General features: G+C 53.5%; 61 protein-coding genes. 29 read left to right on the forward strand and 32 right to left on the reverse strand.

What is annotated here, in order from left to right:
• Positions 1-119 precede the first annotated feature (119 nt).
• Positions 120-1934 (reverse strand): hypothetical protein, encoded by a 1815-nt coding sequence (locus NYR02_RS10590; protein ID WP_260976340.1) that lies wholly within the window; start codon positions 1932-1934, stop codon positions 120-122.
• Positions 1935-2227: 293 nt separating this feature from the next.
• Between NYR02_RS10590 and NYR02_RS10595 the strand changes: the two genes are divergently transcribed.
• Positions 2228-2809: an OmpW/AlkL family protein gene (locus tag NYR02_RS10595; protein WP_260976341.1), complete on the forward strand. Its 582-nt coding sequence runs from the start codon at positions 2228-2230 to the stop codon at positions 2807-2809.
• A 103-nt stretch (positions 2810-2912) separates the two neighbouring features.
• Here NYR02_RS10595 and NYR02_RS10600 read toward each other — a convergent pair whose 3' ends face one another.
• From NYR02_RS10600 to murI, 4 genes are all read right to left on the reverse strand, one after another.
• A complete protein-coding gene (locus tag NYR02_RS10600; protein ID WP_260976342.1) occupies positions 2913-3566 on the reverse strand; it encodes a chalcone isomerase family protein in 654 nt (217 codons plus the stop codon).
• 112 nt (positions 3567-3678) lie between these two features.
• Entirely contained in the window at positions 3679-5076 is a 1398-nt protein-coding gene (gene cls, locus NYR02_RS10605; protein ID WP_260976343.1) for a cardiolipin synthase, read from the reverse strand.
• Positions 5077-5117: 41 nt separating this feature from the next.
• Positions 5118-5669, reverse strand: a complete 552-nt coding sequence (gene folE, locus NYR02_RS10610) for a GTP cyclohydrolase I FolE (RefSeq protein ID WP_260976344.1) — start codon at positions 5667-5669, stop codon at positions 5118-5120.
• A gap of 81 nt (positions 5670-5750) precedes the next feature.
• The gene (murI, locus tag NYR02_RS10615; RefSeq protein ID WP_260976345.1) at positions 5751-6596 is read right to left on the reverse strand and encodes a glutamate racemase; all 846 of its coding nucleotides are present in this window, start codon (positions 6594-6596) and stop codon (positions 5751-5753) included.
• Between the two features lie 130 nt (positions 6597-6726).
• Here murI and NYR02_RS19450 point away from each other — a divergent pair, with 130 nt between their 5' ends.
• From NYR02_RS19450 to NYR02_RS10635, 3 genes are all read left to right on the forward strand, one after another.
• Entirely contained in the window at positions 6727-7722 is a 996-nt protein-coding gene (locus tag NYR02_RS19450) for a GGDEF domain-containing protein (protein ID WP_338055948.1), read from the forward strand.
• A 63-nt stretch (positions 7723-7785) separates the two neighbouring features.
• The gene (ppk2, locus tag NYR02_RS10630; RefSeq protein ID WP_260976346.1) at positions 7786-8634 is read left to right on the forward strand and encodes a polyphosphate kinase 2; all 849 of its coding nucleotides are present in this window, start codon (positions 7786-7788) and stop codon (positions 8632-8634) included.
• Positions 8635-8664: 30 nt separating this feature from the next.
• On the forward strand, positions 8665-8886 hold the full coding sequence (locus NYR02_RS10635; protein ID WP_260976347.1) for a hypothetical protein: 222 nt from the start codon (positions 8665-8667) through the stop codon (positions 8884-8886).
• A 45-nt stretch (positions 8887-8931) separates the two neighbouring features.
• Here the strand turns inward: NYR02_RS10635 and NYR02_RS10640 are convergent, their stop codons facing one another.
• From NYR02_RS10640 to NYR02_RS10660, 5 genes are all read right to left on the reverse strand, one after another.
• Entirely contained in the window at positions 8932-9504 is a 573-nt protein-coding gene (locus NYR02_RS10640; protein ID WP_260976348.1) for a YceI family protein, read from the reverse strand.
• 45 nt (positions 9505-9549) lie between these two features.
• Positions 9550-10032, reverse strand: a complete 483-nt coding sequence (locus tag NYR02_RS10645; protein ID WP_260976349.1) for a DUF2489 domain-containing protein — start codon at positions 10030-10032, stop codon at positions 9550-9552.
• 97 nt (positions 10033-10129) lie between these two features.
• A complete protein-coding gene (locus NYR02_RS10650; protein WP_260976350.1) occupies positions 10130-10366 on the reverse strand; it encodes a hypothetical protein in 237 nt (78 codons plus the stop codon).
• Positions 10367-10391: 25 nt separating this feature from the next.
• Positions 10392-12110 carry a SulP family inorganic anion transporter gene (locus tag NYR02_RS10655; RefSeq protein ID WP_260976351.1) on the reverse strand — a complete coding sequence of 573 codons (1719 nt, stop codon included), beginning with the start codon at positions 12108-12110 and terminating at the stop codon, positions 10392-10394.
• The gene (locus NYR02_RS10660; RefSeq protein ID WP_260976352.1) at positions 12097-12453 is read right to left on the reverse strand and encodes an ArsR/SmtB family transcription factor; all 357 of its coding nucleotides are present in this window, start codon (positions 12451-12453) and stop codon (positions 12097-12099) included. The genes NYR02_RS10655 and NYR02_RS10660 overlap by 14 nt, the downstream gene beginning before the upstream one ends.
• Positions 12454-12554: 101 nt before the next feature.
• Between NYR02_RS10660 and NYR02_RS10665 the strand changes: the two genes are divergently transcribed.
• Complete coding sequence (locus NYR02_RS10665) at positions 12555-13442, forward strand: MBL fold metallo-hydrolase (RefSeq protein ID WP_260976353.1); 888 nt, start codon at positions 12555-12557, stop codon at positions 13440-13442.
• Between the two features lie 82 nt (positions 13443-13524).
• Positions 13525-13962, forward strand: a complete 438-nt coding sequence (locus tag NYR02_RS10670) for a DUF695 domain-containing protein (RefSeq protein ID WP_260976354.1) — start codon at positions 13525-13527, stop codon at positions 13960-13962.
• Here NYR02_RS10670 and ylqF read toward each other — a convergent pair.
• A complete protein-coding gene (gene ylqF, locus NYR02_RS10675) occupies positions 13925-14836 on the reverse strand; it encodes a ribosome biogenesis GTPase YlqF (protein ID WP_260976355.1) in 912 nt (303 codons plus the stop codon). The genes NYR02_RS10670 and ylqF overlap by 38 nt on opposite strands.
• 120 nt (positions 14837-14956) lie before the next feature.
• On the opposite strand from ylqF, the gene NYR02_RS10680 reads away from it, so the two are divergent.
• The gene (locus tag NYR02_RS10680; RefSeq protein ID WP_260976356.1) at positions 14957-15235 is read left to right on the forward strand and encodes a hypothetical protein; all 279 of its coding nucleotides are present in this window, start codon (positions 14957-14959) and stop codon (positions 15233-15235) included.
• Between the two features lie 238 nt (positions 15236-15473).
• Here NYR02_RS10680 and NYR02_RS10685 read toward each other — a convergent pair whose 3' ends face one another.
• Entirely contained in the window at positions 15474-16088 is a 615-nt protein-coding gene (locus NYR02_RS10685; protein ID WP_260976357.1) for a hypothetical protein, read from the reverse strand.
• A 123-nt stretch (positions 16089-16211) separates the two neighbouring features.
• On the opposite strand from NYR02_RS10685, the gene NYR02_RS10690 reads away from it, so the two are divergent.
• The 3 genes from NYR02_RS10690 to NYR02_RS10700 all read left to right on the forward strand — a co-directional run bounded on the left by NYR02_RS10690 (position 16212) and on the right by NYR02_RS10700 (position 18827).
• Positions 16212-16508: a BolA family protein gene (locus NYR02_RS10690; RefSeq protein ID WP_260976358.1), complete on the forward strand. Its 297-nt coding sequence runs from the start codon at positions 16212-16214 to the stop codon at positions 16506-16508.
• 161 nt (positions 16509-16669) lie between these two features.
• Complete coding sequence (locus NYR02_RS10695; RefSeq protein ID WP_260976359.1) at positions 16670-17332, forward strand: START domain-containing protein; 663 nt, start codon at positions 16670-16672, stop codon at positions 17330-17332.
• A 130-nt stretch (positions 17333-17462) separates the two neighbouring features.
• Entirely contained in the window at positions 17463-18827 is a 1365-nt protein-coding gene (locus tag NYR02_RS10700) for a substrate-binding domain-containing protein (protein ID WP_260976360.1), read from the forward strand.
• Positions 18828-18905: 78 nt separating this feature from the next.
• Here NYR02_RS10700 and NYR02_RS10705 read toward each other — a convergent pair whose 3' ends face one another.
• A complete protein-coding gene (locus NYR02_RS10705; RefSeq protein WP_260976361.1) occupies positions 18906-19481 on the reverse strand; it encodes a YecA/YgfB family protein in 576 nt (191 codons plus the stop codon).
• Positions 19482-19525: 44 nt separating this feature from the next.
• Between NYR02_RS10705 and NYR02_RS10710 the strand changes: the two genes are divergently transcribed.
• The gene (locus NYR02_RS10710) at positions 19526-20224 is read left to right on the forward strand and encodes a M48 family metallopeptidase (RefSeq protein ID WP_260976362.1); all 699 of its coding nucleotides are present in this window, start codon (positions 19526-19528) and stop codon (positions 20222-20224) included.
• Positions 20225-20334: 110 nt separating this feature from the next.
• Here NYR02_RS10710 and NYR02_RS10715 read toward each other — a convergent pair whose 3' ends face one another.
• The 3 genes from NYR02_RS10715 to NYR02_RS10725 form a co-directional block, all read right to left on the reverse strand.
• A complete protein-coding gene (locus tag NYR02_RS10715; RefSeq protein ID WP_260976363.1) occupies positions 20335-21378 on the reverse strand; it encodes a polysaccharide deacetylase family protein in 1044 nt (347 codons plus the stop codon).
• Positions 21375-21995 carry a DNA-J related domain-containing protein gene (locus NYR02_RS10720; RefSeq protein ID WP_260976364.1) on the reverse strand — a complete coding sequence of 207 codons (621 nt, stop codon included), beginning with the start codon at positions 21993-21995 and terminating at the stop codon, positions 21375-21377. Before NYR02_RS10720 ends, NYR02_RS10715 begins: the two co-directional genes overlap by 4 nt.
• A 61-nt stretch (positions 21996-22056) precedes the next feature.
• Positions 22057-22323, reverse strand: a complete 267-nt coding sequence (locus NYR02_RS10725; protein WP_260976365.1) for a hypothetical protein — start codon at positions 22321-22323, stop codon at positions 22057-22059.
• A 144-nt stretch (positions 22324-22467) separates the two neighbouring features.
• On the opposite strand from NYR02_RS10725, the gene greB reads away from it, so the two are divergent.
• Both greB and NYR02_RS10735 read left to right on the forward strand, forming a co-directional pair.
• Positions 22468-23016: a transcription elongation factor GreB gene (greB, locus tag NYR02_RS10730; RefSeq protein WP_260976366.1), complete on the forward strand. Its 549-nt coding sequence runs from the start codon at positions 22468-22470 to the stop codon at positions 23014-23016.
• Between the two features lie 66 nt (positions 23017-23082).
• On the forward strand, positions 23083-23583 hold the full coding sequence (locus NYR02_RS10735) for a hypothetical protein (protein ID WP_260976367.1): 501 nt from the start codon (positions 23083-23085) through the stop codon (positions 23581-23583).
• 37 nt (positions 23584-23620) lie between these two features.
• On the opposite strand, the gene ttcA is transcribed toward NYR02_RS10735, so the two are convergent.
• From ttcA to ccoN, 12 genes are all read right to left on the reverse strand, one after another.
• Entirely contained in the window at positions 23621-24472 is an 852-nt protein-coding gene (gene ttcA, locus NYR02_RS10740; protein ID WP_260976368.1) for a tRNA 2-thiocytidine(32) synthetase TtcA, read from the reverse strand.
• Between the two features lie 135 nt (positions 24473-24607).
• Positions 24608-25102: a hypothetical protein gene (locus NYR02_RS10745; protein ID WP_260976369.1), complete on the reverse strand. Its 495-nt coding sequence runs from the start codon at positions 25100-25102 to the stop codon at positions 24608-24610.
• A gap of 253 nt (positions 25103-25355) precedes the next feature.
• Entirely contained in the window at positions 25356-26123 is a 768-nt protein-coding gene (fnr, locus tag NYR02_RS10750) for a fumarate/nitrate reduction transcriptional regulator Fnr (protein ID WP_260976370.1), read from the reverse strand.
• An 85-nt stretch (positions 26124-26208) separates the two neighbouring features.
• A complete protein-coding gene (locus NYR02_RS10755; RefSeq protein WP_260976371.1) occupies positions 26209-26871 on the reverse strand; it encodes a sulfite exporter TauE/SafE family protein in 663 nt (220 codons plus the stop codon).
• Entirely contained in the window at positions 26868-27065 is a 198-nt protein-coding gene (ccoS, locus tag NYR02_RS10760; RefSeq protein ID WP_260976372.1) for a cbb3-type cytochrome oxidase assembly protein CcoS, read from the reverse strand. Before ccoS ends, NYR02_RS10755 begins: the two co-directional genes overlap by 4 nt.
• Before the next feature lie 3 nt (positions 27066-27068).
• A complete protein-coding gene (locus tag NYR02_RS10765) occupies positions 27069-29513 on the reverse strand; it encodes a heavy metal translocating P-type ATPase (RefSeq protein ID WP_260976373.1) in 2445 nt (814 codons plus the stop codon).
• On the reverse strand, positions 29510-30010 hold the full coding sequence (locus NYR02_RS10770; RefSeq protein ID WP_260976374.1) for a FixH family protein: 501 nt from the start codon (positions 30008-30010) through the stop codon (positions 29510-29512). Before NYR02_RS10770 ends, NYR02_RS10765 begins: the two co-directional genes overlap by 4 nt.
• Positions 30011-30147: 137 nt before the next feature.
• Complete coding sequence (ccoG, locus tag NYR02_RS10775; RefSeq protein WP_260976375.1) at positions 30148-31554, reverse strand: cytochrome c oxidase accessory protein CcoG; 1407 nt, start codon at positions 31552-31554, stop codon at positions 30148-30150.
• A 209-nt stretch (positions 31555-31763) separates the two neighbouring features.
• Positions 31764-32687 (reverse strand): cytochrome-c oxidase, cbb3-type subunit III, encoded by a 924-nt coding sequence (ccoP, locus tag NYR02_RS10780; RefSeq protein ID WP_260976376.1) that lies wholly within the window; start codon positions 32685-32687, stop codon positions 31764-31766.
• A 2-nt stretch (positions 32688-32689) separates the two neighbouring features.
• The gene (locus NYR02_RS10785) at positions 32690-32866 is read right to left on the reverse strand and encodes a cbb3-type cytochrome oxidase subunit 3 (RefSeq protein WP_260976377.1); all 177 of its coding nucleotides are present in this window, start codon (positions 32864-32866) and stop codon (positions 32690-32692) included.
• A 5-nt stretch (positions 32867-32871) separates the two neighbouring features.
• Complete coding sequence (ccoO, locus tag NYR02_RS10790) at positions 32872-33477, reverse strand: cytochrome-c oxidase, cbb3-type subunit II (RefSeq protein ID WP_260976774.1); 606 nt, start codon at positions 33475-33477, stop codon at positions 32872-32874.
• 16 nt (positions 33478-33493) lie between these two features.
• Positions 33494-34927 carry a cytochrome-c oxidase, cbb3-type subunit I gene (gene ccoN / locus NYR02_RS10795; RefSeq protein WP_260976378.1) on the reverse strand — a complete coding sequence of 478 codons (1434 nt, stop codon included), beginning with the start codon at positions 34925-34927 and terminating at the stop codon, positions 33494-33496.
• Positions 34928-35297: 370 nt separating this feature from the next.
• Here ccoN and NYR02_RS10800 point away from each other — a divergent pair, with 370 nt between their 5' ends.
• From NYR02_RS10800 to NYR02_RS10825, 6 genes are all read left to right on the forward strand, one after another.
• Positions 35298-35990: an alpha/beta fold hydrolase gene (locus NYR02_RS10800; RefSeq protein ID WP_260976379.1), complete on the forward strand. Its 693-nt coding sequence runs from the start codon at positions 35298-35300 to the stop codon at positions 35988-35990.
• 132 nt (positions 35991-36122) lie between these two features.
• Positions 36123-38486 carry a TonB-dependent receptor domain-containing protein gene (locus tag NYR02_RS10805; RefSeq protein WP_260976380.1) on the forward strand — a complete coding sequence of 788 codons (2364 nt, stop codon included), beginning with the start codon at positions 36123-36125 and terminating at the stop codon, positions 38484-38486.
• 275 nt (positions 38487-38761) lie between these two features.
• Positions 38762-39397, forward strand: a complete 636-nt coding sequence (locus tag NYR02_RS10810) for a PepSY-associated TM helix domain-containing protein (protein WP_260976381.1) — start codon at positions 38762-38764, stop codon at positions 39395-39397.
• Between the two features lie 10 nt (positions 39398-39407).
• Entirely contained in the window at positions 39408-39980 is a 573-nt protein-coding gene (locus NYR02_RS10815; protein WP_260976382.1) for a DUF2271 domain-containing protein, read from the forward strand.
• A gap of 14 nt (positions 39981-39994) precedes the next feature.
• Entirely contained in the window at positions 39995-40822 is an 828-nt protein-coding gene (locus NYR02_RS10820; RefSeq protein WP_260976383.1) for a DUF4198 domain-containing protein, read from the forward strand.
• 2 nt (positions 40823-40824) lie between these two features.
• Positions 40825-42228: an NADPH cytochrome P450 oxidoreductase family protein gene (locus tag NYR02_RS10825; RefSeq protein ID WP_260976384.1), complete on the forward strand. Its 1404-nt coding sequence runs from the start codon at positions 40825-40827 to the stop codon at positions 42226-42228.
• A 270-nt stretch (positions 42229-42498) separates the two neighbouring features.
• On the opposite strand, the gene NYR02_RS10830 is transcribed toward NYR02_RS10825, so the two are convergent.
• Both NYR02_RS10830 and NYR02_RS10835 read right to left on the reverse strand, forming a co-directional pair.
• Positions 42499-42966, reverse strand: a complete 468-nt coding sequence (locus NYR02_RS10830) for an REP-associated tyrosine transposase (protein ID WP_260976385.1) — start codon at positions 42964-42966, stop codon at positions 42499-42501.
• Between the two features lie 975 nt (positions 42967-43941).
• Complete coding sequence (locus tag NYR02_RS10835) at positions 43942-44223, reverse strand: antibiotic biosynthesis monooxygenase family protein (RefSeq protein ID WP_260976386.1); 282 nt, start codon at positions 44221-44223, stop codon at positions 43942-43944.
• Positions 44224-44335: 112 nt separating this feature from the next.
• Here NYR02_RS10835 and NYR02_RS10840 point away from each other — a divergent pair, with 112 nt between their 5' ends.
• The 8 genes from NYR02_RS10840 to NYR02_RS10875 all read left to right on the forward strand — a co-directional run bounded on the left by NYR02_RS10840 (position 44336) and on the right by NYR02_RS10875 (position 50530).
• Positions 44336-45073 carry an SDR family NAD(P)-dependent oxidoreductase gene (locus NYR02_RS10840; RefSeq protein ID WP_260976387.1) on the forward strand — a complete coding sequence of 246 codons (738 nt, stop codon included), beginning with the start codon at positions 44336-44338 and terminating at the stop codon, positions 45071-45073.
• Between the two features lie 429 nt (positions 45074-45502).
• On the forward strand, positions 45503-45790 hold the full coding sequence (locus NYR02_RS10845) for a hypothetical protein (RefSeq protein WP_260976388.1): 288 nt from the start codon (positions 45503-45505) through the stop codon (positions 45788-45790).
• Between the two features lie 219 nt (positions 45791-46009).
• Positions 46010-46201 carry a hypothetical protein gene (locus NYR02_RS10850; protein WP_260976389.1) on the forward strand — a complete coding sequence of 64 codons (192 nt, stop codon included), beginning with the start codon at positions 46010-46012 and terminating at the stop codon, positions 46199-46201.
• A complete protein-coding gene (locus tag NYR02_RS10855) occupies positions 46173-46577 on the forward strand; it encodes a DUF6933 domain-containing protein (protein ID WP_260976390.1) in 405 nt (134 codons plus the stop codon). Before NYR02_RS10850 ends, NYR02_RS10855 begins: the two co-directional genes overlap by 29 nt.
• A gap of 597 nt (positions 46578-47174) precedes the next feature.
• A complete protein-coding gene (locus NYR02_RS10860) occupies positions 47175-47780 on the forward strand; it encodes a phage tail protein (protein WP_260976391.1) in 606 nt (201 codons plus the stop codon).
• 9 nt (positions 47781-47789) lie between these two features.
• Positions 47790-48983, forward strand: coding sequence for a hypothetical protein (locus NYR02_RS10865; protein ID WP_260976392.1), 1194 nt, complete (start codon positions 47790-47792; stop codon positions 48981-48983).
• Between the two features lie 99 nt (positions 48984-49082).
• Complete coding sequence (locus tag NYR02_RS10870) at positions 49083-49472, forward strand: DUF3127 domain-containing protein (protein ID WP_260976393.1); 390 nt, start codon at positions 49083-49085, stop codon at positions 49470-49472.
• A 221-nt stretch (positions 49473-49693) separates the two neighbouring features.
• Positions 49694-50530, forward strand: a complete 837-nt coding sequence (locus tag NYR02_RS10875) for a glutathione S-transferase N-terminal domain-containing protein (protein WP_260976394.1) — start codon at positions 49694-49696, stop codon at positions 50528-50530.
• On the opposite strand, the gene NYR02_RS10880 is transcribed toward NYR02_RS10875, so the two are convergent.
• Entirely contained in the window at positions 50527-51027 is a 501-nt protein-coding gene (locus NYR02_RS10880; RefSeq protein WP_260976395.1) for an RrF2 family transcriptional regulator, read from the reverse strand. The two genes, NYR02_RS10875 and NYR02_RS10880, sit on opposite strands and share 4 nt — an antisense overlap.
• A gap of 144 nt (positions 51028-51171) precedes the next feature.
• On the opposite strand from NYR02_RS10880, the gene NYR02_RS10885 reads away from it, so the two are divergent.
• Entirely contained in the window at positions 51172-52149 is a 978-nt protein-coding gene (locus tag NYR02_RS10885) for an NAD(P)/FAD-dependent oxidoreductase (RefSeq protein WP_260976396.1), read from the forward strand.
• Positions 52150-52548: 399 nt separating this feature from the next.
• Here NYR02_RS10885 and NYR02_RS10890 read toward each other — a convergent pair whose 3' ends face one another.
• A complete protein-coding gene (locus tag NYR02_RS10890; RefSeq protein WP_260976397.1) occupies positions 52549-54264 on the reverse strand; it encodes a beta-ketoacyl synthase in 1716 nt (571 codons plus the stop codon).
• 226 nt (positions 54265-54490) lie between these two features.
• On the opposite strand from NYR02_RS10890, the gene NYR02_RS10895 reads away from it, so the two are divergent.
• Positions 54491-55477 carry a GlxA family transcriptional regulator gene (locus tag NYR02_RS10895; RefSeq protein WP_260976398.1) on the forward strand — a complete coding sequence of 329 codons (987 nt, stop codon included), beginning with the start codon at positions 54491-54493 and terminating at the stop codon, positions 55475-55477.
• Positions 55478-56011: the final 534 nt, after the last annotated feature.

Genomic DNA, 56011 nt, shown 5'->3' on the forward strand with positions numbered 1-56011 from the left:
GCACCTGTCTCTTAAATACAAAACGCCCGATGAGGTTCATCGGGCGTTTGCGAAATAAGTGTCAACGTATTTCAGGACTAGACATTGTTATTGAGGGTTGCGGTGAAACAGGGCATTGCTTACAGGCGCGCCATATCCAGACTGAACTCCAGCCGGAGTGTATCGGGCTCAGTCAGCAGCCGTTCCAGCTTACCGTCAAAACGCAGTGAAATAATATGATCACATAAATCGTAAAATTCACTGTCGGGCTGGCTTAGCCGGCCGTTCTTCGCGTCGTTTAACGTTTCATTGATCGCGGGATTCAGCGGAGAGTCGAGATGGAAATCAATGGTCGTCATTACCATGTTATTTACCAGGCGCAGTTGCAGGTCGAGCTGGGAGCACTGGCTCAGCAGCGGTTCCTTCAGAATGAGGTAGTCAAGCAGGAATCGGATCAGAAGGGGGTTTTCTTCAATAATCAATGAAAAAGGTAATTGCGGATTCACCTTGATGTTCTGCAGAGCCGGCGTTTGGTTGAGCCATTCTTCAATGCAGTGGGTCAGGTTGATGCTGGTGCGTTCATCATGGGTGGTGATGCGCAGATACTGCAGAAAAACCTGGATGCCCGGCATCATATCCGGTTGGCGTATGTGTTCGGCCAGGTGTTCCAGTTGATTGAGCAGCAGGTGGTTGATTTTTTTCTGTTGTTGCTGGCGTTCATTGGTATTCAGCTGATCCAGTTCGTATTCCAGTTTCTGTACGGTGGCCTTGGTGCGCAGTTGTTCGTTGTACAGTTCTTCAGTGCGCTGGGTCACTTTATTTTCCAGTGATATGGTCAGTTCCTGAGCGTGGCGGCGGGCAATCTGCTCTTTGGTGCGGTCAACAACGCAGATTAAAATTTGCTGGGGGCGGTTTTCATCGTAGCGGATAATCTGCAGCGTGATGTCGAAATAACATTCTTCCTTGCGGAAGTTGTACAGGCAAAACTCATCGTGAATACGGGCTATACGTCCCTGCAGCAGTTTATTAATACGTTCTCTTTGCTCTACTCCGTGAGGGCCGCTGATCATATCCATCAGGCGGTCCATCGGGTGTTTCATGCTTTCCAGCTCCAGCTCAGTGCTGGCTAATTGGTTGGCGAAGTGATTGTTGCATTCAAACGTATCGTCATCCGGCAGATAACGACAAAAACCAATGGCCGCGTTGTTAATTGCCATGCTGAGTTGTTCTTTGGTGCTTTCCAGCTGCATACGTGAGCGTTCGCGCTCGTCAACATCCTGTTGCAGGGTTTCGCGCATACGGTTAATGGCGTCGGCGACCATGCTCAGTTCATCACGCTGATGTTGAGCATCGTTCAGTACCAATGGGTGATCCAGTTTGCTCAGGTTGAACTGGCTGGCCCATTCGGCCATTTTGCTGAGACGTCGGGTAATTACCTGGTGGACAATAAACAGGACGAATATGGAGACGGAAAAGGTCTTGACGAACTGTGTCAGCAGGATGTTGACGGTTTTGTGTTTGAGCTCGTCGTAAAGGCCGGTGTAATTAATGTTCAGGTGCAGGTTGCCAAGATGGTAGGGCTGACCAGCACTCTGGTAGTCGAGAGCGAACGAGTAGCTCTGATCGGATTGGCTGTACACATCCCCGGCGCTGTGCAGCACGTTGCCGCGGTTTTCGATGTAGACATACATCACGCCCGGAAAGTTAAGAATGCCGTTCAGTTGTGACTCAATCTGGCGCGCATCAAAGTTCCACAGGCTGTAACTGATGCTTTGCTGATAGCTGGTCTGGATCTGGCGCAGGTTTTTGTCGTAGCTGCTCATGCCGCGTTGATAATCGGACATCAGGATGTAGAGAAAGGCAGCCAGCGTGGTCACAAAGCTGAATGCCAGCAGGTACGATAACAGCCGTCGGCCAATGGATGCGTAGTTTTTGTAGCTGGCTGGGGTATTCACATCAGTGCTTCACAGTCAGTTGTCGGATTTGGGTATACACCGGGTTATTGCCGCTCTGTATGGGTTCATATTAGACCGGTGTGATTCATTCTGGCGGGCTTATGCCGATAAGACAATGAAATACTCATGCCAGAAGTGGAATGGACAACGGCTAATATCGTCGTAAGTTGACCTGTCACAACTTATATCCGGGTATAAACACGGGCATTTTTATTTCTTGATTTGCATCAAACTGCACCCGGTATTAACCGTTAATCTGAGTCCATCTTTTGAGCATAGATGAGGAACACAGAATGAAACTGTTGAAAACTTTGTTAGCAAGCGCAGTCGCGGTTTCGGCAATGCCAGCACTGGCTTATGAAGCCGGCGATATTATTGTTAAGGCGGGTATCGTTAATGTGAATCCGAAGGAAGACAGTGGTGTTGATGGGCTGACTGTTAAAGATGACACTCAACTGGGTCTGACTCTGACCTATATGGTGGCTCCTCAGATTGGTGTTGAAGTGCTGGCGGCTACTCCGTTTAAGCATGGTATTGAATTGAATGGCAACCGTGTTGCAACAACCAAGCATCTGCCACCAACAGTATCTGCTCAGTATTATCTGATGGATCCAGCATCCAAGCTGCAGCCTTATGTGGGTCTGGGTGTGAACCATACGTTCTTCTTCGAAGAGGATGGCGCGGTTAATCATCTGGGTAAAAGCTGGGGTCTGTCGTACTCTGCAGGTCTGAATTATGATCTGGGCGATAATTTGTTAGCGAACGTCGCTGTGTGGAAAATGGATATTGACAGTGAGGCTGATACCGCACTGGGTGAACTTGATGTTGAAATCGATCCGCTGGTATTTATGGTCGGCGCTGGTATGAAGTTCTGATCAACGAACTGGTGTAAAAAAAGCCACGCATGCGTGGCTTTTTTTGTATCGGTTGGGCTAAAAGCAAGCAGGGTGGCGTGCAATAACACAGCCTGGGCCGTAATCATTCTGCCGCAATGTGCTCATGTTGGTCGTCTTTGTTCAGGCCCAGAATTTCATTTTTAAAGCGATGAGACACCGGATACTCGCCGATCCATATTTTCAATAATGCGTCATACAGATCTTTGCCGGGCAAAATACCTTTAACTTCGTCGTTAATGACCACGCGTGAACCTACACCGGGCACGTAATCAACATAGCCGGCATCACCGCGTACCAGCTTTCCGTCAAACATTTTGACCAGCTTATCCAGCCGTTCATCCATTTCCGCTGCTTCGTCGGTTGAAATGTTCAGTTGCAGCGCATCGTACATGGCTGTTGCGATACGGCGTCCGCTCACGCGGTTGACCAGAATGTGGTAAACGATGCGTTTGTAGCTTTCCTGTTCGATGAGTTGGTCGGGATTTGCAGAGGGCTGTTCAACATACAGCAGGCCAACGTAGGTATCGACCAGATAATACAGGGTGCGGACAGAGGCACCGTTTAATTGCAGTTCCGGGTGATCGGTGGATTGCGGCAGGATTTCCGGAAATTCAAATCCTTCGATGGTGCGGGCGTGGCTGGTGGCGCCAAGGGCGAGCATGCTGGTAAGCAGAATGGGTTGCAGAACCGATGTGAACGGGTGTTTGAGTGCTTTACGGAATAACAGATTAACCATGGCGATCCCTCTGGTTTCTTATTGTTATTCGTTCACTCTATGCCCCTGAGCTGGTATCGGCAATGACTGTCATAATTAATTCATCAAATTATGCTCAGGCTTTGCTGCGGGCTTAAAGCAAAGGTGCCAGCAGGCGGGTTGTCTTGGCCAGCAATACAGGCCACCAGTGCTGGCTGATGGTAGTCGGTTCTGAATGGTTGAAATCGGTCAGCAGCATGGCTTCAACGTCAGCGGCAAAATGGCGGCTTTGAATCAGAGCGCCGATTTCAAAATTAATCCGCAGTGAGCGATTATCGAGATTGGCGCTGCCAATGCTCGACCATTCATCATCAATCAGCAGAACCTTCTGGTGCAAAAATCCTTTTTTGTACGTGTAAAAGCGCACATTGCAGTGGCTCAGTAAATCGATGTAGCCACGCATGGCTTGTTGTACCAGCCAGCTGTCACTTTTTTCCGGCACCAGAATGCGGATATCAATACCGCGCAGGCCAGCCAGCTGAAGAGCGCTGACCAGATTCTGATCGGGAACAAAATACGGGCTGACCAACCAGCAGCGTTTTTTGGCACTGTGAATCAGATGCGTAAAATACAGACTGGCGCTTTCGGTTTCATCGGCAGGCCCGGAGGCGATGCACATCACATTACTGTCACCCTGGGCGGGGCATCCGAGCCATTCGATGCTCGGCAGGTATTGGGTTGCCCAGTGCCAGTCTTCGGTAAATGACAATTGAAAACTGAGTGTCGCCGGGCCGTGAATTTCGACATGAGTATCGCGCCAGACACTGTTGTCCTGTGGATTGCCAAGATACTCATTGCCAACGTTGTAGCCGCCGACGTAGGTGTACTCGCCATCGCAAATCACCAGTTTACGGTGATTACGGAAATTGAGCTGGGTACGGTTACGCAGTTGCAGAGGATTAAAACGCGATACCCGAACGCCGGCGTCGCGCAGCGGTTTCAGAAAGCGACGGCCTAAACCACGACTGCCGATTTCATCGTACAGCAGGTAGGTGGCAACGCCGGCGCGGGCGCGTTCACAGAGTAAATCGGCCAGCTTCTGGCCGGTGTCGTCGTCACGCAAAATATAGAATTGCACACAAACATAGCGTTGCGCAGCCGCGATACGCTGGAACATCGTGGTATAGGTGCTTTCACCATCGGTCAGCAGGCGGCATTGATTGCCACCAATCTGCGGCAAGCGAAAGAGAGGGTAGAGAGGCTGGGTCAGCGTACCGGGATCAAGCGCAAAAGGTTCCAGTCCGTTCTGTACCTGGTCGGCAATAAAACTGAGGCTGTGGTCGCCGTGACGTCGGGCGCGCAGGTAGCCATGAAAGCGCCTGCTGCCGAAGAAAGCATAGAGTGGCAGGGTAATGACGGGCATCAGCAACAGGCCGAGAACCCAGGCAATGGTGCCTTGCGCGGTGCGCCCCTGCCAAAGTGCATCAACCGCTGCCAGTATGCCGAAGGTATACAGCAGCAGCGGCCATATCCACCACGCTTGCTCTGGCATGACGCCCCCTTAACCGATAATTGTCCGAGTAAACGGGATTATCAGAGGCCAATCAAGCGCATAAATTCGTCGCGTGTGGCGGCGTTAGAACGGAAATCACCTTTCATGACCGATGTGCGCATCATGGAATTTTGTTTCTGCACGCCGCGCATCATCATGCACATGTGCTGTGCTTCAACGATAACACCGACACCACGGCAGCCAGTGACTTCCTGGACGGCTTCAGCAATCTGCTTCGTCATGTTTTCCTGAATCTGCAGACGGCGGCCGAACATGTCAACGATGCGGGCAAATTTGGACAGACCCAGTACTTTGCCATCCGGCAGATAGCCAATGTGACAACGGCCGATAAAGGGCAGCACGTGATGCTCGCACAGGGAGTAAAACTCGATGCCCTGAACCACGACCATTTCATCGTTATCACTGGTGAAAACCGCATTGTTGACCACTTCATGCAGGTCGGTGGTGTAGCCGCTGGTCAGAAATTGCATCGCTTTGGCTGCGCGCTTTGGTGTATCCAGCAGACCTTCACGTTCAACGTTTTCGCCCAGTTCCGACAGTACCTGTTGGTACAGGGATTCTAGATTTGACATGTCTATACCGTTGTTAATTTAAATACCCGAGTATTTTACTCAATTTTTTAAAACTTATACAAACAGGTTTTTGTATAAGTTTTACTTTTCTGGCAAAACCGCACAGCGGCTCAGCGATCCCAGCGCGCTGAGATAGCGGATGGCACCGGCAGGTTGCTTGTGGTTATCCGTCCAGAAGCACTGCAAATCGCCGTCGGCCACGGCGGTTGCCGTGCCTTCCCGAGCTGGTGCTGCCACTTGTGGCAGCAGATCCGCGACCCGGCGGGCGATGGCGTTACCGGAATCAACCCATTCAATGGCTGGCCATAGCTGCTGCAACTGCGATTTCAGTAACGGAAAGTGGGTGCAGCCAAGGACGACATGGCTTAATGGCTCCGGATGTTGCAGCCAATCATCCAGATGATCAAACAGAGATTCCGCCGGACGCTGTTTACTGATCCAGTCCTCAGCCCATTGCACCAGTTCTTTGCTGCCAAAGCGACGCACGCTGCAATGCCCGGCAAAATCGCGGATCAGGTTATCGGTGTAAGTACGGTTAATGGTCGCCGGGGTGGCCAGCAGACCAATATGGCAGCCGGTTGTGGAGTTGCTCTGCGCCGCCTGGTTTGTTGCAAGGGTTGCGGCCACTTTAATGGCCGGGACAACGCCTACGACCGGTATATCCAGTTGTTCACGCAGTTGCGGCAGGGTCAGCGTGCTGGCCGTATTGCAGGCGATGATCAACAGATCCGGCTGTAACTGCTGTACCGCCCGGGTGCACACCTGAAGTACCCGGGGGATGAGTTCATCATCCGATTTCAGACCATAAGGGAATGCTTCGTTATCCATCAGATAATACAGCGACAGATGCGGTAACAATTGCCGCACTTCACTGAGAATACTGAGTCCTCCGACGCCGGAGTCGAAGATCAAAACCGATGGATTCATGGCGGTACTGGTTATGGAAAGCGCGGCAGTTTAGCAAATGTTTCTGTTTTTATCTTCCGCCGGCATGCCGGGAACGCGAAATGGCAGGGAGCATCTATACTGCTCTGGACGGATAAGGAGCTGTAACAGAGTGGACTTACAGGAATTACTGGATAACGCCCGGCGCAATGAAGCGCTGTTGCGCCGCCTGCAGGCATTTGAGCTGCAGTTGCTGTCCTGCCAGACCTGGTTTGATTTTCTGACCCTTTTGCTTGATGGCTTACCCGCTCAGTTTGATCTGGACGCCGCCACCCTCAAAGTTTGCGACCCTGACGGCGAATTAAAAGCCGCGATGCTGCAATCCCTCGATCTGGAACAGGGCGTATTACTCAATCAGCTCGAGTTTCAGAGTCGAGTTCCCATTATTGATGCCGCCCCGATTGCGCCACCTCCGCCCTGGCAAAGTGGTCTGGCTTTGCCGTTAATGCGCAACGAGGTGTATCTGGGGCAATTGCGTTTGTATTCAATGAATCCAACGCGTTTTCAGGGCGGTATGGCCACCGATTTTATGCAGCATCTGGCGGCGGTTATTGCCGCCTGTCTGATGATGGTCAAGCAATCGGAAGAGCAGGCGCGACTGGCACTGACTGATCCTTTGACCGGAGCCGAAAACCGTCGCGGTTTTGAACGTGCCTATCAGCGCGAATGGTCGCGCGGGCAGCGACAGTATCATGTGTTTGCCATGGTTCTGCTCGACCTTGACCATTTTAAACGGGTGAATGATGTGCATGGTCATGGCACCGGTGACCGGGTATTAAAAACGTTATGCCGCACCCTGAAAAGCGTGATGCGTCCAACCGATCATATCGGCCGTCTTGGTGGCGAAGAATTTGCGCTGCTGCTGCCCGGTTGTCAGCCGGATCAGCTGCGTGCCGTGGTTGAACGGGTACAGCAGGCAATCCACGCAATGAATGTGCATAACGACCTGCAGCAGCCGGTACCGATGACGGCCTCCGGCAGCTTTGTCTCCATTACACCGCGCCCCCATCAGAACCTTGAATTGGGGCAGGTCATTGATCATCTCGACAGCTACCTGTATCAGGCCAAGCGCAATGGCCGCGATTCTTTTATCAGTGCCGAACAGTGACAAGCATCAAAAGCCGCCACTCAGATTCGGCTAGAGTCTTATTTTGCTTCTATTGGAGGTGTCATGTCTGATTCCGCTTCTCACTCATTTCCTTTGATCATTCCGGCGGATAAAAAAGCTGAACAGGCCGAGCCGGGGAAAACCCTGCATTTGCCCTACGGTGAGCGGATGACCCGCGAACGCTATGAACAGGAAAAACAGAGTCTGCAGATTGAGCTGTTAAAAATGCAGAGCTGGGTCAAAGAAACCGGTCAGAAAATTGTTCTGCTGTTTGAGGGACGTGATGCCGCAGGTAAAGGCGGAACCATTAAACGCTTTATGGAACATCTGAATCCGCGTGGCGCTCACGTTGTGGCACTGGAAAAGCCCAGTGATAGCGAACGCACCCAATGGTATTTTCAGCGTTATGTTCAGCACTTACCGGCGGCGGGCGAAATCGTGATGTTTGACCGCTCCTGGTACAACCGGGCTGGTGTGGAGCGGGTGATGGGATTTTGCAGCAACAGCGAATATCTGGAGTTTATGCGCGAAGTGCCGGAGCTGGAACGGATGCTGGTACGTTCCGGCATCCGTGTGGTGAAATTCTGGTTTTCTGTCAGCCGTCAGGAGCAGTTACAACGCTTTCAGAGCCGTCAGGTAGACCCGTTAAAACAGTGGAAATTAAGCCCGATTGATCTGGCATCGCTGGATAAATGGGATGACTACACCGAAGCCAAAGAGGCGATGTTTTATTACACCAATCATCTGGATGCGCCCTGGACGGTGGTGCGCTCGGATGACAAAAAGCGCGCGCGTCTGAATGCGATGCGCCATGTTTTGAATCAGCTGGATTACACCAATAAATCCACATCTTTAGATCTGACGCCTGACCCACTGATCATTCAGCCTGCTACTCAGTCTATGGACTGCTAGGGCCTAACCTTTAATGAACCGAGACTCTATATGCAGGACAGACCGCACCGTAAACACGCACAAAAGATCGTGCAGAATTTCCGCAGTGATCTCGATAAGGGGCTGGCGGATGCTATTGGCGATTACCACTTTGGCAGTCTGGAGGTATTGATTGAATCGGCACTGAATACCGTGGTGATGACGGCCATGAATGATACCGTTAACGATATCGAACAGCTGCTGAAACAGGCAAAGCAGCGTGCCAAAGGTTGATGCCACCGCAGATTCGCGGCGGCAGGGTTATAACGGCTCTGCGGATTATTGCGCAGGGCTGAAGGTCAGGCTGAAGCTGACCGGCACCACCTCGGCGATACGTTCCAGTTTGGCTATATCGCGCAATTTCTGAATGCCGGCGGTCAGGGCAAAACTGTCCGCATGCACCAATACTGGTTGCAGGCTGGTGATGACCACGCTTTTATCCTGTGCCGGAACAATCAGCACGGGCACCGTTACTTCTTCCTCGTTACCATGCAGCATCAGCGTGCCTTTCAGATCCAGCGTCTGGCTGGCACCGTTGCGCGCTTTATTCATTGCTTCGACAGGAATTACGGCGTTAAAGGTCGCATGACTGAAGCGGTTGGTTTCGAACAGAAATTCCTGCATGCGGCTATCGCGTACCGGAATGCCGGAATCAATGCTGGTCAGATCGATGTTCAGTTCGGCCATGCCCTGATCGCTGACTTTGCCGCTGATGCTGCGGAAGTGATGTATTTCGGTCAGGTGAGTATTTTTGGTGGTCAGAAAAGTCAGTGCAGAAGAAGGTTGCAGTGTCCATTCGGCCTGGCTGAACGCGCTGAACAGCAGGGCAGGAATAAGCAGTAGGTGGCGCATGGTGTGCTCCTTGTCTTTATTGGCGGGCTGGTGAGTTTTATGCAATCACTGGATCAGCGTGACGGCAGGGAAAGAATAACTGACCAGCCAACGCAGTTCGCGTTCAATGACCGGTTGGTTTTCTTTTTCCAGAGCCCAGCGTTGTTGATCCAGTTTGAACTGTTCTTTGCGGGGCAGCTGTTTGTAGGCATCCAGAATAGGCATCGATGCTGTTGACTGGTAATGGCTGCGTACGGCGCGCAGTTCATCCTGCTCCCATACCGTCGGGTCCAGGGCCGACAGCAGGTACTGAATGCGCAGCACGCCTTCGGTAATTTCGCATTGCTCGTCGAGTACGGAGCGGGCGATAAAGCGGATATCCTGCAACAGTTCCAGTTGGCGGTTACGCAATTGCAGGGCGGCCTGAGCTTCTTCCTCCTGCTGGCGCTGTTTTACTGCGTTGACCTTGCGGGTCAGATGCCAGGCATAGCCAGCCAGCAGGGCGATAATCAACAGACCCAGAATCATCAGGCTGTAAGTCAGAATCATAAACAGGCTCCGTCACATAGCAGGGCAGGCATCATAGCCTGTGAGCAAAGAGAAATTAACCTGCAGTTATTAGGGGTTTAACCCCTGAGACTGGGGATCAGCGGCAAAGACGGCAGGCGCCGCTGCGGGTTGTACCTTCGCGGTAGCGAACCCGTAAGCGCGCACCGTCGCGTTGCGGCTGGACTTCGTAACGGCGTCCGTCCGTTCGTTCATCAACCGGTTCACCCGCGTTTTCAGCAGGGTTAGGGGGCGCTACATCGTCCGTGGGGCTGGTATTGGCATTCTGGCAGGGTGCGGCATTCTGACAGGGTTGCTCTGAGGTTGGTTGTTTCATACTCATTATCCTTCCGCCCATGATTTCAGCAGTCTGCCAGGGTGCGCAATGCCTCACTGGCGGTAAAAAATACCTGGCCCGGGGCAAGTTCTTCCAGCAGATTGGTTTTACCCAGCTGATCCATGACCGGACCTTTAACTTCAGCCAGATGCAGCTGAATGTGCTGCTTGCGCAGTTCTCTGAGTAAGTGTTGCAGGGTTTCAAACCCACTGAAATCGATATGGTTGATGGCGCTGCCGACCAGAACCACATGGCGGATGTGCCCGCCACTTTGCAGGCGCTGGCGAATAACATCCTCCAGATACTGACCGTTGGCAAAATACAGATTTTCATCAATACGGATCATCAGTACCTGCGTGCTGGTGGTCACCTGATGGCGTTTGACATTGCGGAAATGGTCACTGTCTCCGACCCGGCCAATTTCGGCAATATGAGGCTCGCTGGAGCGGCGCAGGTACAGCACCAGCGACAGCACCATGCCGAGTAAAATGCCATCGACCGCACCCGCTGCCAGCACGGCGGTAAAGGTGGTTAGCCATACCAGCCCGTCGCTCTTCTGAAAATGCCAGGCGCGCCGGGCGTCGCTGAAGCTGATTAGGGGCAGCACCGCGCTGACAATAATGACTGCCAGAACCGCGTAAGGAAGGTCCATAAACAGCCGGCTGGCAAACAGGCAAACCAGCGCAACCAATACGACCGTAATGATACTGGCCAGTTGCGTGCGGGCGCCTGCTGCGCGGTTCACCACACTGCGGCCAAAGCCACCGGCCACCGGGAAAGCCTGATTGATGGCAGCGGCTAAATTGGCGATGCCTAAGGCCAGCAGCTCCTGATTGGTGCGTAAGCGCGGCGGCGTGGATGGTTCCGCGTTGGCGGCTGAGGTGCTATCCGGCAGTGGCGCGAGCGCTTCCGCCACCGAAAGACTCGACAGATAGCCAATCAGGGCGATAACCGCCGCCGCCGGCAGCAGCGTTTGCCATTGATCAATGGTCAGTGCAGGCAGAGCCAGTACTGGCAGGCCCGCGGGTAATTCACCAATAGTGGCAATGGTCGGTGTCACGGCCTGAACGACGGCAATGCCCATTGCAACCGCAGCCAGTGGCCCGGCTTTATTCAGCAGACTGCTGAGCCAGAGTGGCAGGCGGCAGGTGATTTTCGGAATCAGCCATTGCCAGCTGTACAGCAGCAGCAGCGCCGCCAGCGCAATGGCTACCGCTTCCGGTTGCCATTGCGGATAGTCGTTGCTGAGATGCGTTGCGGTTTGCCACAGTGAGCTGCCACCGGGTAGCGGAATGCCGGTAATGTATTTTAACTGGCTGACGACAATCAGAATGGCGGTTGCGCTGGTAAAGGCAGAAATCACCGAATGGCTGATAAATGTGGTCCAGCGTCCCAGATCAATCAGATAAAACAATAACAGCCACAAGCCGGTTAGCAGTGCCAGCGCACTGGCCATGCTCAGGTATTCAGCGCTGCCGGGCGTTGCAACGTTGTGCAGTGCCTCAAAGGTCATCAGGGCAATAACCGCCACCGGGCCTACGGCCAGAATGGGGCTGCTGCCCAGCAGCGCGTACGCCAGCACCGGCAACAGGGCGGCGTACAGCCCGGCTTGTGGAGGCATCCCGGCCAGCAGCGCGTAGGCCATGGCTTGTGGGGTAATCAGCGCTGCAACGACCAGTCCGGCCGTAATGTCGGACATCAGCCAGCGGCGCTGATAACCCGACAGAGTGTTAGTCAGGCGCATGCAACGTGGTCTCCTGAGAGGCGGCAGGTGGTGTTGTCTTGGGTGTGGTATCGCAATACAGGCCATTCAGTACATTAATAATCCGCTCGGCTTTATCGTCACTGAGCTGATAATAGACATTTTGGGCGCTGCGGCGGGTATGTACCAGATGTTCGCTGCGCAGCCAGGCCAGATGCTGGGATAGCGCCGACTGGCTCAGAGGCAGACGACTGGTCAGTTCACTGACTGAAATTTCACCATGACGCAGGCAGCACAGAATGGTCAGGCGGTGCTCGTTGGCCAAAGTCTTAAGCAGGCGGACGGCATCCTGACGATGATGGTCGAGGGCATCGTGATTGATCATGGTTTGTCTTCCGGGCTACGCTTTTTAAAGTGTATATCAAATATTGCTAAATAAGAATATGCTAATATAATCACGCTAAATTCATATCGCCGGAGGTAACAATGACCCGCCAGCCAAATGATGATGCAACCATCCGCATCGACAGTTTTTTCCACGCAGATACGTCCACCTTTACTTATCTGTTAACGGATAAAGCCACGGGTCAGGCCGCCATTATCGACCCGGTGCTCGACTTCGATCAGAAGTCCGGGCGTACCAGTACTCCGTTTATTGACGATATTCTGGCTCAGGTCGCACAGCAGTCGCTGACGCTGAAATATGTGCTGGAAACCCACGCACATGCCGATCATCTGACCGCCGCTGATTACATTCGCCAGCACAGTAACGCGCAGATTGTGATTGGCGCTGACATTCGTCAGGTGCAGGGTACCTTTAAGAAAATTTTCAATGAAGATGAGCGCTTTGTCGCCGATGGTCGTCAGTTTGACCAGCTAGTCAGCGACGGCGACCGTCTGCCGTTGGGTGACAGCAATATTGATGTATTGGCCACACCCGGCCATACGCCAGCCTGTGTCAGCTATCGGGTCAATCAGCAGGATGTGTTTGTTGGCGATACGTTGTTTATGCCTGATGTGGGCACTGCCCGCTGTGATTTTCCCGGTGGTGATGCGGCGACGCTCTATCAGTCGGTACAGCGTTTGTTGTCGCTGCCGGATACGACGGTGCTGCATTTATGTCATGACTATCCGCCGTCTGAGCGGCCGGTTTGTTCGGCTGTTACGGTAGCGGAGCAGCGGGCTGACAATATCCATGTAAAAGCCGGTATCAGTGAGACGGATTTCATTCAGATGCGCACGGAACGTGATACTGGCCTAGATATGCCGCGGCTTATTTTGCCGTCATTGCAGGTGAATATCCGAGCCGGAGCATTCCCTCAGGCCGAAGAGAATGGTGTGGCGTATCTCAAATTGCCATTAAACCTGCTTTGAGTGGGGGCTGACGGCAATGACTTTTTGGCATTTGCACCGATTTCTATTAGTCTGAATGCAACCAAACAAAAAGGAATAAGCCATGCTGGCGAACAACCGTTGGGTCCGGGCTGGCGGTAGTCTGAACGACAAGCCCATCAGCATTCAGTACCGTGAAGACTGGGAGCTTGCCCGCGAGTCGGAATCTTACCCGCTGTGCGTGCAGATTGCCTGGAACGCCGGCAGTGTTGATGACAGTACCGGCTTTCCCAGCTTAGGCGAGCAGGGCAAAATTCTGACCTTTGGTGAGCACCTGCAAAATAAACTTGAGCCCGGTGAAAATGCTCTGGTGGCGATGGTGATTACCCATGCCGGAGTGTGTCAGTGGATTATTTACTGCAAAGACATGGAGCTGTTGAAAGAAGGCCTTGACCGTATTCCCACCGCCGAGGGTTTATACCCGATCGAAGTGGTGGCGGACGAAGACCCTCAGTGGCAGACCTTTACGCAGGTTTATCAGGCGATTCTTCAAGAAGTCTGAGCGCTTCCAGACGGCGCTCTTCAATTTCAGCCAGTTCCTGTTCGACAATGGCCGGGTTCTCCAACGTAATCCGGCCAATCTTTCCCGCCCGCAACTCATGCAGGCACAACTCCGCGGCTTTGTGCAAATCGGCAATGCCGCCGGGTCTCAGACAACCGCGTTTGGCAGCAATGGTGCTCAGGGCTTCAGAGGCTGTGGCCGGTAATTCCTTAAAGCGAAAACGTGCCGACAGCTCAGTACTGTACTGGTCGAGCAGATAACCCAGTGCATAGGTCGCCACATCGGTGTATTCCATGGCGGTATCTTTGACGGCACCACTGGCGGCCAGACGGTAGCCGCTGTGTTCGTTCTCAAATTTTGGCCAGAGAATTCCCGGCGTATCGGACAGAATGATGCCGTTTTTCAGATCAATCATCTGATTGGATTTGGTCACCGCCGGCTCATTACCGGTTTTGGCGATGTAGCGCCCGGCCAGTGCGTTGATCAGGGTGGACTTACCGACGTTGGGAATGCCCATGATCATCACCCGTATCGAGAGTTTTTTCTCCAGTCGGGAGCTACCCAGTTTTTTGCACAAAGCAATCAGCTTTTTAACCTGATTGCGGTCTTCCGCAACCAACGGAATGGCCTGGGTATTGTGCTGTTTGCCAAAGTAATCGACCCACTGCTGAGTGACCTTAGGGTCGGCCAGATCGGCCTTGTTCAGTACCTTGATGCAGGTTTTATCGCCGCGCAGCTCGTCAACCATCGGGTTGGTGCTGGAATAGGGCAGGCGGGCGTCAAGAACCTCGACCACGATGTCGATGTCCGGCATCGCTTCGCTGATTTTCTTGCGGGCTTTGTTCATGTGCCCTGGGAACCATTGAATTGCCATAGTGACGCTTTCCAATTGACGAGTGATTAAAAGGGCGGCACATTGTAAAGCAAGGCCAGTGGAGAGCAACCGCTCACTTGAACGCAGTGGCCTGAAGACCGATAGATACTGCGTTAACCGGTGAAAATCTCCGACACTGGACTGTCACAATTGAGGGGTAAGTTAATCTCAATCGGCAAGGTGAAATTGATTGGATTGGAGACAACTATGGATGTCTTACAAGAAAATTTTGCCCGGAGCGCCAAAAAGCAGGGGCGTCAGGCCTCGGCAACGGTGTCCGGTCGGCGACGGGCAGGCTTTCTGCTCGGCAATAAATTTGTCTTCTCAGATCAGGCTGAGATTGTCTGGGTTGAAGCGGGGCCGGGGGAGTTCAGAGAACTGCGCCTGTGGCGCAAATAGCGGATCTGGGTTGACGGTATTTATCCCGCGCTGAGCGTTTTCGTTAACACGGTGCTGCATCGGCGATTGAATCTGGAGTGAGCGCGCCAGGGGCTTTGTGCACTTCTGCGCTCTGGCTTTTCAAGTTTCAGCCTGTGATCTGCTACTGCTACACCAGGGTTGCGAAGGCGGGCTGCTGAAAACAAGCCAGCAGAAACGAGAGCTGCGTTACAGCGCTTGTTTCTGCCTGCATTATGAATCAGCTGCCGAACATCGACATTGGCTGATTCTCTTCTGTTTCTTTCGTTTCTTCCTGCGCTACTGTATCTGTTTCAGGGTTGGTGTCCGCTGATGCCATTGCAGTATTGTCTGCCTGGGCTGTCAGTGTCTGGTTGTCAGACGGCTCGTCTGCTTGAGAGGCGTCATCGTCAGAGTCATCGTTATCGGGGTTGTTAGCCTGCGGACGATTATCGGACTCCTGCATTTTGGCCTTCTTACGTTCGATTTTGGTGATCTGACGGTCATGGTTGGCCCAGACACCGGTTTTAACTTCAACACTGCGAATGCCGTTTTCTTCGGCAATTTCATCGGCGATTGAGCGGGCAGCTTCATCGGCATCACGGGCCAGCAGTTTACGCTCACCGCTGTCCAGGCGGGCAAACAGATCAATCAGAGCGTTGGACAACACTTCCTGAGCGATTTCATCACGATTCTTGCGGAAGCGACGGGCAATAACGTTAAGCATGGCCAGATCGTTGGCGTCCAGGCGCATGGTGAAAGCGGCCAGAGTCTGCTCGCGCTCACGTTTTGCTTTCTCTTCTTCGTAGTAACGATCAACAAGAGATTGGGTGCTGGTGGTATCGATATCCTGCATGATTGGCTTCCGTCTGGTGGTTCAAATTCAGTCCGGTACTGTATATGTTTACATAGGTTTTGTGCAACTGTCCGCGGTTGTTTTATAGTAGCCATTGTTGTCATCTTTTCTAATAGGCCGAACATGAACATCGCTGAATCTATTGCCTCCAAACTCGCTGTTTTAAGCCCTTCGCATCTGGATATTGTTAACGAAAGCCATATGCATGCCGGGCCAGCCACTGACTCACACTTCAAGCTGGTGGTCGTCAGTGATGCGTTTAATGGCAAACGCCCGGTGGCCCGTCATCAGCAGGTATACCAGTTGCTGGCTGAAGAGCTTTCAGGGCCGGTGCATGCCTTGGCTTTGCATCTTTATTCACCACAGGAATGGCTGGAAGCGACCGTGCCGCCGTCCCCTCAGTGTCAGGGCGGTCATTGACCGGAGCCGGCAGCGGGGCATCATAGGTCCTGTACTTCCGGGCTGATTTTCGCGCTGGTTCTGCCAATTATGACGGCGCTATTTTGGCTGATGTGCACCTACAGTGATCATAAAAGTGCAGGCATGCTCCGGCCTGTAATCAAGCATAGCGAGATCTATTTATGTGGTTGGCTGCTCGTCTGCTGGTCGTGGTGTCTTTGTTGTTGAGCCAGGTCTGTATAGCGGACTGGGAATTGGCAAAAGAGGATAAGAGTCATCAGATTCGTGTGTACACCCGTGCTGCAGAACATTCTGATATGCGCGAGTTTCGTGGCGAGCTGCGTGTGCAGACATCGCTGTCTGCGCTGGTGGCTCTGATTGAAGATAATAAAGCCGGCCCGCAGTGGATACATAATTGCCGTGCACTGGAAGTCATCGAACAGGTCTCTGCGCAGCAACGTTTATTTTATATGGTGACAGAGGCTCCCTGGCCGGTGAAAGACCGTGACAGTGTCATTGACAGTGTTCTTACTCAGGATTCGGCCCTTGGCACAGTGCATATTGATATGCAGGTCCGCAACGATGTGTTCCCGGCCAATGATGAGTTTATCCGTATAACCGATATGCAGGGCTTCTGGGAATTTCAGCCACAGGATGATGGTTGGGTCATGGTGATTTATCAGGTTCATGCAGACCCGGCAGGGGGAATTCCAGCCTGGCTGGCCAACAGCATGGTGGTAGAAGCGCCTTATTACACACTGAAAAATATGCGCAAAATGGTTACTCAGGAACCGTATGTCAGCGCGCATCTGTCTCATATTCGGGACGTTAGCCAAAAACCTTAAGCCGTACGCGGCGCTGCAGGTTTTTATTCTGAGGTTGCCACTCATCGTTCTGGCCTCCTGACATTTGTCATTGCATTGTCACAAAAGCGTCATACAATCGCGCCCAAATTTAAACTCAGAAGTAAGTCTTATGAATTTCTGGCGCAATGTTTTCTTTTCCGCTTTAACTCTTATCTCTGCTGCGACGGCTTACGCCGAGCCTTCAGCACCTTTTGAGGGGCTGCCGGTTGATGGCGAAATTAATCTTTTTTCTGTTCAGGGATCGAACACCATTGGCGCCGAACTGGCCCCCAATCTGGTGAAAGCCTGGCTGCAGGAAAAAGGTGCAGAAAACATTGCCGTGCAAAATACCGATGTTGAGAACGAGGTTCAGGTCAGTGGCTTTTACGCGCCCACCCGTACCCGGTTGACGGTAAACATTGCAGCCCACGGATCCGGTACTGGTTTTAAAGGCCTGGCTTCAGGGCGTGCCGATATCGCCGCCGCATCCCGCCCGGTTAAAGATAAAGAATTTAATTTACTGCAGCCGCTGGCCAATATGCGCAGCCCGGGCAGCGAACACATCATCGGAATTGATGGTCTGGCCATTATTGTGCATCCGGATAATCCGGTCAGTGATCTGAGCGTGGAAGAAATTGCCGAGATATTCTCCGGTGGTTACAGCGACTGGTCTGAAGTGGGTGGCAAGCCAGGCCCGATTCATGTGTATGCCCGTGATGATAAGTCCGGTACCTGGGATAGTTTCAGTGGCATGGTATTAGGCGAGCGTACGTTAATTGCCGATGCCGAGCGCTTTGAATCCAATGCGGAGTTATCGGACCGTGTGTCCGCTGACAGTGCCGGAATTGGTTTTGTCGGCTTGTCGTCGGTGCGATCTGCGCGGTTGTTGTCGGTATCTGATGGCAGTGCCAAGTCGTTGCTGCCGAACAAACTGACCGTCGCGACCGAAGATTACGCACTGTCCCGTCGTTTGTTTATGTACACCGATGATGAACCGGCGAATGCTTACGTTAAAGAATTTATTGATTTTTCACTGCAGGATGCCGGGCAACAAATCGTTGCTGATACAGGCTTTATTTCGCAGGAATTAAAAGCGGTGATGCCGGAATTCTACGATGAATTACCAGAAGATTTTCGTCAGCTGACTTCCGATGCCAAGCGTTTAACCATTAATTTCCGTTTTCAGGAAGGCAGCGCCAAGCTGGATAACAAAGCCCTGAAAGATCTGGAGCGTCTGGCTGATTTCCTGCACGCCAACGGTTCCGCTGAAGTGGTACTGATTGGTTTTGGCGATAAAAAGAAAACCGAAAAACGTTCGCAGTTATTATCCAAATTACGCGCCATGGCTGTGCGTCGAGAGCTGGTGCGTTACGGCATTTATCCGAAAAACTCGGTCGGCTATGGTGAAAACCTGCCGGTTGCTTCTGTTAATGGGATGGAAGGACGTAATAAAAACCGCCGGGTGGAAGTGTGGGTACGTAACGTCGGCGCATAACGTATTCTGATTCTTTTACCACATAAAAAAGCCCGGAAATATCCGGGCTTTTTTATGTGTGTCACGTTGGATGATGTGTCAGTCTTCGGCGTGCAACAACAGGTACAGCTCAACGACGGCTGCAGGAATATTACTGCACATCTGATTCGACAGGTCGATGTCATCGTCGATGTCTTCCATCTCCGGCTCGTCCATAAACAGGCCTGAGGCATACATAATCGGGAACAGGTGCTGGGCAACGGTTTCTTCTTCACGCGCATACCATTGTTCTTCCTGCAGCAGGACTCCGGTCATAAACCCCATGGCCCAGCTTTCCAGTGGTGGCTCTTCTTCATCGTCGACCAGCGTCAGGTCGGCAGGAACCGGGAAGTCCTGGCCGGAATCCAGCCATGCCTGAATTTCTTTGCCCAGTTTAAGCAGCAGGGCATTGACCTGCTCTTTCTCGGCTTTGCTGAAGCCAAGTTGTTCGTCGAAGGCGCAATCCCAGACTTGCTGAACATTGAATTCAACCGGACCGGCGATCAGTGCCGTCATCAGACCGTGAACGGCGAAGAAATCGAAACTGTCCTGGCGGTCGGCTTCGTCTTCGAGCAATACGCCCAGGGTTTCCAGTTCGTCTTCATTAAGGGATGGGATACTATTGAGGTCGGACATACGCTACTCCTGAATTTGGCGCTAATCCTAACAGGCTTGAGACCGTGCGGAAATCTTACAAACAACAATTCTGGCTGACAGTGGGCGGTGAGCAGGTCGCTGTTCATTTGTCAGCGATGCGGCGTAAGAGTATGCGCATGCTGATTAATGCCGATGGCGACGTTGATCTGCGTATTCCGCTGGGGTACCCGAAGGCCGATGTGCTGGCTTTTGTTAATGCCAACCACGATTGGTTGCTGAAACGCCGCAGTGAAGTGCTGGCACGACAGCAGGTAGCGCAGGAAAGCGTCCTGATCCGTGGCCGTGAGTTACCCTTTAAGCTCAGTGCACTGGACGAGTTTATGGTGGCCGAACAGGCGGTCTGGGTGCCGGAAAGCTGGCAGCCTGCACAGATTGAGCAGGCATTGGATGCCTGGCTCAGAGCTGAGGCGCGCCACGAATATCCGCAGATGATTGAGCGCTGGTGGCCGTTTTTCAGCCAGTTTGATGTACGCCGTCCGCAATTGCGTATTAAAAAGATGCGCACCCGTTGGGGCAGTCTGTCGCAGCGCGGCTACATCAACCTGAATCTGGCTTTGATGCAGTTACCGCCTGAGTTGCTGGAATTGGTGGTGGTGCATGAACTGTGTCATCTGCGCCACTTTGATCATGGTGCGGGGTTTAAAGCGTTGATGACTCAGTGTCTGCCGGACTGGAAGCAGCGCGAGCAACAGTTAAATCAGCTGTCGCGCCGTTTGCTCTGAGGTCTGCTTGTCAGCGTGATTTTACTGCGCTGTTAATCCACCGCTGTGAATACCAATAGTACCAACCACAATGATGGCAGACGGATGCTGGCGGCCGTTGTTTTCCGGTTTCAGCGTGATTTTACTGCACTGTTAATCCACAGTTGTGAATACCAATAGTACCAACCTCGGTGACGGATACTGGGCGCCGTACAGTTATAACGGCTGCGGCCGCCGCGAATGGGGTTTTCTGCACGGGTGATCAGATTCACGACGCCGTTGTCGGACTCGGTCTGCGTACTGATCGCCCCCTCACCACTGGCAAAACACTGGATCTGGCGCGGGCGCAGGTCAACTTCCGGGAAATGAATGGCCAGAGTCGGCGGATTGTCTTCGGCCAGTACCGGTTCAACCAGTTGTGTTGGCGGCACCGGCAGGGCGAGAGTGTAGAGTTTGGTTTTCAGGGTTTTGACGTTGGCATAAATACCCGAGGCCGGAAAGCGCGGCAGCGCCTGCGGATGAGACATCGGGCCGACCGGCCCGGATTGCTGACCAAAAGCCAGATAACCGTTTGCTGCCAGCCAATCGATGATCTCCAGATCGAATTCACCATAAGGATAGGCCAGCAGTTTATGACTGGTGCCCAGCTCTTTCTGCAGACGAGCTTCCGGTTCTGCCACTTCCTGGGTCAGCCAGGCATCGAGAGTCATGCCATCGGGGCGTGCAATGAGGTAAGGGTGATCGGCACTGTGGTTGGCAATCAGGGCGCCGTTGTCCTGCAGTTCTTTCAGTTGTTTCCAGTCCATCACCACGCCGTGTTGTTCATCCACCGCATTGGTATTCACGAAAACGGTAAAAGGCCACTGGCGCTGTTTCAGCAATGGATAGGCGTTGTCATACACCGAGCGATAGGCGTCATCGAAGGTAATGGCGACGGATTTCTCCGGCAATGATTCACCTGCACGGATTTTGGCCAGCGCCTGGCCGAGATCAATCACATGCATATTCTCCTGCTCCAGCAACTGCAGATGGCTGGCAAAGCCTTCTGGGCTGATGCTGGTGGAGGCAGGAGTATCCGTGGATACATGATGGTATTGCAGAATGACCAGTTGAGCGTGGGCGGAGAAACTGAGCAACACACTGAGCAGAACGAACGGAAGAGAAAGCTTAATCATGAATACCGGTGCTTGAGTCGTTGAAAGGCGGCCTGAATATCGCGGAAACGGTTTACATCACCGCCACGGTCCGGATGGTGTTGCATGGCCAGACGGCGATATTGTAATCGAATATCCGCCCCTGTCACTGGCTTACTGAGTTCCAGTTCTGCAATATCCTGATCTTCCTGTTCCGGCTGCAGCATCGTTTGCCAGAAACTGCGCAGCAGCTCATCCACTTCATCCTGGCCGGTATTCAGCTGACTGAGATCGAGATAATACTCAGCCAGTGGCTGGTGTTCCGCCAGCGTGCTGCTCTGAGAGGTCTGCGGCCAGGGCTGGCGGCAAATTCTGAGGGCGCTGATATCGAGTAAGGCACTCTGCTCTGTGGCCCACTGTCGTTGCAGGCGGTAGAGGCAGTGCATCAGAATAAAATGGCTGCGGAACATGGTCAGCGAATCACGCAAAGCATCCGCGCGGAATACGCCTTGTTCAGGTGCCTGCAGCCAGCACAGCAGGTCATATTCGCTGCAGGTCTGACCATCGGCCAGACGCAGGCTCAGTAACTCGAGCAGGGGTGCGAAGTCGTCAGTGGCGGTATCGTTGGCCGCCAGTGGAGAAAGGGCATCTGAATTCATGTCTTTATGCTAGCACAGCGGCGGGTGTTTCCGGTTTTATGGTGCAGGCAAAGCGTGCTGCTCAAGGCTGGTCGGGGTCGGTATCCTCAATCAGCTGACGGGCAAACGCCGGCAGGCGATGTTTGATCCGGTTGAGTTTGTGAGAAAACGCGCGGTAACGGCGACGTATAAACTGCAAAAAATGCCGCACTTGCGGAATGGTGCCGACGAGCATGGACAGGCCAAGGATGATCAGGATAATGCCCAGCGGGATGGGCATCGGAGTGATAATAATCCCCAGCAGCAACAGCAGAATACCGGTCACCATTTTTACGCTGCGTTTGATCATTCTGCGTCATCATCCAGATTGTCGTGCCGGTTTTTCCGGTTCTTTTGGCATACTGTTCGTTGCTCTTCAGGCATGCCCATACTGACACCCTGACATGACTCTGTTGCGAAACCATGAAATCTTTTGGTACAGGCCCCGTTGTTTATGAGTGAACAGGAAAAAAAGCCGCTGCCCAAACGCAGCCATCTGATTACCCCCGAAGGGGAACAGGCTTTACGCAAAGAATACGACTATCTGTGGCGAACCGAACGACCAAAGGTTACGCAGGAAGTCTCCGATGCGGCCAAGCTGGGTGATCGCTCAGAAAATGCCGAATACATTTACGGCAAACGCCGCCTGCGCCAGATCGACGGTCGTGTCCGCTTTCTGCTGAAGCGTCTGGAGATTCTGACGGTGGTGGATCGGCTGCCGGCTGATCCGCAGAAAGTCTTTTTTGGTGCCTGGCTGGAACTCGAAGACGATGAGGAAAACATCCACCGCTATCGTCTGGTGGGCGAGGACGAAATTGACCTCAAGCGCGGCTATATCAGCGTCGATGCGCCGCTGGCGCGGGGGCTATTAGGTAAGCGCATTGATGACGAAGTGACCGTGCGCCTGCCGAAAGGTGAGGAGACCTTTTACATTCTCAGTGTGTGTTATCAGCGTCCGTCGTGGGATGCCGGCGGCAGTAATCAGGCGGTGTTTTCGGCTTGAGGCCGGGCATCATCAGGCAGAGCGCTGAGACAGATCGCTGCTAGGCTTAATGGCAGGAGGATCATTATGACATTAGCACGCGTTATTACCGTTTTGCTGCTGTTCTGGCCGATGGCTGCTGCTGTTAAAGCTGCGGACGTTACAGCCAACGCTGAGTCTGCGGCCGAAGAGGGCGAAACCTGGCCCTTTGCCGGCGTGTATAAAATGCCGGTCTGGATTGATCAGGTGCAGCGGGTCTGCCCGTGGAAGTCCGATGCCGGAGAGGGATATATCCGTGTCGTCCGCACTAATTTCAAAGGTCCGCACGGTATTTATCTGCAATGGATCCGTAAAGGCATTGCCGGTAGCGAAACTCAGGCCATTTCAACGGTATGGGTAAAAGAACTGGAAGAGCAGTATCAGGTACGTCTGCAAATGCCGCAGCCGGAACTCAGCAGTGCGGCTTGTCACCTGACAGCGCTGGCGGAGTCCATCATTACCGACCGGCGCTATAAAATGGAGTTTATTGTGAAAGGGCCGGGGGATTATCAGCTGCTGGTCACCAGCATGTTGCAAGGCGGTTTGTGACCGCCTTTTCTTTTTTGCCGGCAAAAAAGCAGTCAGATCAGTCGATCTGAACCACATCCAGACGGGTAAACAGATGACCTTTGTCCTGCTTATCCTGCAGGGTGACAAAATCAAACAGCTGAGTATCACCTAATTGCGAAGGTGCCACATTACAGATAGCGGCAAAGATATTCTCGCTGCGCCCCGGCTGCTCTCTGTCCCACTGTTCCAGCATCATCTTAATGTTCTGGCGTTGCAGATTTTCCTGCGACCCGCACAGGTTACAAGGAATGATCGGGAAGCCCCGTGCCTCGGCAAATTTTTCAATGTCTTTTTCTTTGCAATAAGCCAACGGGCGGATCAGTACGTGTTTCTGATCGTCGCTTAACAGCTTAGGCGGCATCGCTTTGAGTTTTCCGCCATAGAACATATTCAGAAACAGGGTTTCGATGATGTCATCACGGTGATGGCCAAGAGCAATTTTATTGGCACCGATGCTTTCGGCAAAGCCGTACAGGGTGCCGCGACGCAGGCGCGAGCACAGGCCACAGGTGGTTTTGCCTTCCGGAATGATGTCTTTCACCACGCTGTAAGTGTCTTTTTCCACAATATGAAAATCAACGCCCAGCTCGGTCAGGTATTGCGGCAGAATATGCTCCGGAAAACCGGGCTGTTTCTGGTCCATATTCACGGCAATGATATCGAAATGAATCGGCGCGCTTTTTTGCAGGCTCAGCAGAATATCGAGCATGGTGTACGAATCTTTACCGCCGGACAGGCAAACCATAACCTTATCGCCGTCTTCGATCATGCGGTAGTCTTCAATGGCCTTGCCGACATTACGGCGCAGGCGCTTCTGCAGTTTGTTGAACTCGAGTTGCTCTTTGCGCTCGGCAGCGGATTCGATCATAAAAACACCCTGAATAATTGCGCCCGCTTTATAGCAGAATGCACCGGGTGAAGGAACCGCCTGCGCAGTTCTGGCAGTTAATTCTGTAGGGAAAGTCGCCGTCTGTGGGCGTAAGCAGAAAGGGGTATCGCCTGCTCAGGCGGCACGGTCGAGCAGGGCGCTGACTTCGGCAACGTTGGCGCAGAAGTCTTCAATGCTGACGCTGCTGCGAGGGTGGTAAAACCGCTTCCATAAGCGGGCAAGCTGTTCCGGGGTGGCTGTCTCCGGTAATACGAAATCGCCATTGCGGGCATAAATGAACCAGGCAACGGCGGTAGCATACGACAGGTTGGTGGTCAGTTCGGCGTGGGGATGATTCAGAAAGTCATGCTGACTGGCAAGGCCGCGTACGGTGCTGGCCAATTCCGGTTGTTGCGCCAGATAAGCATCCCAGACATGACGATGGGTCAGGCTGTGAATACGGTAAATGCCCAGGCCGCGTTGGCCAGCGACCTTCAGGTGAGATCCCAGCGCCGACTCCTGTGCAGCTGTCGCCAGCAGCAGAGTGCAGGCCATCGGCGCGGTTACGCCAATACGCTGCAGGGTTGGCTGGATTACCCAGCGGGTTAATTCGGTTGCGCAGATGCCCATGGTCACCTCCTTATACGTCATATCGGCTGAATGACGCTATTCTGCAATCTTAGATCAGATTGGTTTATCTGCCGCCGTTTTATACCAATTGCCAATAGAATGATTGGAAACCGGCGCCAGAAAAATAACATCCGTTCAGCCTTTACTACAGACAAAGCATTTCCCGTACCACCGTGACCTGAGTTAACGAATGAAAATACAGGCATAAAAAAACCGGTCAGTGACCGGTTTTCAACGTGCGGCTGAAGGCTGCTTATTCCTGCGGATGAACGGCACACTCTTTGTCAGTGTTCAGGCCCGCCAGCTCATAGAGCATATCGGCGTCCTGAAGGATCACTTCTTTGCCCTGAGTTTCGATCAGACCGTTTTTCTGGAAGCGGGTAAAAACCCGGCTGATGGTTTCAACCGCCAGACCCAGATAATTACTGATATCCACCCGTGACATCGGCAGGCGGAAGTGGCTGGCCGAGAAGCCGCGGCGTGAGTAACGCTGGGAAATATCAATCAGGAAAGAGGCGACGCGCTCTTCGGCGTTCTTTTTGCTGAGCAGCAACATCATGTTCTGGTCGTGACGGATTTCAGTGCCCATGGTGCGCATTAACTGTTTGCGTAAATCGGGCAGATCATCGGCCAGGGTGTCGAGTTGTTGCAGCGGAATTTCACACACGGTGGTGGTTTCCAGTGCTTTGGCGGTCAGCGGATAGTTGCCGTTATCGTAGCCGGCCAGACCGACCAGTTCTGAGGCCAGGTGGAAACCGGTAATCTGTTCTTCGCCATTACTGGCTAATGTGTAGGTTTTCAGAGCGCCGGTGCGGACCGCAAAGACGGATTGAAACGCTTCGCCTTGCTGGAACAGCAGCTGGCCTTTCTGAATCGGACGACCGCGGCGGATGATATCGTCGAGGCGCTCCATATCGGAATCGTTCAGGGACAGTGGCAGACACAGTGCATTCAGTGAGCAGGTCTGGCAGTGTGGTTGAGTGCCCCGCATGGGAGCAGGCGCAACGGGTGTCGTTTTCATGACTGATTCCTGAGTAAAACTCCAACACTGGAGTAGGTAACAAGTGCAACAGTTGCGGCTATGTTCGGCATTAGCGCGCGATCTGTCAAGAAAGCAGCCAGACCGAAGCGGCCGTCCACAGGCCAAATCCTATCAGTAATCCTCCGGCAACCTGACGCACGCGGTTATTGCTCAGAAACGGCGTCAGAACATTGGCCGCCAGTGTGCTGGCAAACAGTGCCGGCAGGGTACCCAGACCAAAGGCGAACATCGCGGCGGCTCCCAGCAAAGGCTGGCCATTTGCGGCAACCCAGCTCAGCGTGCTGTAAATCAGGCCACAGGGCAGCCAGCCCCAGAGCATGCCCAGCCACAAGCGATCAATCGCGCGTGGTGACTGCATAAAACGGCGTGTCAGAGGCTGCAGGTATTTCCAGATTCCCTGACCCAGTTGTTCGATACGGGTCAGCATTAATGACCAGCGGGCAATATACAGGCCCATCAGGATCAGCATCAGTGCCGCCAGCGTGCGCAATACCAGCATCAGCCATTGGTGCTGGCTCTGCAGCCACAGGCCGGCGCTGGCGACAATCAATCCGGCGATGCTGTAACTGAGTATGCGCCCGGCGTTAAACAGCAGAGTCACGCGCACACGTTGCGTGCCGGCGTTGCTGCCAATGGCGGCGGCAATCCCGCCGCACATTACCAGGCAGTGGCTGGAGCCAAACAGGCCGAGCAGAAACGCGGTCAGCAGCGAGAGCGGTTCAATCATGGTTTGTCGGACGGCTTATCGTCTTGTGTGTCGTTGCGCGGACGGCTGACGGGTTCATCGTCATCGAACAGAATGCGGTGGGCGGGGGATTCCATATCTTCAAATTGGCCGCTTTTCACCGCCCAGAAAAAGATCAGTACAGCAATGCCGATCAGCAGCAGAGACAGCGGTACCAGGATGTAAATGATATCCATCGATCAAACCTCAGAGGAGTCAGGAGCTGGCAAACGGTTCAGGCGCAGGGCGTTGGTAACGACCAGCAGCGAACTGAATGACATACCAATCGCTGCAGCCCAGGGCGGAACAAAACCTGCCGCAGCCACCGGCAGTGCGATGAGATTGTACAGCAAAGCCCAACCGATGTTCTGGGCAATAATACGGCGCGTCTTGGTAGCACCATCCAGAGCGGTCAGTAAGGTTTCCAGACGGCCATTGGTAAGCATGACATCGGCGTTGGTTTTGGCCAGATCGGTGGCCTCGTTAACGGCCAGAGCAATATCCGCACCGGCAAGAACCGGCACATCGTTAATACCGTCACCCACCATCATGACCCGTTCACCCGCCTGCTGCCAGGCGCGTACCGCCGCCAGTTTCTGCTCTGGCGAGACACCGGTCTGCAGATCGGTAATACCCAGTGCATCAGCCACCACCTGACCGGATGCGCCGGGGTCGCCGGTCAGCAGAGAGACAGCAATACCGCGCTGTTGCAGACCACTGACAATCGACGCCGCGTTGCGGCGCAGGCTGTCGTTCAGGCGTACCCAGGCCAGCGGCTGCTGGTCGCTGGCCAGTAACAGCCACTGACCGGCTGCGTTGCTGTCGGGTTCCGCCAGAGGGGCGGCAGGCCAGGCATAATCAGCCCGGCCAAAACGCAGGGTCAGACCGTTCCACTGGCCGCTGATACCCTGACCCGCGGTTTGTTCGGTGTTCTCTACCGCCGCGGATTTAATAGCGCGGAAGGCACGGGCAATCGGATGAGTCGAGTGCTTCTCTAATCCGGCGATCAGCGCCAGCACCTGGGTTTCATCCAGATCCGCCAGAGGTTCGACCTGCTCGAGGGTTAATTTGCCCTGGGTCAGGGTGCCGGTTTTATCGAACACCACACGGTTAATCTGTGGCAGCACTTCCAGTACATGGCCTTTGCTGATCAGCAGGCCGCGTTCGCGCAGTGCAGCTGTTGCCGCCGTCAGAGCGGTTGGCGTGGCCAGTGACAGAGCGCAGGGGCAGGTGACTACCAACACGCTGAGGGCGATAAAAAAGGCGTGTTCATTACCTTGCAGCCACCAGAAGGTGAAGACCGAACTGGAAATGATCAGCACCGCCGCAACAAAGTGGCTGGCAATTTTGTCGGCCAGCAGCGCCGCGCGCGGTTTTTCCTGCTGGGCACGATCCATCAGGCGCATGATGGTCGACAACTGCGCTTCGGCGCCAGTGGCGGTAACCTTCATCAGCAGCGGACTCTCGACGTTAAACGTACCGCCGATCAGGCGATCACCGGCTTTTTTGCTGATGGGCAGGTATTCGCCAGTGAGTGCGGCTTCATCGACCGAGCTGCGGCCTTCCATCACCACGCCGTCAGCCGGAATGGCATGGCCGGGTTTGAGACGCAGCACGTCACCAATACGGATATCTTCACTGGCGATGACGTGCTCGACACCGCCGTCATCAACTTTCAGCGCGATGTTGGGCAGCAGCGTCAACAGATTATTACCGGCTTTACCCATCCGGTGACGGGCGCGCATTTCCAGAAAGCGGCCGAGTAACAAGAAAAAGGTAAACATACAGACCGAGTCAAAATAGACCTCGATACCCTGATTCAGGGTGCTCCAGATGCTCGAACAAAATGCCAGCACAATGGCCAGTGACACCGGCACATCCATCGTCAGGTGACGGGTGCGCAGATCACGCAGGGCGGCGGTAAAGAACGGCCGGGCGCTGAACATCACCACCGGCAGGGTCATCACCATCGAGGCGAGGCGCATAAAAAACTCGTATTGCTCGGCCATGCCAACGTACAGCGGTACGGCCATCATCATCACCTGCATGGTACCGATACCGGCAACGGCCAGGCGGCGGATGGCCAGTTTACCCTCGCGGTGACGTTGCTCTTCCTGTTCGGTGGCTGAAAAAGGCGAGGCTTTGTAGCCCAGGCGGTAAATCGCCTCGGCAATACTGGATACGGCAATCTGGTCGAACTGCCAGCGCACCACCAAACGGTGGTTTGACAGATTTAACACGGCGTTTTTTACGCCGGGCAACTGGCCGACGCGGTGCTCAATCAGCCAGGCGCAGGCGGCACAGCTGATGCCGTCGATAATAAAAGTGGCTTCCGCTTCGCCTTGTTGATTGCCACTCAAATGAGCGACAAAGCGGCGTTGCAGGGCTTCGCTGTCATACAGCGTGAGGGATTCGCGTGCAGAAAGATCGCTGTCTTCCAGCTCGGCCGGTGATAACTCCGGCAATTCGGTACGGTGGCGGTAATAATCTTTCAGGCCACTGGCGACGATGGTTTCGGCAATGGCTTTACAGCCCGGGCAGCACATCGGCTGCCGTTGGCCATCAATCAGGGTTGACCAGCGCTCACCTTCGGTGGTGGCTTCACCGCAGTGAAAGCAGCGCTCTTGGGCTGAATGTGCATTCATTTGGCGTGTAAATTAATAACCTTGTCTGCTTCGATCCGTTCGGTGCCGCGGATACGCCATTGCTGTTCGTGGCTGAGCAGCCAGATATGGCGGCGTTCCGGTAATACCAGTTCATTGACGCCGGCGTAATGGCCGTCACCCAGGCGTTGCAGCAGTACGGTTACGTCACGGTCCTGAAGGGTCGGGTGAATCAATTGCAGTTGCAGGGTGGCGGGTTCTTCGTCCAGATAACCGTTCAGGGTCAGGTGGACTTCGTCTGCGGTGAAGGTCAGGTCGGCCTTGATCTGCAGGCGGGCGGCATGAGCATCGGCTTCAACGTTTTCGGTATAGCTGACGCCGTCTTTGTAATAGCTGTCGCTTACCAGAGAATCTTTGGACTCGAGGGCGAGTGTCAGCATCACAAAACCCCAGCAGATAGACAGCAGCGGAATACCCGCAACCAGCCACACCATGGGTTCTTTGTACCAGGGAGCGTGTTCTTTGGATTCGGTGTTCATAGACTTCTCAATCGGCATCGGGCGGGATAAAAAAAACCGCCCAAGTTTAACCACTTGGACGGTCAGTCTCCAGTTTGGATTTGTCAGATTCGCTGACACGGGTCATGGTTCCGTGGCAGCGAATCTTTTTCCACAAATTAACTGCGTGGTGCAATAAAGCGGCTTTCTTCGCGCGCCACTTCTTCGCCGGTATCGGCATCGGTGATGACGAATTCAATATCCACACGGCTGGCTGGCATGTGCACTTCTTCCGGATCAATTTCGATGGTCAGAAGCACTTCTTTCAGCTCGTTCACGCGCAGGTACTGAGTGGTTGGCGCATCCATTTTCATACCTTCCATGCCATCCAGGCTCAGGGTATAGGTTTTCGGGCTTTGCGACATATTAATCAGCTTCAGTGTGTACGCATTGGTGACGGTATCGTTGGCCGTCATCTGGTACAGCGCGCCACGGTCACGTTCAATGTCCAGCTTGAACGGTGTACGGGTGCCGATGGCGTAGACAAATGCGCCCATCATAATCAGCAGCAGCGCGGCATAACCGACCAGTCGCGGCCTGAAGAAATGGGTTTTCTTGCCTTCCAGTTCATTCTCGGTGGTGTAACGGATCAGGCCTTTCGGCTTGTTCAGTTTTTCCATAATGGAATCACAGGCATCGATGCACAAAGCGCAGCCGATACACTGATATTGCAGGCCATCACGGATGTCGATGCCGGTCGGACAAACCTGAACACACAGCGAGCAGTCGACACAGTCGCCGAGACGATCCTGTTCGGCGGCATTTTCTTCTTTTTTACTGCGTTTTCCGCGCGGTTCGCCACGATCTACATCGTAAGACACGGCGAGGGTGTCCGGATCGTACATCACTGACTGGAAGCGAGCGTATGGGCACATATAAATGCAGACTTGTTCTCGCATCCAACCGGCGTTGATGTAGGTGGCCACGGTGAAGAAGGCAATCCAGAACAGACCCCAGCCACCAATGTTGAGGGTGAAGAAGTCGGGCACCAGTTCGCGGACTGGAGTGAAGTAGCCCACAAAGGTTATGCCGGTCCAGATGGCAATGATCATCCACAACGTATGCTTAAGCGCTTTTTTGCGGAATTTGCTCGCACTCATCGGTTCTTTATCGAGTTTCATGCGGGCGTTGCGGGTACCTTCGGTACGCTCTTCAATCCACATAAAAATAAACGACCAGGCCGATTGTGGGCAGGTATAACCGCACCAGATACGACCAGCAAGGTTGGTAATGGTGAACAGACCAAAGGCGCAGATAATTAATAACCACGACAGCAGCATAAAATCCTGCGGCCAGAAGGTGACGCCAAAAATATGGAACTGGCGCGCCGGTAAATCAAACAGAATGGCCTGTCGGCCTTCCCAGTTAAGCCAGGCGCTGCCGAAGTAACCGAGCATTAATGCCCACAGCGACCATGTGCGTAATTTCTGGAAAAAACCCTCAATCTCACGCACGTAAATCTTTTTACGTTTTTCATACATGCTTTGGGTTTTTGGTGTGACATCTTTGACCGGAATATTACTCATAACGGCAAATCACCTTGGTTGGATGTGCATGATGGCGCTTGGCGAAACCAGAGACGGAGCAGGGCTCCACAGCGCTCTATATAACGCAGCAATTATATAGCGTGTTGCTTGTCGCTATAACGAAAAAAGCGGCATTAAGCCGCTTTTTTCTGTTTTTATTGCCTTAGCTCAACCCCGGCTGGTTTTGCCTGTCCGGGGTCTTGCTGCGCTTACTGCTGATGAGACAGCGAGTAAACGTAAGTGGTCAGCAGATGGATCTTGGCTTCAGCGTTGTTGCCAAGAATTTCCAGGTGCGCTGGCATTTTACCGTTACGACCATGCTTCAGAGTGAACTCAATCTGCTTGGAAGAACCGCCATATAACCAGATGTCATCAGTCAGGTTTGGTGCGCCAACCAATTGGCTGCCTTTACCATCCGCACCATGACAAGCCATACACAGCTGCTGGAACTTCGGTGCTGCTTTTTCAGCGGCTTCGGCATCGTGCTTCAGGCCAGACAGGCTGCGAACGTAGTTCACCATGTCTGTAGTACCTTCTTCACCCAGAACGCCACCCCATGCAGGCATCGCGCCCTGACGACCGTAAGTCAGAGTGTGCTTGATGTTCTCAGGAGCGCCACCGTACAGCCAATCGTTATCGGTCAGGTTCGGGAAGCCCTGAGCGCCTTTAGCGGTCGAGCCGTGGCACACAGCGCAGTTGCTCTTGAACAGGCGCTGACCTGTTTGCAGAGCGTCTGCGTCTTTGGCCAGCTCTTCAACCGGAGTGGCGGTGTACTTGGCGTACAGTGGTGCGATGTCTGCATCGAACTTCTGTACTTCCGCTTTCCACTGGTTGGTAGAAGACCAGGCAACCTGTTCGCCATCAACTTCAACGGTCAGCAGGCCATTGACATTGCCCAGGCCATACACGCCCAGATAGCCAAAACCAAACACGATGGTTGCCCAGAACATAAATACCCACCAGCGTGGCAGCGGGTTGTCCAGTTCCTGAATGCCGTCGTAGTCATGACCAGTTGTCTGGTCGGTTTCTTCTTTACGCTGGCCGCGGCTGGTGTACATGATCAGTACGCCGCAACCAATCATGGATCCCAGTACGATGACTGCAACCCACACTTGCCAGAAAGTGCTTAACATATTTATTTACTCCGATCTTTATCGTCGTGCGCTGGCATTTCTTCGTTTTCGAGAAATGGAATCTGAGCATCGTTATCAAAACGCTTTTTACGGCTGGAGCCATAGGCCCACCAGAAGATGCCGATAAAAGCTATCAGGGCGAAAACGCTGCCCAAACCGCGCACGTCGTTAATATCCATGGGATTTACCGTTTAGTGACTACAGTGCCCAGGTGCTGCAAATAAGCAACCAGAGCTTCGATTTCACGTTTGCCGTCAACGGCCTCTTTAGCACCTTCGATGTCGGCATCGGTGTACGGTACGCCGACCATACGCAGAGCTTCCATTTTCTTCGGAGTCAGGCGGCCATCGACCTTATCTTCAAACAACCATGGGTAAGACGGCATGATGGACTCAGGTACAACGTCACGTGGGTTGTACAGGTGTGCACGGTGCCACTCATCAGAGTAACGGCCACCTACGCGCGCCAGGTCAGGACCGGTACGCTTGGAACCCCACAGGAACGGATGCTCGTATACCGATTCACCGGCAGTGGAGTATGGGCCGTAACGCTCGGTTTCTGCACGGAACGGACGAACCATCTGGGTGTGACATACGTGACAACCTTCACGGATGTAGATGTCACGACCTTCCAGCTGCATCGCAGTGTAAGGTTCCAGGCCTTCAACCGGCTTGTTGGTGTCGTTGTGCCAGAACAGTGGAACAATTTCCGCCATGCCGCCCCAGCTCAGGGCGATGACGATCATCACCACCATCAACGGCAGGCTTTTCTCAATATTGTCGTGCTTAATCATGTTTCAGTACTCCTTAAGCCTGTGCTGCGACTGCGTTGCCAGCTTCTTTATTGGCAGCGCGAACAGTCATGAACACGTTGTAAGCCATGATCAGCATACCGGTCAGGAACAGTGCGCCACCCAGTACACGAACCACATAGCCGCCGTGAGAGGCTTCTACGGATTCAACGAAGCTGTAGGTCAGGGTGCCGTCAGCGTTAACTGCACGCCACATCAGACCCTGCATGATGCCGTTTACCCACATCGCTGCGATGTACAGTACGGTACCAATGGTGGACAGCCAGAAGTGAACGTTGATCAGTTTAACGGAGTGCATGTCACCGGCTTTACGGCCGAACATGATCGGAATCAGGTGGTACAGAGCACCGATAGATACCATCGCAACCCAGCCCAGAGCACCGGAGTGAACGTGACCAATGGTCCAGTCAGTGTTGTGAGACAGCGCGTTTACGGTCTTGATTGACATCATCGGGCCTTCGAACGTAGACATACCGTAGAAAGACAGAGATACCACCAGGAAGCGCAGGATCGGGTCGTTACGCAGTTTGTGCCAGGCACCGGACAGCGTCATCATACCGTTGATCATACCGCCCCAGCTTGGTGCCAGCAGGATCAGAGACATAACCATACCGGAAGTCTGAGCCCAGTCAGGCAGAGCAGAGTAGTGCAGGTGGTGAGCACCGGCCCATACGTAGATAGAGATCAGTGCCCAGAAGTGCACGATGGACAGACGGTAAGAGTAAACCGGACGGCCAGCCTGCTTAGGCACGAAGTAATACATAATCCCCAGGAAGCCTGCAGTCAGGAAGAAACCTACCGCGTTATGGCCCCACCACCACTGGATCATGGCATCAATGGTGCCGGCCCAGATGGAGTAAGATTTGGTCAGAGATACCGGTACGGCCAGGTTGTTACCGACGTACAGGATCGCAATCATGATCATGAAGGCTGCGAAGAACCAGTTGGCAACGTAGATGTGGCTTTCTTTACGGATAGCCAGTGTGCCAAGGAAGTTCACAACATAAGAAACCCATACCAGAGTAACCAGAATATCGATTGGCCATTCCAGCTCAGCGTATTCTTTGGTAGAGGTCAGACCCATTGGCAGAGTGATAGCCGCTGCAACGATCACAGCATTCCAGCCCCAGAACGTGAAGCTTGCCAGCGTGTCCGAGAACAGACGCGTACGACAGGTGCGCTGCACAATGTAGTAAGAAGTTGCAAACAGTGCAGAACCACCGAAAGCAAAAATAACCGCATTGGTGTGCAACGGACGTAAACGACCGAAAGACAGCCAAGGCGTATCAAAGTTCAGTGCAGGCCAAGCCAGCTGGGCAGCGATAAGTACACCGACCGCCATGCCAACAATGCCCCAAACTACGGTCATGATGGCAAATTGTCTTACCACCTTGTAGTTGTACTCGGGATGGTCAAATGCTGTGCTCATGATCAGATTCCATTTAACAGCGAGGATTGAGGGTTAAAAAAATCGGCGCAATTATGGTGTTTGATGCTGCTATTTGCAATCAAACACCCGAAAAACACCAGATTTTACAGCAGGTTATCCTGCTTTTATGGAGCTTATGAACAGCTAACTGAGAACGTCTCTCACCATCGTCTGATGGTTTGCTCCAGCAAACAGCCCACACTCTCTGCCGCTACAGAATAGCTGTAAGTTATCCTGATGACGGTTGAGCAAATCATAAGGAAGTGGCAACGCTGAATCTTGATATAGCGCAAGAAGCGTTGGGGACAGGAAACACAATTGCAAGTCATGAGACAATTTTCCCTGAAGGCCATGTCTGAACGAGATTTCAATGAACAAAAAATACACAGTTAACGGTCACTTAACGCATCCGCTGTTTATCTTTGCCCACGGTGCCGGAGCCGGCAGTGACAGCGAATTTATGCAACAGATGGCACAACTCATTGCCGCGCAGGGGGTGTGCGTGGTGCGCTTTGATTTTCCCTACATGGAACAGCGCGCCATTGATGGTAAACGTCGCCCGCCGCAGCGTATGCCGGCACTGCTGGATGATTACCGCGCATTAATCGGACAATTAGGCCGTCCCTGTGTGATTGGTGGAAAATCCATGGGCGGTCGGGTGGCTTCTTTATTGATGCAGGAAGCCGGAGAACAGGATGAGGTTGTCAGCCTGATTCGCGGCTGCGCCTGTCTGGGGTATCCGTTTCATCCGCCCGGTAAGCCTGAATCGCTGCGCACAGGCCACCTGCAACAGTTGCAGCAGCCTCTGCTGATTGTGCAGGGCACGCGCGACGCATTGGGCAATAAAGACGAAGTGGATGGCTATGCCCTGGATGCCGCGCTGCAGTGGTTATGGCTGGAAGACGGCGATCACGACTTAAAACCGCGGAAAAAATCCGGCTTCAGTCATGAGCAGCATATGCAGCAGGCCGCCGCTGCGGTGGCGGCGTTTGTTCGTGCTAATGTGGAGACCATCGGCGCGGAGATGGTTGGCGTGGAGCTGGTCGGCAGACAGTATGAATGAGATTTAATTCCTTATCTAAATAAAAACTATTCGTAAATGGTTTTTATTCTTGTTAGCATGCGCTGCGTTTTTGATGGGCTTGTCAGAAAAGCCTGATTTATGACCAGCATGTGTTTAACAGGGGATAACACAATGATCAGACCGACTTTTTGGCGCCAGGCTGTATTACCGGCTGCCATTGCCTTGGCCAGCTTCTCTGTACAGGCAGATCAGACAGAAAAAGATTCTGTCGATCTCAGTAAGATGGTGGTCTCGGCCGCCGGTTTTGAGCAGAAAGTCGTTGAGGCACCAGCCAGTATTTCTGTGATTACCCAGGAGGATTTGCGCTCCCGCCCCTATATGACACTGCTGGATGCCGTGCGCGAACTGGAAGGTGTGGATATTGGCGAAACCCGCGATAAAACCGGCCAGGGTTCAGTCAGTATCCGTGGCATGGGAGCGGATTACACTCTGCTGCTGATCGACGGTCGCCGCCAGAACAACCACGGCGATATTTATCCGAATAATTTCGGCGGTAATCAGTTTAACCATGTACCGCCGCTGGATGCGATTGAACGCATCGAAGTGATCCGTGGCCCGGCCTCAACCCTCTACGGTGCCGATGCACTGGGTGGCGTGATTAACATCATTACTAAAAAAGTCACCGACGAATGGGCAGGCTCTGTGACCCTGGGGCGCTCATTCCAGGAACAGGACGAGTACGGCAACGACACCACCGCCGATTTCAGCCTGATGGGGCCTGCCATCAAAGATGTGCTGGGTATTGAACTGCGCGGTAGTTTTTATCAGCGCGATGCGTCAGAGCCTGAATACGAAGACGCAACCGATCCGGCTGGTGTCAGCCACACCCGCACCCTGGGCTTTGGTTCTGGCGGTAAAACCACCGACAACACCAACACCAATCTGGGCTTTGGCGTGAACTGGAAGCCTGCCACCAATCAGACGCTGACCTTCGATATTGATCAGTCGAAGCAGACCTACGACAACAAACCATTAGCCGATGGCAGCTTCCCGCTGGGTACGGTCGACAGCATCGATACCCTCTGGCGTGCCCGTGGTGGTCAGGTACAACCGCGCGTCGGTTATGCCAAAGATCAGGAATTTACCCGTGATCAGTGGGCCATTGCCCATGAAGGCGAATGGTCATTCGGCAGCAGCTGGGTGTCGCTGCAGCATATTTCTACCGCCAACGAAGGCCGCACGGTGCCTTTCTCGGTGTCTGAACGTGAGCTGCTGCAACAAATGTACGACGGCACTGGCGCTTATGCTGGCCTGACCGTTGACGAGCGCAAGACCATTGCCGCTGAGACCTTCCTGCCGCGTCCTAAACGCACCATGGAAAGCAGCCAATACACCCTGGATGCCAAGGTCGATATGCCGGTCAACGACTTCTATGGTCACCATCAGGTGGTGGTCGGCGGCCAGGTGATTGTTGCTGAATTAAAAGACGGTGTGTTTGGTCTGGAAGGCGGTGACGCCGGCAGTGAAACCTCTGACTTCACCATGTACTCGCTGTTCGCTGAAGATAACTGGTCAATGCTCGACGATTTCACTCTTACCACCGGTGTGCGTTACGACAATCACGATGTGTTCGGCAGCAATGTCAGTCCGCGCCTGTACGGTGTGTACAACCTTGACCTGAGCTGGACCGTGAAAGGTGGCGTGGCTACCGGTTACAAAACCCCGAAAACCACCGATCTGTTTAACGGCATCACCGGTTTTGGCGGGCAGGGCACCATGCCGTTTGCCGGTAACCCGGATCTGGAGCCGGAAAAAAGCGTCAACAGCGAACTGGCGTTGTACTGGGAAGCGATGGAGGGCGGCCATAACTTCAACGTCACCGCTTTCCATAACAAGTTCAAAGACAAAATCGCCAGCGGCGACCGGGTGCCGACCTGTGCCAGCACCAACGGTGCTAAGCCGTGCGTGAATCTGGGCGAGTACGAAACGCTGAACTACACCAGCTGGAGCCAGAAAATCAACATCGACGAAGCGCTGGTGCGCGGTGCTGAAGTTGCAGCCCGCTGGCAGATGAGTGAGGCGCTGTCACTGCGTGCCAACTACACCTATACCGACAGCAAGCAACTGTCCGGTGGTGAAAAAGGCCAGCCGCTGACCAACAGTGCCAAGCACATGTCGAACCTGACGCTGGGCTGGGACATCAACGACAAAGCCAACGTCTACCTGACCAGCGAAACCCGCTCGTCACGCTTCCGCGATGTGGACGAAGACGGCAACGCGCTGTACTTCAAAAACTACAACGTGCTGCACCTCGGTGCGTCGTATGAAATCAGCGCCAACCTGAGCGTTACTGGCCGCATCAACAACCTGCTGGACGAAGACTTCACCAGCTATCAGACCCGTTTTGAGGATGGGGTTGAAGGCGATGCTGCCGACGGTGATTACGATGACGACGGTGAAATCACCTACATCGACGATTACAACAACAAAGACAAACGCCGCAACCTGTGGCTGGGTGTGAACTATCAGTTCTGATCCACGGCACATGCTGCTGTAAATACAGGCAGGCGTATAAACCGGCTCTTCTTTTGAAGGGCCGTTTTTTTAAGGCCCGGTTTTTAAGGCCCGGTACGTGTTGCTGGCGATTGCATCAGCAGGGCGTTTTAGTCAGCGGAGGGTTCTGTTAATGAGGAACAAGTGAATAGAATTGTAAATTTAGTAATGCAAATTATTCGTATTAATATTATTCCTGTTAGAATGCCCGGCCTCAGAGCAACCGTCTGTTCAGTCTTAGCCATGATGCATTCCAGATGACCCGATATTTTTCAGCCCGCCTGTCTGCCTTTGGCACTGTTTTAGGAACTGCTTTCGGCAGCCTGCGCCAGTGGCACTGGATCAGCTCGGCACTGTGTCTGGTGGGCATGATTCTGTTTGCCGTTACCGGCATTACGTTAAACCACGCGGCGGATATCAAAGCCGAGCCGGTAACGGTGACGCTGGAAACCGAGCTGTCCGCCACGTTATTAAAAACTCTGAGCGGGCGCAGCGACGGCCCGTTGCCGCTGGCACTGCGCCAATGGCTGCGGCAGGAGCACAACATCAGCGTGCCATCTACCGCTGCCGAATGGCAGGGCGATGAGGTGTATCTGGGCATGCCCAGACCCGGCGGCGATGCCTGGCTGAGCATTGAAACCGACAGCGGTGTACTGCTTTACGAACGCACCGAGCGCGGCTGGATTTCGTACCTGAACGACCTGCATAAAGGCCGCAATACCGGCCTGCTGTGGTCATGGTTTATCGATATTTTTTCGCTGCTGTGTCTGATTTTTTCGCTCAGCGGTTTATGGCTGCTGATGCGTTACGCCCGCCAGCGCCCATCGACCTGGCCGGTGGTAGCACTGGGTGTGGTTATCCCGCTGCTGATCATTATTTTGAGTGTGCATTAAAGGAATGGATATGAACAAAGTAAGTCCGCGTATGGCACTGCCAGCATTACTGTTCGCCGCAGCACAGTGCATCAGTGTGCCGTCTGTTTACGCCGCCGAACTGAGCGTAACGCTCGCCATACCCAAGCTCGACGTTGCCGAATATCACAAGCCCTATGTCGCCATCTGGATTGAAAACAACAGCACCAAAGCGGTGACCAATCTGGCGGTATGGTACGACGCCGATATGCGCAATAACGAAGGCGAAAAATGGCTGAAAGACATGCGCCAGTGGTGGCGTCGCAGTGGCCGCACGCTGCAAATGCCGGTCGATGGCGTTACCGGCGCCACCAAAGGGCCGGGCGAGCACAGCCTGCAATTGCGCTTCGGTACGCAGCCTCTGCATGAACTGGACGAAGGTGATTACACCCTGCGCGCAGAAGCCGCACGCGAAGTGGGCGGACGTGAAGTGCTCAACCTGCCGTTCAGCTGGCCGTTGAATTCAAGCGCGAATGACGCCAACCGCACCAAGAGCGGCGGCATCAGCGTTACACAATCCGGAACCGAAGAACTGGGCAGCGTTACGCTGCGCATCCAACCCTGAGTCGGGAGACCATCATGTTGAACAAAAATTTGTTAAAAACGCTGCTTCTCAGCGCCCTGGTATCCGCCAGTCTGAGTGTGCAGGCTCACCGCGCCTGGATCGTACCGCAGGAAACCGTACTGTCCGGTGAAAACCGCTGGGTCAGCTTTGATGCCGCGGTATCCAATGACATCTTTCTGGCCAACTACAACCCCGGCCGTTTCAGCGACGTACAGGTCATTAACCCTGACGGCAGCGCCGGTCAGGTCGAAAATCTGCACACCGGCAAATACCGCAGCGTGTTTGATCTGCCATTAACACAGGAAGGCACGTATCGCCTGTTTCTCGCCTCATCCGGTCTGCGCGCCCTGTGGGAAGAAGATGGACAGCGCCGCATGTATCCGGGCCGTGGCGAACAATACAGTGCCGAAGGTTTTGCCAAAGCCGTACCGGATAACGCTGAAAACCTCAGCATTATTCAGTCATCCCGCCGTATGGAAACCTTTGTCACGCTGGGGGCACCCACCCGCACAGCGCTGGAGCCAGGCCAGCAAGGGCTGGAACTGGTGGCCGTCACGCACCCCAACGACCTGTTTGCCGGTGAAGAAGCCACCTTCCGTTTTCTGATGGACGGTGAAGCCGCACAGGGTGCCGACGTTACCCTGATCCGCGAAGGCACCCGTTACCGCAATGCGCAGGAAGAAATCACCCTCAAAACCAACAGCAATGGCGAAATTACCGTACGCTGGAACGGTGCCGGACGTTACTTTCTGGAAGCCGAATACAAAGACAATAAAGCGCAAAAACCCGCCACCGTGCGCAGTGGCAGCTACGTCGCCGTGCTTGAGGTTCTGCCAGACTGATCATGATCTCCCTGCAACCCTGGGGGCAGGCCACGCTGCTGATACTTGGCTGGTGCCTGCTCACGCTCTGGTGTTTCCGCACAGCCCTGCGGCAGCGCTGGCATAACCGCCGTGCGGCGCAGCGCAATCTGGCTGTTGCTCCTGTGATGGTTGATCCTGTAGTAGTTGCCTACGCCAGCGAAGGCGGCACAGCCGCCGCCCTGGCCGGGGATTTAGCGCAGCAGTTAGAGCAGGGCGGCGAGGCGGTTAGCCTGCTGCCCCTCAACCAGCTCAGTCCGAAGCAACTGAGCGTCAGCCACCGCTTACTGATCATTGCCAGCACCTATGGTGATGGCGAAGCGCCAACCAACGGCCAGCACTTTATCCGTCGTCTGCAGCACAGTCAGCGGCAGGGGCAGCATGTTATGCAGGACGTACGCTACGCGGTGCTCGCCCTGGGTGACGACGACTACCCGCAGTTCTGCGCTTTTGGTCTGCAGCTGCACAAACAGCTGCAACAGGCCGGTGCGCAACCCATGTTTGACCCGCTGTGCGTGAATCGTCTTGATCGGCAGTCTCTTGAGCAATGGCAGCAGCAACTGGCGGCGCAGGGATTCACCGTGGCCGACACTGCGCAAGGCTGTGATAGCGCCAAAGAAGAACTGACACTGGAACAACGGCGCTGGTTAAACCCCGGCAGCCCAGGCACAGCGTTATACGAACTGCATCTGAGTAAGCCGCAGCATAGCACCTGGCAGGCCGGAGATATCGCCCGCTTATGGCTGGCCGACCGCTACCGCGATTACAGCATCGCCAGCCTGCCAGAAGAGAACCATCTGCGTCTGCTGGTGCGTGAACAGCACCACGATAATGGCGAACCCGGACTGGGTTCCGGCTGGCTGTGCCAGCAATGGCAACCCGGCAGCACAAGCCTGTTCAGCCTGCGCAGTAACCCTGCTTTTCATGCGCCGCAAGCGGCTGTGCCCCTGATACTTATCGGCAATGGCACCGGCCTCGCCGGACTGCGTGCCCACCTCAAACAACGCAGTCTGCAAAACCCGCAAGCGCCTTGCTGGCTGCTGTTTGGCGAACGCAGCCCGGAGCATGACCGCATCTGGCAGCAGGAACTCGACCACTGGTATCAGAGCGGTGTGCTCAGTGAACTCGACCGCTGCTACTCGCGTGCATCCTGCGTGGCAGAACTGCCCGCGCAGTGCGGACGAAGCCACAGCGGCTATGTGCAACATGCGCTGCAACGTGAACAAAAACGTCTGCTGCAATGGCTGAAAAAAGGCGCAGCGATCTACGTCTGCGGCAGCCGCGACGGCATGGCCAGCGATATCGACCAGCTGCTGCAACAATGGCTCGGCAAACGCGCAACCGAACGCCTGCAACAGCAGGGGTGTTACCGTAAAGACGTCTATTGATAAAGGCTAAAACCAGCAGAAGGTGAGCATAATAGGCTGGCTAATGCAGGAGCGGGTGCGTAAATATGCGTAGGAGCGGGCCATGCCCGCGAAATGAAACGCCGTGCATATCTGAAAATGTCGCCACTCCCGTAGGAGCGGGCCATGCCCGCGAAATGAAACGCCGCGTATATCTGAAAATGTCGTCATTCCCGTAGGAGCGGGCCATGCCCGCGATCATGCATATGCCGCGATTCGGGCAAAATCCGCAATAAAATTCCGGCCTGTGATTCACATCCAGATTGCATCCCAGAACGGATACTCCCCAACTCTGCGTACCAACACTGCACGCAGAGGATTTGCCACAACGTATCGAGCCAGTGGCAGAATATCGTCTTCACTGCGCACAGCATGGTCATGAAATGCCGGTGCCCAGACACGCCGCTTACAACCGGCTTGCCTTACTGCCCGTGCCGAAGATGATTTCATCGCTCCAACCAGCCGGGACAGCTCGGCATCATCACCTGGCTGCAGCAACCAATGAACATGATCCGGCATCAATACCCAAGTCATTACCCGGGGTTTTTTCAACAATGATGGCTGCAGAAATGCCTGAATAGCAGCTCTTGCATAACGCCATTCAGAAAAAATACGTTCCCGATCAAACGTACTGGTGGTAATCAGATACACACGACCTGTCTCGGAAAAACGTCCGATACGCAGTTGTTTATGGCCTGTGAATGGATGGAATTTCGGCATACCACACTCCTTGTGGCTGAGCTTAAACAACCTACCTATAACATAACCTCCTGCGTAATTCGCGGGCATGGCCCGCTCCTACGAATATGCTCCGATTAACCAAAGAATAATCTACGCATATACCGATATGCCCCGCAGGAGCGGCCACGTCCGCGATCCGAAACGGTGTAAATATCCCGCAGGACCGGCTACGCCCGCGATCCGCAACGGTGTAAATATCCAGCAGGAGCGGCCAGGCCCATGATCCGCAACGGTGTGAATATCCCGCAGGAGCGGCTACGCCCGCGATCCGAAACGGTGTAAATATCCCGCAGGACCGGCTACGCCCGCGATCCGCAACGGTGTAAATATCCCGCAGGAGAGTCCACGCCCGCGATCCGCAACGGTGTAAATATCCAGCAGGAGCGGCCACGCCCATGATCCGCAACGGTGTAAATATCCCGCAGGAGCGGCTACGCCCGTGATCCACAACGGTGTAAATATTCCGCAGGAGCGGCCACGTCCGCGATCCGCAACGGTGGAAATATCCCGCAGGAGAGGCCACGCCCGTGATCCGCAACGGTGTAAATATCCCGCAGGAGCGGCCATGCCCGTGATCCGCAACGGTGTAAATATCCCGTAGGAGCGGGCCATGCCCGCGAAATGAAACGCCGCGCATATCTGAAAATGTCGTCATTCCCGCAGGAGCGGGCCATGCCCGCGAAATTACTGCAGCGGGAACGGCATTTTTGCCGTGATAACTAACATCACGACTGAAAGTCGTTCCCACAGGTGTTATTCCACAAAGGTCATTCGCCGCGTTATCTCACCCGCTTCATTCCCTAAAAATTCTCGCTTTCGCAGAGTGCGGCTTTTAAAACAGCAATGCCTAAAACAGCAATGCCCGCCCTGAAAACAGGGCGGGCATTGCTGGTTGCTCTCTGTGTCACTGCTGGCTGTCAGGCCGGGCATGTCAGAACAAAAACAGATCGTTCATCACACCGTCAGCAGGGTAATTTTCTCTTCGCCCACCAGAATCGGTTTAATCGCAGCCAGCAGCGCCGCACGCTGCTCGGTATGCTTCCAGATATCCCACGCCTGTTCACTCTGCCAGGTGGTAATAATCACCCGGTGGGCGCTGTTCTTCATATCGATATAGTTAACACCGGAGGTGTAGCCCGGTGCTTCAACCATCGTGCGCAGCATGGTTTTCATAATCTGCTCATAGGTAGATTCCATACCCTCGGCAATATTGCGCTCGATAATCACCTTAATCATGCGGACGTTCCTTACTCTGTGTGACAGTTTGCAATAAGGTAGAGTCGCTGCCGGTTGAATGCAATGCGGCAGCCCGCTTTAAACCGCAAAAAGAAATAAAAAAGGACATAACATGCGCACATTGTGGATTGCCGGGTGCGGCAGCGAAATTGCCAAAGCCTTAATTGAGCACTGGCAGAGCCCGAATCAGGGCCAGGGCCAGGGTAAGTCACAACACCAGACCGTGCGCGTAATCAGCAGTGGCCGCGGGCCAGACTCCGCCGCCAGCGTCCATTGCCAGACTGATACCCGCGAACCGCACAGTGTGTCCGAGCTGCAGGCCTTTATCCGCCGTGAAGGCACACCCGATGCTGTTATCGTCTGCAACGGCATACTCCATAACCCGCAAAACGGCCCGGAAAAATCCCTGCAAGAACTCGGCGCCGACTGGCTGCAGCACAGCCTGCAAAGCAACGTGATAAGTCATATTCATACCGCTCAGGCACTGGCTCCCTTTATTAAGCGTGACAGCCAGCTGCGCTGGTTATCGTTATCGGCGATGGTCGGCAGCATCAGCGACAACCAGCTGGGCGGCTGGTACAGCTACCGCATGAGCAAAGCCGCGCTCAATATGTTTATAAAAAACCTCAGCATAGAATGGCAGCGCAAAGCGCCACAATGTCTGGTTGCCGCCGTACACCCCGGCACCACCAACACCAGCCTGTCGGCACCGTTTCAGCAGAATATCGCCGCCGGCAAACTCTACACCCCGCAACAAACCGCGCAGCGCATCAGCGACGTATTGCTCAATTTACAACCAGAACAGCACGGCCACCTGCTGCACTGGGATGGCCGCGTATTGCCGTATTAACCCGCCCAAAATCAGGGATAGGCATTGACGAAACACTCAGTATAATCACAGCCCAAAAGCAGTAACGCCTGTAAGGACACGGAATGCGGATGGGCTTTGTCCTGTATTTATGGACGGTTTCTTGTGGACTCTGCCCGAGGCCCGTGAAGGTCACATGATATTGGAGTTTATATTGAATTCTGGGATATTTGTTAGCTGGCTGTGATTCTGTGGTGTTTTCTGAGTGGCCTGTTCAATGATGGCGGAAGGCTTTGAATATTGTAGAGAGAGTATTAAACCGTTTACTTCCACGGGTAAAAAAAATAATCGGAAGGTAGCGAAGTGTAGAGCTCAGTTGGGATGATTGCGTTGGAAGTGAATTCAGAAGTGAGTGAAGTGTAGGGCAAAGACTCTGTCTTTCAGTCGTTAGCTGTTTATTTGGAAGCGAATATGGATGTTGAATTGGTGATCACGAAAATCCTTCTGGATCGGTATTTTTCAGAGTCAGGCGTTTGGTGTCTGAAATGCCGCTGTGATGACGGTAGTCTGGTGGTATTCTGGGGCGAAGCTAATGAACCAAACAGGAATATCGTTGCTTTGCGTCATCAGAAGTTGCCGTTGCATATTGCCTTATTTTCACCGGATGAATGTGTACCCAGTGAATGGGAAAAGAAAGAATATCACCTGAGCTGGAGTGTGCCTGCTTCCGCGGATATCTATATTTTTAACGAGCATTGAGCTTATTCAGTATTGGAGTCGCTCATATAAGGGAATGACCATACAGATTGAGCTCTTTCGCATTATTGGTATTCAGAATATCCGCCAGCTGGTACAGGAATATCTACCCCTGTTATATCTTTTGATCCTGTAGAAATACTTTGAATTCTGTTTCATCTTACGGATTCTTTATGTTCTTCTCTGTATTATAAAGTTCTTCACTATATTTTTGGTTTTGACATGATCCACCTCCACGCTTCGAAAAAGCTGTTTGAAAAACTGCCGCTGAACGAAGACGGTATGCTTTATCTGACCCCAAATACTCAGTCGCTCTATCAACAGACGGCGCTGGACAATAATCCGTTAAGCGGCTGGCATGGTCATCTGGTTGATTTTGATGGTTATGACTGTTTTTTTTTTTGTTCACGATGAAACACGTTTTTCGTTGTTTCTGCCGGCGTTAACCAAGCCGGATTTTGCTGAGCTGAATGATCTTTTTATCGATGCCTTTATGAATACTCTGCTGAAGTGCGGGGCCGATGAGCGTCATATGACCGCAGCGCAGCAGTGCCTGCGGCCGTTGCTGGTCGATACTCAGTGCAACCGTTCGGTTCAGGGCACCCTTAACCGGGTGAAGTTTGAGGTTGAATGTATGTTGGAGGATGAGCCGGTCGATTTAGCTGAGGTCGCGGGTTATAGCGTGGGTGCCTGGCTGTCGGATACCCCGCGTAATATCAAAGGCAAGGGCATGCTCTGGCCGGATCGGGCGATGCTGGAGTTGTTGGAAAGTCTTGATGCTGGAAGTTAGTACACATTTGAATAATTCTGAACGTTTTCAGTAATCCCAAATGGGCACTGAATTATTCAAAGGTGCCCTGATAAAATAAATCGTCTGAATTCTGTACCTTGGTTGTGCGCCTTGGTTGTGCGTAATGCTGAGTGATTATTCTCTATGCAGCGGGTGCGTGTGCCATTCGGGATTGTTTTAAGGGTTGATATAGCGCTGGTTTCCTCTCTCTTTGATCCTTACATGGTCGTCATCTAACAGATGGTTATGGCTTTTCGGTTGATATGGTTGAAGTGGTTGGTGCCATTTTATTCCATGTTTAAGGTTAGCGGTTTTGCCATATTGCGGGCCTTTATTTCAATACATTTGTTTCAATACATTTGTTTCAATACATTTGTTTCAATACATTTGTTTCAATACATTTGTTTCAATACATTTGTTTCAATACATTTTTTCAATGCATTGGATTGAATATCGCGTTTTCTGGCCTGATTTGAAATGTGGAATTCAGGTTTGCCAGAAATATCGGGAGGGTTGGGATTCATATTGATTAGAAAATAATTAGTGGTATGATGCCGGTCATAAAATAATCAATGGTCAACTTTGACAGGACGTCCCATGAAACGTTACCTCGCCTCACTAGCTTTCGTATTCCTTCTGCCTTCTGCCCCGGTTACTGCCGGATCCGATCCCTTTATTGGTGAAGTTATGTGGGTTGGCTATAACTTTTGCCCACGTGGATGGGCTCCGGCGGATGGTAGGCTGCTTCCTATCTCACAAAATACCGCGCTGTATTCGTTACTCGGAACATACTTTGGCGGTGATGGTCGTACTAGCTTTGCATTGCCTGACTTACGCGGCCGGACATCTGTTGGTGCAGGCCAAGGGCCGGGCCTGTCCAGAGTGGATGTTGGGCAGCGAGGCGGTTCTGAATCTGCTTATTTAAGTCAAAGCAACTTGCCTAGTCATAATCATGCCTTGCCTGCACCTGTCGCCACGGCAGAGCCGGGTAATACCGCCGATCCGGTTGGCAGTTATATTGCTGATGGTCAGCGCGCCGCGATCTATCGTAAAGCCGCAGACACCACTACAACTGAGCCTATGGCCACTGCTGGTGCAGCTACCGGTAATAACGGTGGAAGTCAGCCTTTCTCTGTGAGAGATCCATATCAGGTGATGACCGTCTGTATTGCCACTCAAGGCCTTTTCCCGTCACGCGATTGAGGCATTACCATGCAATACTGGAAGGTTTCTTTTGCTTGCCTGGCCATTGTCTCACTGATGAATGCTCATGCTGCAGAAATGAATTTTGAAACGCAGCCGTGGAGTAATCATGAAGAGCTGGCATCATCGGTCATTGTCGATGATCTTGTTTTTTCGGTGCCCCCGTCTGTGGGTATGAAAGCCGTTGTGGCGCCGGCTGCTCTGTATCCGGGTTTTAATCCTGAATATCCGGCGCAAACGCTGACTATTGAGCCTGTGGATGCCGATAAACAATTAACGTTGAGCAGCTTTGCCGCAACCGATCTGTTTAAAATGGCGGATAAAGTTCTGTTGGTGCGTGGTTATCGCAACGATGCTGTGGTTATTACGCAATCGGTTCCGTCATTCTGGGATAGCGATAATAAAACTGGTGTAGCGGTTGCGCTGACCGGGTTTGATCGTCTGGATAAGGTGGTTATCAGCAATGATATGGACCTGGATCAGAGCGATGTGTATTTCTTTCTGGAATCGGTTAACTATGAACTGAAAACGCGGGTGGTTGCGCCGGAGATTACGACAGCTCAGCTTTTGTCGGCCACTGCGGGTGATTACGTTGAAATTCGTCTGGATTATTTGACCGTAACCGGCGGGCAGACGGTTTACCCCGATGGTTTTACTCTGCAGATAACCTTGCCAGACGATGGCAGCTTTACGCTGGAGAGTGATGGTATTCGCATCAGCGAATCGTTTGTCGGTACGCTTACGGTTCCGGTAGCGGTTTATGATGGTCTGTATGTGAGTAATGAATATCCATTGCTGATTACCGTGGCAGCTAAACCGACTGATCCAACTGATCCGACTGATCCAACCGATCCAACCGATCCAACCGATCCAACCGATCCAACCGATCCAACCGATCCAACCGATCCAACCGATCCAACCGATCCGACTGATCCGACTGATCCGACTGATCCAACTGATCCGACTGATCCGACTGATCCAACTGATCCGACTGATCCGACTGATCCGACTGATCCGACTGATCCGACTGATCCGACTGATCCGACTGATCCGACTGATCCGACTGATCCGACTGATCCAACTGATCCAACTGATCCTTCGGGAGAATCTGATGGTAATTCTGACGATTCATCAGGTGGTCATATGGGGTTCTGGTTTGTTTTACTGGGCGGTTTACTGTTGCGACGCAGACGGTCGTTATGATCAAAAACAAGACGCCGCGATAAGCGGCGTTTTTTATGTCTGCGTGTTCGGTGTTATCCTTCGGGGCTAACGTTACAGGAATCATCAGGTATCAACGCTATGTCCAAAAACTTCGAAGCTCAGGGAATCATCCATTCCATCGACGAAACCCGTTCTTACGGTGCCAATGGTTTTACCAAACGCGAGTTTGTGATCAAACTGACCGGCGATGGCGAGAAGCCGGAGTACCCTAATTACGTCGCGCTGGAGCTTCTGAAAGACAAGTGTGCGCTGATGGATGCTTACCGCGTTGGCGAAGAGGTGGTGGTGCATTTTAATCTGTCCGGGCGTCTGTGGACCAAGCCGGGTAACCCGGAAAAATGCTTTACCAGCCTGCAGGCATGGCGTATTGAGCGTGCCGGTGCGGAAGGTTCTGCGCTGTCGGCTGGCGGCGATTATGATCAGTTCGCGCAGACCATGCCGAACTACGATGATGATGTGCCGTTCTGAGTATCGGCCTCCCGCTGAATAAACGCATATAAAAAAGCGCAGCCATTTAGCTGCGCTTTTTTTTAACCTCTTGCTGTTGGCAGTGTATTGCCTGTCAGCCTTCAGTTTTTTGCCAATTACGCCACCAGCAGGGGTTTCCCGGCCATTATTCTCTCTGCTTTGAACCTTACCCCGGTGTACGGGCGTGCGCACAATAGCCGCTTTTCTGCCGGAGTGGTTGTATGGCAAACAGGGCGTTGACGTTATTCACCATTAATATGTCGCATTACAGCGAGAAAATCCGCTGGCTGCTCGACTATGAAGAGATTCCCTATCAGGAAATTGCACTGACGCCAGCGCTGCATACCCTGCCGATGTGGCTGAAAGGCCGACGTGCGCAGACTACGGTGCCGTTATTGCAAAGTGGCAAAACCTGCATTCAGGACAGTCCGCGCATTGTGAGCTGGCTGTCCGGGCATCACAGCCCGCTCGACAGTATGCCCAGCGGAAAACAGCAGGAAATACTGGCCATTCAGCAGCGTTTTGATGCCATTGGTAAGCCCATTGCACGTTATTTATATCTGCCGGGTTTTGCCCATGATGCCTTAATCCGCACCATCTGGACGCAGTTTGCAAAACCCTGGGAGCGGCATTTTATTACGCTGGCGTACCCGCTGATTAAACCGGCATTCAGAATTAAATTGCGTATTTATCCGCGTGCGGTGACGCAGGCAGAGCAGTTGATTGACGCTGAAATCCGCTGGCTGGAGCAGCGCTTGCAGCAGCTAAAGAAAGGGCAGCAGGAAAAAGGGCAAAAGGAAAAGCAGGGAAGGCAGAGCAAGAAGTGCCGTTATCTGGTGGGGGATGCGTTTTCATTTGCCGATATTGCGGCCGCCTCCATTCTCGCGCCGCTGGCGTGTCCGCCTGAACATCCGATTTACGGCGAAGCAGAATTCCGTGAAAAAATGGCGGGCCCGGCTCAACAGTGGGCGGATAGTCCGGCGTTGCAGTGGGTGCGTGAGATTTACGCCGAGCATCGCGGTAAGGTCTGGGAAAAGCTACCGGCCAAGGCCGCTTAAGCCTTGCTGTCTCTATACTCAGGGTCGGCCGTTTTGCCGGTTGCTCTGTCTGTTGCTTTGTCAGTAGCCGTGGGCAAGCGGCCGTCGGGCGAATAACCCACCGCGAGAGTATCCAGTGTCACCTGGCTGAAGCGCTCCAGTACCAGCGCTTCGGCTTCCTGCAGTGCATCGTTAATAGCAGCGTTAACTGCCTGTTCGATTGGGCAGGTCGTGTATTCATCGCTCAGGCCGATGGTAAATAACGAACTTTCTTTCAGTGCGCGGTGGATATCCTGCAGCGTAATTCCGGCTAGTGGCGTGGCCAGTTGCCAGCCGCCACCGTGGCCTTTGCCCGAGCTTACATAGCCTTCGGCTTTCAGGATCGCCATCGTGCGCCTTACCACCACCGGGTTGGTGTGCAGCATCTGCGCAATCTGGTCCGATGTCAGCGGAGCGGTCTGGTAATGCATATGAACCAGTACGTGCAGCATGCGTGACAGGCGGCTGTCTTTTCTCATGATGTATCCGTGATGTGGGTGGCGATGGCTGATAGCGAATATTCTACGCGGTTTTATCATGACACATTAAAAGTGTCATGAGTTGATTTTCTTATCTTAAGTAACTTATATTGTTTCGTGAGTGAATGAGACGGAGAAAATGTCATGACACACGCAACTCACCCGCAAAACAGCCATACCTTTAACATTCAGACCCGTACACCGGACATCTATGACTGCCTGATCATCGGCGGCAGCTTTGCCGGTTTATCGGCGGCACTACAACTGGCCCGGGGCCAGCGTCAGGTGCTGATTCTTGATGCCGGGGAAACACGCAACCGCTTTGCCGAAGCATCCCACGGGTTTTTCACCCTCGATGGTGTCTCTCCGGTCGAGGTACGCCAGCGCGCGCTTGAACCCTTGCTGGCCTACCCAACGGTCAGCCTGCGTCAGACCCGCGTCACGGCGGCCCGCAAGAGCGAAGAGGGCTTTGTGCTGCAAAGTGACGATGGCCAGGAGGTAAAAGGGCGAACCTTAATACTGGCGACTGGTGTGGCCGATCAGCTGCCGGATATTCCGGGTCTGAAAGAGCGTTGGGGCAAAACGGTAATTCATTGCCCGTATTGCCACGGTTATGAGCTGCGTGGTCAGCCGATTGCCGTTCTCGCTGGTTCAGCGCATTCGGCGATGCAGGCCGCGATGTTGCCGGACTGGGGGCCGACAACGTATTTCACGCAGGGCGATTTCGAGCCGGACGACGACCTTCTGCCGGTTCTGACACGGCGTGGCGTAACCATTGAGCGCACACCGATTGTGGCGATTGAAGGCGAAGGTGGAGGGGAAGGCGAGGGTAATGCGGTATCGGCGGTGCGTCTGGCTGATGGTCGCCGTATTGCGGTCGGCGCGGTTTATGTTGCGCCGCAAACTCAGATTGCGCAGTCACTGGTTGAGCAATTGGGGCTTGCTACCGAAGAGGCCCCCACCGGGCAAATGATCACTGCCGATGCCATGCGCCAGACCAGTGTGCCGGGTGTGTTCGCCGCCGGTGATACGGCAATGCCAATGCATAATGCCACGCTGGCGTCCGCATCCGGAGTGATGGCCGGAGTTGGTGCTCATCGCTATTTAATATTTAACGGGTAGCGGCCCATCGCTACCTGATTTTTAATGAGCAGCGGTGAGCACTTTTTCTTTCGAATTATCTATAGTCCTTCGTGCTTCGTGGCTCTATTCCTTCGGATGTTTATCGCCGTTCGTGCTGAGCGCGAAATACTCGAAGCATAAACGGAGATTATGGCATTTGCCCTTCGACACGCTCGTACCTCGCTGCTCAGGATGAACGGTTTTCGTGCTTTGCTGCTCAGGATGAACGGTTTGGGGATACGCTCGTGCTTTGCTGCTCAGGGTGAACGGTTTGGGGATACGCTCGTGCCTCGCTGCTCAGGATGAACGGTTTGGGGAGACGCTCATGCTTTGCTGCTCAGGATGAATGGTTTGGAGACACGCCCGTACCTCGCATCTCAGATTTAAAGGGCTATAGCTTTAAAGTGCCACAGCCTGCTCCCAGCCTTTAATACGGATTTCGCTATCAGAAATCTGCAGGTCTTGCGGTTCCAGCACATTTTCACCAAAGCAGTAGCGCGGTTTGATTTTTCCGGCGGTCATATTCTGATCGTAATCCTGCGCCTGTTGCTGAACAAATTCATTGCGCGCCAGATAGTCTTTCCAGCGTTGGTTGCCGTATTTATGTGCCAGTAATTTATGCGTTTGCTGCGGGCTGACAAAAAATCCGGAGGCGTTATTACCGCCAAAACCTTTGGCATTAACAAATGCCAGCGGCATTTTTTCGGCATTAATCGGCTGGTGCTGCAGCAGAATATTCAGCCCCTGCTGGTGCACATCGTCGGCAATTTCGGTGGTCGTGGTAATGCCGGGAATAATATGGTTAGCCCAGCTGCCGAGACTCATTAATAACTGGTCGGCGGAGGCGGCGGCAATGGAGTGGCCGAGGTGTGCTTTAACGGCAGTTACCGGCCAGTTCTGGATATTAAAGGCACCGGCCAGTTCGCTGAAAATATGCGACTCTGTTGTGCGGTTTGCTGGTGTACTGCTGCCGTGGGCCTGAACAAAAGAGCCATGACGCAGGGCATCTTCACCCAGCCAGCGACGGGCTTCGGCCATGGCTTTACCCATGGTCAGGTAGTTGCCGACACCGGGGTTGGATATGGATTTTTTATAACCGTCGGCATTTACAAATACATCACCTACCGCGGCATAAATGGTCAGGCCTAATTCCAGTGCAAGTTCATCATCACAGAGCACAAAAAACTGCGCCGATTCGGCGATGGTAAAGCCGCCGTTATGGCCAAACGGGCGGCTTGCCCGGCGGAAATCCGGAGTCTGTTCTGCGCTTAAACCGTCTAAGTCGCGCAATTTTTGTTCAGTAATTAACGCCGTCATAGCGCTGTAGCCTTCGACAGTTTCCGGCGTGAGTGGCGCTTCGCTGTTACCGACAATCACCAACCGGCGGCGGCCACTCTGAATATCATCCAGCGCGACTTTTAAATTGTATAAAAAGGTCGCACAGGCACCGACCATACTGCCGGTAGCGCCGACATTACCCAGCACGTAGGCGTTAATAAAATCGGCGGGCATTTCGCTCAGGCCCATCGCACATTGTTTGGAGCTGGTGCGCTTGCCCAGCAGGGAAGACTGCAGCATGCCACCGTGGCCATTGCCGTCGAGCTGGCCCATGGCAGAGCCGGCATAAACGGCGATTTCGTCAGGCTGCAAACGCTGGCGGATAGCATCCCAGTCCATGCCCAGCTGGCCCAGAGCGTCGGAGGCGGCATATACCGCCATCTGCAATCCACGGGGATGATGACGCGATGGGTAAAGTAACGCCGGGTCAAAGCCTTTGGGGGTTTGTCCGGCACTCTGTACGGCCAGGCGTTTATGGCTTAAGCGCCAGCAGGGCGTGCCATCGCTGTCGGTAAATGGCTGGTGAAAAGGTACCGCGCTGGCATCCCAGTCCATATTGTCCCAGCCGCGTACCAGAGTGCCGTTGATGATCTGTTCACGCCAGGCAGCATCGCCGTTCAGTGGCAGATTCATGCTTTGTGCCAGAGCATTCAGGGTGGCCTGTTGCTGCTGGCTGCCCAGCTCATCCAGAACCAGACGCTGGTAAGCATGGTGTGCTGAACTGCGGCCCGCAGCGTTAATGCCACCAAAGGCGGTAATAACGGCCAGTTTTCTCATGATTGCTCTCCTGATAACGCAGGCCCGGCAGGGTAAAACGTCTGTCGGGCGGACAAATGGGGGAATAAGGCCATTGTAGGAGTGCATTCTGCTTAGCCATTAGGATACTCTGGACAAATATGGTGACAAAAAAGACGCCATTACAGAGGCGGGTTCACAGCTGTGTTGCGCAGCCTGTTAAGTGAACGTTGCCGTTGCTGTTTAAGGAGCCGTTTAAGGAGCCGGAATGATCCGCCATGTCACCCTGCTGGCCATGGGCCAGATGCTCAGTTCCAGTGTCGCTATTCCGCTGGAAATGCTTGAGGCCACACGGGCGCGATTACGTCTGGCGCGTGATCCGCGTGCGGTGTTTCAGGTAGACGTGGTGGCACAGCAATTACAGCCGCTGACCATGCTGGGTGGTTTTCAGATCCGCCCGGGCAAAATTCTGGATGAAGTTGAACACACCGATTTAATTGTGGTGCCGGCACTGTGGCGTAACCCAAAACCGCAACTGGCGCAGCAGGCCGATACCATTGCCTGGCTGGCGCGTCAGTACCGCGCCGGTGCCAGCATTATTGCCATTGGTACCGGCGTTTGTTTGCTGGCAGAGGCCGGACTGCTGGATGGCAAGCCGGCCACCACACACTGGCATTATCTGGATCAGTTCGCGCGCGATTACCCCAAAGTAAAATTGCAGCGCCAGCATCTGCTGACACAGGATGGCCGGCTGTATTGCGCGGCCAGTGTGAATTCCGGTGCCGATTTAATGGTGCATTTTATTGGCCTGCAATATGGCCGTGAGCTGGCGTTGCAGGTAGAGCAGCAGTTTTCACCGGAGGTTCGTAACCCCTTCGAGAAAAAAGTCTTTTATGCCGATCAGGCGCATCAGCACCCCGATGAAGTCATCGCCCTGGCGCAGACCTGGCTGCAGCAAAATGTGCAGAAACCCTTGTTGTTAAGTCAGCTGGCGGCTGATGCCGGTTTAAGTGAGCGCCAGTTTGACCGGCGCTTTCGTGCAGTTACCAGCACAACACCGACGCAATATCTGCAGAAATTACGCTGTGACAATGCCCGCGATTTATTGCAGAACTCCAATCTGAGTGTGGCCGATATCGCCGCCGCCGTGGGGTATAACGACGGCGGCTATTTTACCCGGATTTTTCGTCGGCTGGCTGGGCAGACGCCGGCAGAATACCGCAAAAAAGTGCGGGCCAAGTTGTTCAGTAGCTGAAACAGGCTGTTTGAAAAACATCTGACTCCCACGCTCTGCGTGGCAGCCTTTGCTGGCGCAGTTGTATTCCCACGCGGAGCATGATATCCGGCCCTTCGACACGCTCGTACCTCGCTGCTCAGGGTGAACGGTGTAGATATAAATCGCGGCTCAGGATGAACGGATCCAACTTTACCGTTCGTGCTGAGCGCGAAGCAGACGAAGTATGAACGTGATTATTTGGCCCTTCGAAACGCTCGTGCCTAGCTGCTCAGGACGAACGGTGTAGATATAAATCGCGGCTCAGGATGAACGGATCCAACTTTACCGTTCGTGCTGAGCGCGAAGCAGTCGAAGTATGAACGTGATTATTTGGCCCTTCGACACGCTCATACCTCGCTGCTCAGGGTGAACGGTGTAGATATTAATCGCGGCCCAGGGTGAACGGATCCAACTTTACCGTTCGTGCTGAGCGCGAAGCAGTCGAAGTATGAACGTTATTATTCGGCCCTTCGACACGCTCGTACCTCGCGGCTCAGGACGAACGGTGCTGTG

The sequence above is a fragment of the Thalassolituus pacificus genome, assembly GCF_025318105.1.
Taxonomy (GTDB): Bacteria; Pseudomonadota; Gammaproteobacteria; order Pseudomonadales; family Oceanobacteraceae; genus Venatoribacter; species Venatoribacter pacificus.

Coding starts and splice junctions, on each gene's coding strand:
- NYR02_RS10745 (WP_260976369.1), bottom strand. CDS start 25,102: ATGGGCATCTGCGCAACCGAATTAACCCGCTGGGTAATCCAGCCAACC.
- NYR02_RS10695 (WP_260976359.1), top strand. CDS start 16,670: ATGTGGTTGGCTGCTCGTCTGCTGGTCGTGGTGTCTTTGTTGTTGAGC.
- NYR02_RS10685 (WP_260976357.1), bottom strand. CDS start 16,088: ATGCAGGATATCGATACCACCAGCACCCAATCTCTTGTTGATCGTTAC.
- NYR02_RS10810 (WP_260976381.1), top strand. CDS start 38,762: ATGACCCGATATTTTTCAGCCCGCCTGTCTGCCTTTGGCACTGTTTTA.
- NYR02_RS10865 (WP_260976392.1), top strand. CDS start 47,790: ATGCAATACTGGAAGGTTTCTTTTGCTTGCCTGGCCATTGTCTCACTG.
- NYR02_RS10715 (WP_260976363.1), bottom strand. CDS start 21,378: ATGATTAAGCTTTCTCTTCCGTTCGTTCTGCTCAGTGTGTTGCTCAGT.
- ccoG (WP_260976375.1), bottom strand. CDS start 31,554: ATGAGTAATATTCCGGTCAAAGATGTCACACCAAAAACCCAAAGCATG.
- NYR02_RS10665 (WP_260976353.1), top strand. CDS start 12,555: ATGACCCGCCAGCCAAATGATGATGCAACCATCCGCATCGACAGTTTT.
- ppk2 (WP_260976346.1), top strand. CDS start 7,786: ATGTCTGATTCCGCTTCTCACTCATTTCCTTTGATCATTCCGGCGGAT.
- NYR02_RS10725 (WP_260976365.1), bottom strand. CDS start 22,323: ATGATCAAACGCAGCGTAAAAATGGTGACCGGTATTCTGCTGTTGCTG.
- NYR02_RS10835 (WP_260976386.1), bottom strand. CDS start 44,223: ATGATTAAGGTGATTATCGAGCGCAATATTGCCGAGGGTATGGAATCT.
- NYR02_RS10880 (WP_260976395.1), bottom strand. CDS start 51,027: ATGAGAAAAGACAGCCGCCTGTCACGCATGCTGCACGTACTGGTTCAT.
- NYR02_RS10825 (WP_260976384.1), top strand. CDS start 40,825: ATGATCTCCCTGCAACCCTGGGGGCAGGCCACGCTGCTGATACTTGGC.
- NYR02_RS10650 (WP_260976350.1), bottom strand. CDS start 10,366: ATGAAACAACCAACCTCAGAGCAACCCTGTCAGAATGCCGCACCCTGC.
- NYR02_RS10895 (WP_260976398.1), top strand. CDS start 54,491: ATGATCCGCCATGTCACCCTGCTGGCCATGGGCCAGATGCTCAGTTCC.
- NYR02_RS10815 (WP_260976382.1), top strand. CDS start 39,408: ATGAACAAAGTAAGTCCGCGTATGGCACTGCCAGCATTACTGTTCGCC.
- fnr (WP_260976370.1), bottom strand. CDS start 26,123: ATGAAAACGACACCCGTTGCGCCTGCTCCCATGCGGGGCACTCAACCA.
- folE (WP_260976344.1), bottom strand. CDS start 5,669: ATGTCAAATCTAGAATCCCTGTACCAACAGGTACTGTCGGAACTGGGC.
- NYR02_RS10720 (WP_260976364.1), bottom strand. CDS start 21,995: ATGAATTCAGATGCCCTTTCTCCACTGGCGGCCAACGATACCGCCACT.
- NYR02_RS10645 (WP_260976349.1), bottom strand. CDS start 10,032: ATGATTCTGACTTACAGCCTGATGATTCTGGGTCTGTTGATTATCGCC.
- NYR02_RS10850 (WP_260976389.1), top strand. CDS start 46,010: ATGATCCACCTCCACGCTTCGAAAAAGCTGTTTGAAAAACTGCCGCTG.
- NYR02_RS10700 (WP_260976360.1), top strand. CDS start 17,463: ATGAATTTCTGGCGCAATGTTTTCTTTTCCGCTTTAACTCTTATCTCT.
- NYR02_RS10890 (WP_260976397.1), bottom strand. CDS start 54,264: ATGAGAAAACTGGCCGTTATTACCGCCTTTGGTGGCATTAACGCTGCG.
- ylqF (WP_260976355.1), bottom strand. CDS start 14,836: ATGGCAATTCAATGGTTCCCAGGGCACATGAACAAAGCCCGCAAGAAA.
- NYR02_RS10870 (WP_260976393.1), top strand. CDS start 49,083: ATGTCCAAAAACTTCGAAGCTCAGGGAATCATCCATTCCATCGACGAA.
- cls (WP_260976343.1), bottom strand. CDS start 5,076: ATGCCAGAGCAAGCGTGGTGGATATGGCCGCTGCTGCTGTATACCTTC.
- NYR02_RS10660 (WP_260976352.1), bottom strand. CDS start 12,453: ATGATCAATCACGATGCCCTCGACCATCATCGTCAGGATGCCGTCCGC.
- NYR02_RS10855 (WP_260976390.1), top strand. CDS start 46,173: ATGACTGTTTTTTTTTTTGTTCACGATGAAACACGTTTTTCGTTGTTT.
- NYR02_RS10705 (WP_260976361.1), bottom strand. CDS start 19,481: ATGTCCGACCTCAATAGTATCCCATCCCTTAATGAAGACGAACTGGAA.
- NYR02_RS10595 (WP_260976341.1), top strand. CDS start 2,228: ATGAAACTGTTGAAAACTTTGTTAGCAAGCGCAGTCGCGGTTTCGGCA.
- NYR02_RS10845 (WP_260976388.1), top strand. CDS start 45,503: ATGGATGTTGAATTGGTGATCACGAAAATCCTTCTGGATCGGTATTTT.
- NYR02_RS10840 (WP_260976387.1), top strand. CDS start 44,336: ATGCGCACATTGTGGATTGCCGGGTGCGGCAGCGAAATTGCCAAAGCC.
- ccoS (WP_260976372.1), bottom strand. CDS start 27,065: ATGGATATCATTTACATCCTGGTACCGCTGTCTCTGCTGCTGATCGGC.
- NYR02_RS10600 (WP_260976342.1), bottom strand. CDS start 3,566: ATGGTTAATCTGTTATTCCGTAAAGCACTCAAACACCCGTTCACATCG.
- NYR02_RS10800 (WP_260976379.1), top strand. CDS start 35,298: ATGAACAAAAAATACACAGTTAACGGTCACTTAACGCATCCGCTGTTT.
- NYR02_RS10635 (WP_260976347.1), top strand. CDS start 8,665: ATGCAGGACAGACCGCACCGTAAACACGCACAAAAGATCGTGCAGAAT.
- NYR02_RS10755 (WP_260976371.1), bottom strand. CDS start 26,871: ATGATTGAACCGCTCTCGCTGCTGACCGCGTTTCTGCTCGGCCTGTTT.
- ccoP (WP_260976376.1), bottom strand. CDS start 32,687: ATGTTAAGCACTTTCTGGCAAGTGTGGGTTGCAGTCATCGTACTGGGA.
- NYR02_RS10820 (WP_260976383.1), top strand. CDS start 39,995: ATGTTGAACAAAAATTTGTTAAAAACGCTGCTTCTCAGCGCCCTGGTA.
- NYR02_RS10830 (WP_260976385.1), bottom strand. CDS start 42,966: ATGCCGAAATTCCATCCATTCACAGGCCATAAACAACTGCGTATCGGA.
- NYR02_RS10875 (WP_260976394.1), top strand. CDS start 49,694: ATGGCAAACAGGGCGTTGACGTTATTCACCATTAATATGTCGCATTAC.
- ccoN (WP_260976378.1), bottom strand. CDS start 34,927: ATGAGCACAGCATTTGACCATCCCGAGTACAACTACAAGGTGGTAAGA.
- NYR02_RS10670 (WP_260976354.1), top strand. CDS start 13,525: ATGCTGGCGAACAACCGTTGGGTCCGGGCTGGCGGTAGTCTGAACGAC.
- NYR02_RS10765 (WP_260976373.1), bottom strand. CDS start 29,513: ATGAATGCACATTCAGCCCAAGAGCGCTGCTTTCACTGCGGTGAAGCC.
- NYR02_RS10785 (WP_260976377.1), bottom strand. CDS start 32,866: ATGGATATTAACGACGTGCGCGGTTTGGGCAGCGTTTTCGCCCTGATA.
- NYR02_RS10640 (WP_260976348.1), bottom strand. CDS start 9,504: ATGCGCCACCTACTGCTTATTCCTGCCCTGCTGTTCAGCGCGTTCAGC.
- ttcA (WP_260976368.1), bottom strand. CDS start 24,472: ATGATCGAATCCGCTGCCGAGCGCAAAGAGCAACTCGAGTTCAACAAA.
- NYR02_RS10885 (WP_260976396.1), top strand. CDS start 51,172: ATGACACACGCAACTCACCCGCAAAACAGCCATACCTTTAACATTCAG.
- NYR02_RS10860 (WP_260976391.1), top strand. CDS start 47,175: ATGAAACGTTACCTCGCCTCACTAGCTTTCGTATTCCTTCTGCCTTCT.
- NYR02_RS10735 (WP_260976367.1), top strand. CDS start 23,083: ATGACATTAGCACGCGTTATTACCGTTTTGCTGCTGTTCTGGCCGATG.
- NYR02_RS10655 (WP_260976351.1), bottom strand. CDS start 12,110: ATGCGCCTGACTAACACTCTGTCGGGTTATCAGCGCCGCTGGCTGATG.
- greB (WP_260976366.1), top strand. CDS start 22,468: ATGAGTGAACAGGAAAAAAAGCCGCTGCCCAAACGCAGCCATCTGATT.
- NYR02_RS10805 (WP_260976380.1), top strand. CDS start 36,123: ATGATCAGACCGACTTTTTGGCGCCAGGCTGTATTACCGGCTGCCATT.
- murI (WP_260976345.1), bottom strand. CDS start 6,596: ATGAATCCATCGGTTTTGATCTTCGACTCCGGCGTCGGAGGACTCAGT.
- NYR02_RS10690 (WP_260976358.1), top strand. CDS start 16,212: ATGAACATCGCTGAATCTATTGCCTCCAAACTCGCTGTTTTAAGCCCT.
- NYR02_RS10770 (WP_260976374.1), bottom strand. CDS start 30,010: ATGAACACCGAATCCAAAGAACACGCTCCCTGGTACAAAGAACCCATG.